This is a genomic window from Blastomonas sp., from assembly GCF_046294995.1.
Classification (GTDB): Bacteria; Pseudomonadota; Alphaproteobacteria; order Sphingomonadales; family Sphingomonadaceae; genus Blastomonas.
In genome coordinates this window covers 1-55,045 of sequence record NZ_JBKBOG010000010.1, presented here as the reverse complement: position 1 = coordinate 55,045, position 55,045 = coordinate 1, and the positions used below count along the sequence as shown (strand labels likewise).

58 protein-coding genes (1 of these 58 cut by a window edge) are annotated in these 55,045 nt (G+C 63.7%); 22 read left to right on the top strand and 36 right to left on the bottom strand.

Features of this window, described 5'->3' with window-relative positions; all coding sequences use genetic code 11:
* The 3 genes in view from ACK4R0_RS11880 to dusB are tightly spaced (each overlapping or abutting the next) and all read right to left on the bottom strand, a layout consistent with a single transcriptional unit that may run on beyond the window.
* Positions 1–476 carry the beginning of a sigma-54-dependent transcriptional regulator gene (locus ACK4R0_RS11880; protein ID WP_409674151.1) on the bottom strand. Its footprint begins 928 nt before the window's first position, so 476 of the gene's 1,404 nt are visible here — the first part of the coding sequence; it begins with the start codon at positions 474–476; its stop codon lies off the left edge, out of view.
* The gene (locus tag ACK4R0_RS11875; RefSeq protein WP_409674150.1) at positions 476–1,561 is read right to left on the bottom strand and encodes a two-component system sensor histidine kinase NtrB; all 1,086 of its coding nucleotides are present in this window, start codon (positions 1,559–1,561) and stop codon (positions 476–478) included. Before ACK4R0_RS11875 ends, ACK4R0_RS11880 begins: the two co-directional genes overlap by 1 nt.
* A complete protein-coding gene (gene dusB / locus ACK4R0_RS11870) occupies positions 1,561–2,568 on the bottom strand; it encodes a tRNA dihydrouridine synthase DusB (protein ID WP_409674149.1) in 1,008 nt (335 codons plus the stop codon). The genes ACK4R0_RS11875 and dusB overlap by 1 nt, the downstream gene beginning before the upstream one ends.
* A gap of 85 nt (positions 2,569–2,653) precedes the next feature.
* Here dusB and ACK4R0_RS11865 point away from each other — a divergent pair, with 85 nt between their 5' ends.
* From ACK4R0_RS11865 to ACK4R0_RS11855, 3 genes are read left to right on the top strand one after another with little or no spacing between them, the layout of a single operon-like run.
* Positions 2,654–3,850: a bifunctional 2-C-methyl-D-erythritol 4-phosphate cytidylyltransferase/2-C-methyl-D-erythritol 2,4-cyclodiphosphate synthase gene (locus ACK4R0_RS11865; protein ID WP_409674148.1), complete on the top strand. Its 1,197-nt coding sequence runs from the start codon at positions 2,654–2,656 to the stop codon at positions 3,848–3,850.
* Between the two features lie 18 nt (positions 3,851–3,868).
* The gene (locus tag ACK4R0_RS11860) at positions 3,869–4,417 is read left to right on the top strand and encodes a hypothetical protein (RefSeq protein ID WP_409674147.1); all 549 of its coding nucleotides are present in this window, start codon (positions 3,869–3,871) and stop codon (positions 4,415–4,417) included.
* Positions 4,414–4,917 (top strand): CinA family protein, encoded by a 504-nt coding sequence (locus ACK4R0_RS11855; RefSeq protein ID WP_409674146.1) that lies wholly within the window; start codon positions 4,414–4,416, stop codon positions 4,915–4,917. Before ACK4R0_RS11860 ends, ACK4R0_RS11855 begins: the two co-directional genes overlap by 4 nt.
* Here the strand turns inward: ACK4R0_RS11855 and ACK4R0_RS11850 are convergent.
* Positions 4,875–5,339 (bottom strand): type II toxin-antitoxin system RatA family toxin, encoded by a 465-nt coding sequence (locus tag ACK4R0_RS11850; protein ID WP_409674145.1) that lies wholly within the window; start codon positions 5,337–5,339, stop codon positions 4,875–4,877. The genes ACK4R0_RS11855 and ACK4R0_RS11850 overlap by 43 nt on opposite strands.
* A 10-nt stretch (positions 5,340–5,349) precedes the next feature.
* Positions 5,350–6,291, bottom strand: a complete 942-nt coding sequence (gene lipA / locus ACK4R0_RS11845; protein ID WP_409674144.1) for a lipoyl synthase — start codon at positions 6,289–6,291, stop codon at positions 5,350–5,352.
* 97 nt (positions 6,292–6,388) lie between these two features.
* On the opposite strand from lipA, the gene ACK4R0_RS11840 reads away from it, so the two are divergent.
* On the top strand, positions 6,389–7,015 hold the full coding sequence (locus ACK4R0_RS11840) for a pyridoxamine 5'-phosphate oxidase family protein (RefSeq protein ID WP_409674143.1): 627 nt from the start codon (positions 6,389–6,391) through the stop codon (positions 7,013–7,015).
* Between the two features lie 38 nt (positions 7,016–7,053).
* Positions 7,054–7,812 (top strand): NYN domain-containing protein, encoded by a 759-nt coding sequence (locus ACK4R0_RS11835; protein WP_409674142.1) that lies wholly within the window; start codon positions 7,054–7,056, stop codon positions 7,810–7,812.
* A 26-nt stretch (positions 7,813–7,838) separates the two neighbouring features.
* Here the strand turns inward: ACK4R0_RS11835 and ACK4R0_RS11830 are convergent, their stop codons facing one another.
* From ACK4R0_RS11830 to ACK4R0_RS11810, 5 genes are all read right to left on the bottom strand, one after another.
* Positions 7,839–9,860, bottom strand: coding sequence for a TonB-dependent receptor domain-containing protein (locus tag ACK4R0_RS11830; protein WP_409674141.1), 2,022 nt, complete (start codon positions 9,858–9,860; stop codon positions 7,839–7,841).
* A 114-nt stretch (positions 9,861–9,974) separates the two neighbouring features.
* The gene (gene guaA, locus ACK4R0_RS11825; RefSeq protein WP_409674140.1) at positions 9,975–11,540 is read right to left on the bottom strand and encodes a glutamine-hydrolyzing GMP synthase; all 1,566 of its coding nucleotides are present in this window, start codon (positions 11,538–11,540) and stop codon (positions 9,975–9,977) included.
* A gap of 40 nt (positions 11,541–11,580) precedes the next feature.
* Positions 11,581–12,033, bottom strand: coding sequence for a GxxExxY protein (locus ACK4R0_RS11820; protein ID WP_409674139.1), 453 nt, complete (start codon positions 12,031–12,033; stop codon positions 11,581–11,583).
* 47 nt (positions 12,034–12,080) lie between these two features.
* Positions 12,081–13,637 carry a class I adenylate-forming enzyme family protein gene (locus ACK4R0_RS11815; RefSeq protein ID WP_409674138.1) on the bottom strand — a complete coding sequence of 519 codons (1,557 nt, stop codon included), beginning with the start codon at positions 13,635–13,637 and terminating at the stop codon, positions 12,081–12,083.
* A 100-nt stretch (positions 13,638–13,737) separates the two neighbouring features.
* Complete coding sequence (locus tag ACK4R0_RS11810; RefSeq protein ID WP_409674137.1) at positions 13,738–14,235, bottom strand: hypothetical protein; 498 nt, start codon at positions 14,233–14,235, stop codon at positions 13,738–13,740.
* A gap of 182 nt (positions 14,236–14,417) precedes the next feature.
* On the opposite strand from ACK4R0_RS11810, the gene gyrB reads away from it, so the two are divergent.
* Both gyrB and ACK4R0_RS11800 read left to right on the top strand, forming a co-directional pair.
* Entirely contained in the window at positions 14,418–16,940 is a 2,523-nt protein-coding gene (gyrB, locus tag ACK4R0_RS11805) for a DNA topoisomerase (ATP-hydrolyzing) subunit B (RefSeq protein WP_409674136.1), read from the top strand.
* A 36-nt stretch (positions 16,941–16,976) separates the two neighbouring features.
* Positions 16,977–17,447 carry an NUDIX domain-containing protein gene (locus ACK4R0_RS11800; RefSeq protein WP_409674135.1) on the top strand — a complete coding sequence of 157 codons (471 nt, stop codon included), beginning with the start codon at positions 16,977–16,979 and terminating at the stop codon, positions 17,445–17,447.
* Here ACK4R0_RS11800 and dinB read toward each other — a convergent pair whose 3' ends face one another.
* Entirely contained in the window at positions 17,448–18,548 is a 1,101-nt protein-coding gene (gene dinB / locus ACK4R0_RS11795) for a DNA polymerase IV (protein ID WP_409674134.1), read from the bottom strand.
* A 65-nt stretch (positions 18,549–18,613) separates the two neighbouring features.
* Between dinB and ACK4R0_RS11790 the strand changes: the two genes are divergently transcribed.
* A complete protein-coding gene (locus ACK4R0_RS11790; RefSeq protein ID WP_409674133.1) occupies positions 18,614–19,891 on the top strand; it encodes a multidrug effflux MFS transporter in 1,278 nt (425 codons plus the stop codon).
* A gap of 73 nt (positions 19,892–19,964) precedes the next feature.
* Here the strand turns inward: ACK4R0_RS11790 and ACK4R0_RS11785 are convergent, their stop codons facing one another.
* The 8 genes from ACK4R0_RS11785 to hisB all read right to left on the bottom strand — a co-directional run bounded on the left by ACK4R0_RS11785 (position 19,965) and on the right by hisB (position 25,553).
* Positions 19,965–21,512, bottom strand: coding sequence for an amino acid permease (locus tag ACK4R0_RS11785; protein WP_409674132.1), 1,548 nt, complete (start codon positions 21,510–21,512; stop codon positions 19,965–19,967).
* A gap of 151 nt (positions 21,513–21,663) precedes the next feature.
* Positions 21,664–22,044 carry a histidine triad nucleotide-binding protein gene (locus ACK4R0_RS11780; RefSeq protein ID WP_409674131.1) on the bottom strand — a complete coding sequence of 127 codons (381 nt, stop codon included), beginning with the start codon at positions 22,042–22,044 and terminating at the stop codon, positions 21,664–21,666.
* A gap of 6 nt (positions 22,045–22,050) precedes the next feature.
* Positions 22,051–22,386: a phosphoribosyl-ATP diphosphatase gene (locus ACK4R0_RS11775; RefSeq protein WP_409674130.1), complete on the bottom strand. Its 336-nt coding sequence runs from the start codon at positions 22,384–22,386 to the stop codon at positions 22,051–22,053.
* 57 nt (positions 22,387–22,443) lie between these two features.
* A complete protein-coding gene (locus ACK4R0_RS11770) occupies positions 22,444–22,719 on the bottom strand; it encodes a hypothetical protein (RefSeq protein WP_409674129.1) in 276 nt (91 codons plus the stop codon).
* Positions 22,720–22,851: 132 nt separating this feature from the next.
* Positions 22,852–23,619 (bottom strand): imidazole glycerol phosphate synthase subunit HisF, encoded by a 768-nt coding sequence (gene hisF / locus ACK4R0_RS11765; RefSeq protein ID WP_409674128.1) that lies wholly within the window; start codon positions 23,617–23,619, stop codon positions 22,852–22,854.
* The gene (gene hisA / locus ACK4R0_RS11760) at positions 23,616–24,350 is read right to left on the bottom strand and encodes a 1-(5-phosphoribosyl)-5-[(5-phosphoribosylamino)methylideneamino]imidazole-4-carboxamide isomerase (RefSeq protein ID WP_409674127.1); all 735 of its coding nucleotides are present in this window, start codon (positions 24,348–24,350) and stop codon (positions 23,616–23,618) included. Before hisA ends, hisF begins: the two co-directional genes overlap by 4 nt.
* Positions 24,347–24,967 (bottom strand): imidazole glycerol phosphate synthase subunit HisH, encoded by a 621-nt coding sequence (gene hisH / locus ACK4R0_RS11755; protein WP_409674126.1) that lies wholly within the window; start codon positions 24,965–24,967, stop codon positions 24,347–24,349. Before hisH ends, hisA begins: the two co-directional genes overlap by 4 nt.
* Entirely contained in the window at positions 24,960–25,553 is a 594-nt protein-coding gene (gene hisB, locus ACK4R0_RS11750) for an imidazoleglycerol-phosphate dehydratase HisB (protein WP_409674125.1), read from the bottom strand. Before hisB ends, hisH begins: the two co-directional genes overlap by 8 nt.
* Positions 25,554–25,673: 120 nt before the next feature.
* Between hisB and ACK4R0_RS11745 the strand changes: the two genes are divergently transcribed.
* The 4 genes from ACK4R0_RS11745 (at position 25,674) to gmk (ending at position 28,767) form a co-directional block, all read left to right on the top strand.
* Positions 25,674–26,147 carry an SspB family protein gene (locus tag ACK4R0_RS11745; protein ID WP_409674124.1) on the top strand — a complete coding sequence of 158 codons (474 nt, stop codon included), beginning with the start codon at positions 25,674–25,676 and terminating at the stop codon, positions 26,145–26,147.
* 33 nt (positions 26,148–26,180) lie between these two features.
* Positions 26,181–27,578: a class II fumarate hydratase gene (fumC, locus tag ACK4R0_RS11740; RefSeq protein ID WP_409674123.1), complete on the top strand. Its 1,398-nt coding sequence runs from the start codon at positions 26,181–26,183 to the stop codon at positions 27,576–27,578.
* Positions 27,579–27,647: 69 nt separating this feature from the next.
* Entirely contained in the window at positions 27,648–28,016 is a 369-nt protein-coding gene (locus ACK4R0_RS11735) for a hypothetical protein (protein ID WP_409674122.1), read from the top strand.
* A 91-nt stretch (positions 28,017–28,107) separates the two neighbouring features.
* Entirely contained in the window at positions 28,108–28,767 is a 660-nt protein-coding gene (gmk, locus tag ACK4R0_RS11730) for a guanylate kinase (RefSeq protein ID WP_409674121.1), read from the top strand.
* A 55-nt stretch (positions 28,768–28,822) separates the two neighbouring features.
* On the opposite strand, the gene ACK4R0_RS11725 is transcribed toward gmk, so the two are convergent.
* The 4 genes from ACK4R0_RS11725 to ACK4R0_RS11710 form a co-directional block, all read right to left on the bottom strand.
* A complete protein-coding gene (locus tag ACK4R0_RS11725) occupies positions 28,823–29,623 on the bottom strand; it encodes an SDR family oxidoreductase (protein WP_409674217.1) in 801 nt (266 codons plus the stop codon).
* Between the two features lie 5 nt (positions 29,624–29,628).
* Positions 29,629–30,771 (bottom strand): acyl-CoA dehydrogenase family protein, encoded by a 1,143-nt coding sequence (locus tag ACK4R0_RS11720; protein ID WP_409674120.1) that lies wholly within the window; start codon positions 30,769–30,771, stop codon positions 29,629–29,631.
* A 136-nt stretch (positions 30,772–30,907) separates the two neighbouring features.
* Entirely contained in the window at positions 30,908–32,044 is a 1,137-nt protein-coding gene (locus ACK4R0_RS11715) for an acyl-CoA dehydrogenase family protein (RefSeq protein WP_409674119.1), read from the bottom strand.
* Positions 32,045–32,185: 141 nt separating this feature from the next.
* Complete coding sequence (locus ACK4R0_RS11710; protein WP_409674118.1) at positions 32,186–33,367, bottom strand: acyl-CoA dehydrogenase family protein; 1,182 nt, start codon at positions 33,365–33,367, stop codon at positions 32,186–32,188.
* 323 nt (positions 33,368–33,690) lie between these two features.
* Here ACK4R0_RS11710 and ACK4R0_RS11705 point away from each other — a divergent pair, with 323 nt between their 5' ends.
* The 8 genes from ACK4R0_RS11705 to ACK4R0_RS11670 all read left to right on the top strand — a co-directional run bounded on the left by ACK4R0_RS11705 (position 33,691) and on the right by ACK4R0_RS11670 (position 43,607).
* Positions 33,691–35,133, top strand: coding sequence for an MFS transporter (locus ACK4R0_RS11705; protein WP_409674117.1), 1,443 nt, complete (start codon positions 33,691–33,693; stop codon positions 35,131–35,133).
* A 15-nt stretch (positions 35,134–35,148) separates the two neighbouring features.
* Positions 35,149–36,438, top strand: coding sequence for an acyl-CoA dehydrogenase family protein (locus ACK4R0_RS11700; RefSeq protein WP_409674116.1), 1,290 nt, complete (start codon positions 35,149–35,151; stop codon positions 36,436–36,438).
* Positions 36,439–36,532: 94 nt separating this feature from the next.
* Positions 36,533–37,615 carry a Zn-dependent alcohol dehydrogenase gene (locus ACK4R0_RS11695; RefSeq protein WP_409674115.1) on the top strand — a complete coding sequence of 361 codons (1,083 nt, stop codon included), beginning with the start codon at positions 36,533–36,535 and terminating at the stop codon, positions 37,613–37,615.
* Between the two features lie 19 nt (positions 37,616–37,634).
* Positions 37,635–38,708, top strand: coding sequence for a phosphotransferase family protein (locus ACK4R0_RS11690; protein ID WP_409674114.1), 1,074 nt, complete (start codon positions 37,635–37,637; stop codon positions 38,706–38,708).
* Positions 38,675–39,487, top strand: a complete 813-nt coding sequence (locus ACK4R0_RS11685) for an SDR family NAD(P)-dependent oxidoreductase (RefSeq protein WP_409674113.1) — start codon at positions 38,675–38,677, stop codon at positions 39,485–39,487. The genes ACK4R0_RS11690 and ACK4R0_RS11685 overlap by 34 nt, the downstream gene beginning before the upstream one ends.
* Positions 39,488–39,512: 25 nt before the next feature.
* Complete coding sequence (locus ACK4R0_RS11680) at positions 39,513–40,304, top strand: SDR family NAD(P)-dependent oxidoreductase (protein WP_409674112.1); 792 nt, start codon at positions 39,513–39,515, stop codon at positions 40,302–40,304.
* Positions 40,305–40,340: 36 nt separating this feature from the next.
* The gene (locus tag ACK4R0_RS11675) at positions 40,341–41,561 is read left to right on the top strand and encodes a serine hydrolase domain-containing protein (protein ID WP_409674111.1); all 1,221 of its coding nucleotides are present in this window, start codon (positions 40,341–40,343) and stop codon (positions 41,559–41,561) included.
* An 18-nt stretch (positions 41,562–41,579) separates the two neighbouring features.
* Positions 41,580–43,607 (top strand): 3-hydroxyacyl-CoA dehydrogenase NAD-binding domain-containing protein, encoded by a 2,028-nt coding sequence (locus tag ACK4R0_RS11670; RefSeq protein WP_409674110.1) that lies wholly within the window; start codon positions 41,580–41,582, stop codon positions 43,605–43,607.
* Positions 43,608–43,668: 61 nt separating this feature from the next.
* Here ACK4R0_RS11670 and ACK4R0_RS11665 read toward each other — a convergent pair whose 3' ends face one another.
* The 13 genes from ACK4R0_RS11665 to ACK4R0_RS11605 form a co-directional block, all read right to left on the bottom strand.
* Positions 43,669–44,496 (bottom strand): hypothetical protein, encoded by an 828-nt coding sequence (locus ACK4R0_RS11665; RefSeq protein WP_409674109.1) that lies wholly within the window; start codon positions 44,494–44,496, stop codon positions 43,669–43,671.
* Positions 44,497–44,619: 123 nt separating this feature from the next.
* On the bottom strand, positions 44,620–45,330 hold the full coding sequence (locus ACK4R0_RS11660; RefSeq protein ID WP_409674108.1) for an ATP12 family chaperone protein: 711 nt from the start codon (positions 45,328–45,330) through the stop codon (positions 44,620–44,622).
* A 10-nt stretch (positions 45,331–45,340) separates the two neighbouring features.
* Positions 45,341–45,562: a hypothetical protein gene (locus tag ACK4R0_RS11655; protein WP_409674107.1), complete on the bottom strand. Its 222-nt coding sequence runs from the start codon at positions 45,560–45,562 to the stop codon at positions 45,341–45,343.
* The gene (locus ACK4R0_RS11650) at positions 45,559–46,227 is read right to left on the bottom strand and encodes an HAD-IA family hydrolase (protein ID WP_409674106.1); all 669 of its coding nucleotides are present in this window, start codon (positions 46,225–46,227) and stop codon (positions 45,559–45,561) included. The genes ACK4R0_RS11655 and ACK4R0_RS11650 overlap by 4 nt, the downstream gene beginning before the upstream one ends.
* Positions 46,224–47,525 (bottom strand): RluA family pseudouridine synthase, encoded by a 1,302-nt coding sequence (locus tag ACK4R0_RS11645; protein WP_409674105.1) that lies wholly within the window; start codon positions 47,523–47,525, stop codon positions 46,224–46,226. Before ACK4R0_RS11645 ends, ACK4R0_RS11650 begins: the two co-directional genes overlap by 4 nt.
* Complete coding sequence (gene crcB, locus ACK4R0_RS11640) at positions 47,522–47,914, bottom strand: fluoride efflux transporter CrcB (protein ID WP_409674104.1); 393 nt, start codon at positions 47,912–47,914, stop codon at positions 47,522–47,524. Before crcB ends, ACK4R0_RS11645 begins: the two co-directional genes overlap by 4 nt.
* A gap of 104 nt (positions 47,915–48,018) precedes the next feature.
* Complete coding sequence (gene sppA, locus ACK4R0_RS11635; protein ID WP_409674103.1) at positions 48,019–49,890, bottom strand: signal peptide peptidase SppA; 1,872 nt, start codon at positions 49,888–49,890, stop codon at positions 48,019–48,021.
* 126 nt (positions 49,891–50,016) lie between these two features.
* A complete protein-coding gene (locus ACK4R0_RS11630) occupies positions 50,017–50,748 on the bottom strand; it encodes an NrsF family protein (protein WP_409674102.1) in 732 nt (243 codons plus the stop codon).
* 62 nt (positions 50,749–50,810) lie between these two features.
* On the bottom strand, positions 50,811–51,335 hold the full coding sequence (locus ACK4R0_RS11625; RefSeq protein WP_409674101.1) for a sigma-70 family RNA polymerase sigma factor: 525 nt from the start codon (positions 51,333–51,335) through the stop codon (positions 50,811–50,813).
* Between the two features lie 41 nt (positions 51,336–51,376).
* Positions 51,377–51,835 (bottom strand): DoxX family protein, encoded by a 459-nt coding sequence (locus ACK4R0_RS11620; RefSeq protein WP_409674100.1) that lies wholly within the window; start codon positions 51,833–51,835, stop codon positions 51,377–51,379.
* A 122-nt stretch (positions 51,836–51,957) separates the two neighbouring features.
* The gene (locus ACK4R0_RS11615; protein ID WP_409674099.1) at positions 51,958–52,692 is read right to left on the bottom strand and encodes a putative DNA-binding domain-containing protein; all 735 of its coding nucleotides are present in this window, start codon (positions 52,690–52,692) and stop codon (positions 51,958–51,960) included.
* A 4-nt stretch (positions 52,693–52,696) separates the two neighbouring features.
* Positions 52,697–53,554, bottom strand: coding sequence for a DUF692 family multinuclear iron-containing protein (locus tag ACK4R0_RS11610; protein ID WP_409674098.1), 858 nt, complete (start codon positions 53,552–53,554; stop codon positions 52,697–52,699).
* A 23-nt stretch (positions 53,555–53,577) separates the two neighbouring features.
* Complete coding sequence (locus tag ACK4R0_RS11605) at positions 53,578–53,865, bottom strand: DUF2282 domain-containing protein (RefSeq protein WP_409674097.1); 288 nt, start codon at positions 53,863–53,865, stop codon at positions 53,578–53,580.
* Positions 53,866–54,146: 281 nt separating this feature from the next.
* Here ACK4R0_RS11605 and groES point away from each other — a divergent pair, with 281 nt between their 5' ends.
* Both groES and ACK4R0_RS11595 read left to right on the top strand, forming a co-directional pair.
* The gene (groES, locus tag ACK4R0_RS11600; RefSeq protein ID WP_054135260.1) at positions 54,147–54,434 is read left to right on the top strand and encodes a co-chaperone GroES; all 288 of its coding nucleotides are present in this window, start codon (positions 54,147–54,149) and stop codon (positions 54,432–54,434) included.
* Between the two features lie 51 nt (positions 54,435–54,485).
* Positions 54,486–55,045, top strand: a 560-nt coding sequence (locus tag ACK4R0_RS11595; protein WP_409674096.1) for a TCP-1/cpn60 chaperonin family protein, incomplete at its 3' end; no start/stop codon positions are given.

Sequence of the window (55,045 nt, the reverse complement as noted above, 5' to 3'; positions counted from 1 at the left end):
TTGCGCAGCACGCGGGTGATCATCCGGTACACGGTCTGCATCGGCGCGCTGCGTCCGACCAGAGGCATGCCGCTGTCGGCGGGATCGGCATCGAGCATTCCGCTCGTTTCGCCGCTGCGCGCGATCGCCTGCAGTACCGCGCGGATCAGCTCGTCCAGATCGAACGGCTTGGGGAAATATTCGTAAGCTCCGGCTTCGCTGGCGCGCACCGCGGTATCGAGCGTGTTTTGAGCCGAAAGCACGATCACCGGCGTATCCGGGTGCTGATCGATCACGGTGCCAAGCGTGGCAATGCCGTCACCATCCTCGAGCATGACATCGGTCAGGATCGCGGCGTAGCGCTTGGCGGCGATCAGCGTGTTGCGCTTGGCAATCGAGGTGCAGTGGTCCACCGCGCAGCCTTCGGCTTCGAGCGCGGCCATGATCACCTGACTGATCGCGCGATCGTCTTCGACCAACAGGACCGATTTTGCCATTATGCCTGGTTCTCCTGATCGGCCAGCGGCAGGAACAGCCGGAATTTGGTGAGGCCCTGCTGCACATCGCGCTCGTGGACGATCCGGCCGTTCATGTCGCGCACCAGTTTCTGTACCAGTGCGAGGCCAAGCCCCTGCCCTGTCTTCTTGGTGGTGACGAACGGCGAGAAGATATCCTCCGCAATGTCCGCATCGATGCCCGGGCCGTTGTCGCTCACCCGAACTTCCACCGGCAGGCGGATATAGCTGTCATCGCGCGACAGCCTGAGGCGCACCCCAGATACGAACTTGGTGGTCAGCGTGATACAGGCATCCTCCTGCCCTTCCATCGCCTCGCGCGCGTTGGTAATCAGGTTGAGCAACACCTGTACCAGATTGTCGACATCGGACAGAACGGGCGGGATCGAGGGATCGAACTGCTCGACGAACCGGACCGATCCGGGATGCGCGGTCTCTACGATCTCACGTACCCGCGCCAGCGGCTCGTAGATGTTGCACGGGCGCACCGGCGCGGCGGTGCGCCGGGTCAGCGACTGCATCTGGTCGATCAGCAGAGCAATCCGATCGACCTCTGCGGTGATCAGGCCGGAAAGCCGCCTGCCTGCCCCGTCGAGCTGGCGCTCGATCAGCTGCGCCGCCCCTTTGATTGCGGCGAGCGGGTTCTTGATCTCGTGCGCCAGAATGTCAGGCCCGCGCACCGCAAAACCTTCGGCAGAAGGCTCGCTGTCGAACAGCGGCGATCCGGCACCCGATTCATTGAGCACAAGCAGCTGCCACCCGTCGCCCACCGGACTGAGCGAGATATCGACCTTGCGCACGCTGTTGCGGCCGATTTCTACGCGCATGCCATGCGCTGCAAGATTGGTATCGGGCTGGTCGAGCGCGAGCCCGATCCGCGCGTCGTCGAACCGCAGGAATTCGGACAACGGCCTGCCGATCAGTCGCCTTGCGCTCTGTTCGAGCATGTTTTCCGCCGCCGCATTGGCCGCTGCTATCGACCGATCGGCGCGCAGCATGACCACCGCCATCGGCAGGCTCTGCAATTGTGCGGCGGCGTCAGGGACCACTCCGGCCAGATCCGCCATCAGGCTGCGGCGCGGCGCAGCCAGGGGCGATAGAACTCTCCGAGCATCGCGACCACGGTATCGGGGTTGTCGATCTGGTTCATCTTGTTGCGCAGCTCGGCCGAGCCCGGCAGGCCCTTGGTATACCAGCCCAGATGCTTGCGCGCCATCTTGACGCCGGTGTCAGCCCCGTAATGCTCCAGCATCGCATGGTAATGCTCGATGATGACATGGTACTGCTCGTCCAGATCAGGATCGGGCAGCATTTCGCCGGTGCGCAGCGCATGCATCACCTGCCCCAGCAGCCAGGGTCGGCCATAGGCGCCGCGCCCGATCATGACGCCATCTGCGCCGCTCTGCTCGAGCGCGGTGCGCGCATCCTCGACGCTGCAGATGTCGCCGTTGACGATGACCGGCAGCTTCACCGCCGCCTTGACCCTGGCGACAAACCCCCAGTCGGCGCTGCCCTTGTACATCTGGTTGCGGGTGCGGCCGTGAACCGTGATCATTTGCGCGCCCAGATCCTCGGCGATCCGCGCGAGTTCGGGCGCGTTGAGGCTGTCATGGCACCAGCCCATGCGCATCTTGACCGTCACCGGCACCTTGACCGCCTTGACCGTCGCCTCGATCAACGCGGCAGCGAGCGGCAGGTCGCGCATCAGCGCCGAGCCTGCATCGCCATTGACCACCTTCTTGACCGGGCAGCCCATGTTGATGTCGATGATCGCAGCGCCGCGATCCTCGTTGAGCTTGGCAGCTTCGGCCATCTGCTTCGGCCCGCAACCGGCAAGCTGCATCGACACCGGTTCTTCGACCGCGTGCCAGGCCGCCTTTTGCAGCGATTGGCGCGTCTCGCGGATCATCGCTTCGCTTGCGATCATTTCGGTGACGTTGAGCCCCGAGCCATAGCGCCGCACCAGGGTGCGGAACGGCATGTCGGTCACGCCCGTCATCGGCGCGAGCAGAACCGGCTCGTCGATCTGGAGCGGACCGATCTGGATCGGCTTGAGGGTGGGAGCGTGGGTCATGATGATGTGTGCCTAATATTTAGGCAGCCCCATAATCGCAAAGCGACTGGCGGGCAAGCGGCACTTGGTCTATTGCCCGCGCCCGATGCATCATGCGACACCCAGCCCTTCCAGCGACACGCCCCGCATCGCCGCGCTGATCGTGGCGGCGGGCAAAGGCCTGCGCGCTGGCGGCAACGTGCCCAAGCAGTTTGCAGAGTTTTCCGGCAAGCCGTTGCTGCGGCACAGCGTCGAGGCGTTTGCCGCGCGGGATGCCGAGCCGCGGATATTCGTGGTCGTCGGTGATGGCCAGCAGGCGTTGGCACAGGCTGCGCTTGCCGGGATCGAGGGCGTCGTCTTCGTCACCGGTGGCGCGGAGCGCAGTGACTCCGTTCGGCTGGGCCTGCTGGCGCTCGCCGCCAGCGGTGATGTCGACCGGGTGTTCATCCATGATGCTGCCCGCCCGGTGCTGCCTGCCGACGTTCTCGATCGGCTGAACGCTGCACTCGATAGCGCTCCCGGCGCGGTGCCGGTACTCCCTGTCGTCGACAGCATCGCGCGGGGCGCCGACGGCGTGATCGAAGCCGCAGTCGAGCGGGCCAATCTGTGGCGCATCCAGACTCCGCAAGCGTTTCACTTCGACGCCATTCTCGCCGCACACCTCGCGTGGTCGCCGACCAAGGTCGCTACCGACGACAGCCAGGTTGCGCGCGCGCACGGTCTTGCGGTCGCACTGGTCGAGGGCGACGAAGCGCTCGCCAAGATCACTTTTGCCGAGGATTTTTCCGTGTCGCATGCCCCAGCCCCGATGCCTGCCCCGTTGATGGTCCGCACCGGAATGGGCTATGACGTCCACCGTCTGGTCAGCGGCGAGGAACTGTGGCTGGGCGGCATCAGGATCGAGCATGACAAGGGCCTGTCCGGGCACAGCGATGCCGATGTCGCGCTGCATGCGATCACCGACGCGTTGCTCGGCGCGATGGCGCTCGGCGACATCGGCGAGCACTTCCCGCCCAGCGATCCGCAATGGCGTGGGGCGGACTCGGCGCAATTTCTGGCGCACGCGGCATCATTGGTTAGGGCAAAAGGTGGCCAGATCGCCAATATCGATCTGACGATCATCTGCGAGGAACCGAAAATCGGCCCGCACAAAGCTTCCATTCAGCAACGCATCGCCAAGATACTGGCGTTGCACCCGGACCGGGTCGGGGTGAAAGCCACCACGACCGAACGGCTTGGTTTTACCGGGCGCGGCGAAGGCATTGCCGCGCAGGCGGTGGCCAGCGTGATGGTCACCGGTTGATTTAGACAGGACATGATTATGACACGATACACCTTGGCCTCCCGCTCTTCTGCAGCGCTCGCGATGGCCGCAGCGCTCATGGCGAGTTCAGCCCATGCGCAGACTGCGGCCTGCCTTATGCCCGCCGAAGCGCAGTCGGTCGCGGTTGCCGCGTTGCCCGATGCGCTGTCGAGCGCGCGCAGGGCCTGCCTGCCGCACCTGCCGGCATCTTCGGCCCTGACCCGGTCGTCCACACGCATCGCGCAGGTCTATCAGCCCGCCGCCGAGCGCGCCTGGCCGACCGCCGGGCGTGCCTTCATGGCGGCGGTCGAGCTCCCACTGCCGCCGGGCACCGATCCGCAGCTGATCCGCCCCTTGCTGACCGCAGCCATCACCAGCATGATCGAGCAACAGATCAAGCCGACGGACTGCGGCGCCGTCGACGAATTCTATGGTGCGCTCGAACCGCTTCCGCCCGAAAACATGGGCAAGCTGCTGATCGCGATCATGAAGATGGACGACGCCTCGAAGAAGCCGGGTGCGCCCAGGAAGAACCCGTTCACCATCTGCCAGGACGCGCCCAAGTGAAGAACCTGCTGCCGTCGGCGCTGACGGAACTTGCCGAGCGCGTGGTAATGGAAAACGCCGCCAGAGGCCGCCGCATCGTGCTTGCCGAAAGCTGCACGGGGGGCCTGGTGTCAGCGGCGCTCACCGAGATCCCCGGAAGTTCCGACGTGCTCGACCGCGGCTTCGTGACCTATTCCAACGATGCGAAGATCGAATCACTGGGGGTCAGCGCCGAACTGATCGACACGTTCGGCGCTGTCTCCCCTGCGGTCGCATGGGCGATGGCGCGCGGCGCGCTCAAACATTCGGATGCCGATGTGGCGGTTGCGATCACCGGGATTGCAGGTCCCGGTGGCGGCACCGAGAGCAAGCCGGTGGGCACGGTCGTGTTTGCCTGCGCGCTTCGCGGACAGGACGAGAACGACATCAGCGCCGAGCAGAAGAATTTCGACCCCACGCTCAGCCGCGCGGAAATCCGTCAGGAAGCCGCGATGGCCGCGCTCGAGTTGCTGTTGCCGTAAAGCGCCTCGGCGCGCGTCTCGAATGCGCCGACCATCTTGCGGAACGCGCGATCGAAATACTGGCCTGCAAGCGCTTCGAACAACCGGTTCTTGAAGGTGAACGAGACGTAGAAATCGACGGTGCACCCGCCCTCGCCGTCACTCGCGAACTGCCAGATGTTCTCCAGGTTCTTGAGCGGCCCGTCGAGATATTCGACCTCGATCCGCTGTCCTGGAACCTTGCGTACCAGCGAGGTGAACTTCTCGCGCAGTTGCTTGAAACCGACCACCATATCGGCGACCATCTCGACCTCGGTATCCGATTTGACCCGCGTCGCGATGACCCAGGGCAGAAACTCGGCATAACGCGCGACATCGGCCACCAGATTGTACATCTGGTCGGGGGACCATGGCAGGTGCCGCGTTTCACGATGCGAAGGCATAAGCGTTCCCTTACCGGGCGGCCTGCCGCGCCAGCTTGGCCTCGCGCGCCGCGCGCATCTGGGCAAAGTCCTCGCCAGCGTGATAGCTAGACCGGGTCAACGGGCTCGATGCGACCTGCAGGAAGCCCTTCGCGCGCGCGATCGCCGCATAGGCATCGAACGCCTTGGGCGTGACGAAGTCGATGACCTTGGCATGGCGCGGCGTCGGCTGGAGATACTGGCCCATAGTCAGAAAATCGACATCGGCCGAGCGCATGTCATCCATCACCTGGTGCACCTCGAGCCGCTCCTCGCCGAGCCCCATCATGATGCCCGACTTGGTGAAGATCGACGGATCGAGCCTTTTCACCGTCTCGAGCAGCCGCAGCGAGGCGTAATAGCGCGCCCCGGGACGGATCGTCGGGTACAAGCGAGGCACCGTCTCCAGATTGTGGTTGTAGACATCAGGCCGTGCAGTCACGATCGCCTCGACGGCGGCTTCGTGCTTGTTGCGGAAATCTGGGGTCAGGATCTCGATGGTGGTCGCAGGCGTGGTTCGCCGCAAAGCCTCGATCACCTTGACGAACTGGCTAGCGCCGCCATCGGGCAGATCGTCGCGATCGACCGAGGTGATGACGATATGCTGCAGGCCCATCTGCGCTGCGGCATCGGCGACATGCTGCGGTTCCTTCAGATCGACCACGCGCGGCATGCCCGTCTTGACGTTGCAGAACGCACACGCGCGGGTGCAAACATCGCCCAGGATCATCACCGTGGCGTGTTTCTTGGTCCAGCATTCGCCGATGTTGGGGCACGCCGCCTCTTCGCACACCGTGTTGAGGTTGAGGTCGCGCATCAGCTTGCGGGTTTCGTTGAACCCCTTGCTGGTGGGCGCACGGACCCGGATCCAATCGGGCTTGCGAACGCGGGCGGGACGGCCTTCGGGACCATCGATGGGGGTCACTTCATTCATGCCTTGCGCTTTAGCGCAGCCTCTGGCGCAGTTCCACTGGTAAAAGCGTGCCGCCGGTGACACCTAGGCGCAGATGCGGATCAAGCGCGGGGAAACGATGACATCTGACAATCTTGAGCACCTCGATGACGATCTCGATTCGGTGCTGGCCGATGTCTGGCAACGGCTGGGCCGTGCCGTTAGCGACCGGCGCGCTGCGATGCACACCCCTGTCGTGGCCACGATCGGACCAGATGGCGCTCCCAGCCAGCGGGTGATGGTGCTGCGCGCGTTCGATCGCGGCACGGCGACGCTTCGCTTCCACACCGATGCGCGTGCGGCCAAGGTGAATCAGGTGGGGCCAAGCGGTCCCGTCTCGGTGCTGTGCTACGACCCTGGTGCCAAGCGGCAGTTCAGGCTGTCCGGAACGGCGGGAATCGAAACCGATACGTCTGCGGCTGACCAGGCCTGGGCCGAAGCGACGTTGTTCGCCAAGCGCTGCTACCTTGCCGATCCGGCCCCCGGTACCGTTTCGCAGACGCCGGTATCGGGCCTTCCCGCCAATATCGAGGGACGCAAGCCCGACGATGACGACGAGGTCGCCCCGGGCCGCGCCAATTTCGCGCTGCTGATGGCGCAGATCGAAACCGTCGAATTCCTCCACCTCGCCCACACCGGCCACCGCCGCGCGGTGTTCCGCAAATCGCCAGACGGAGACTGGCGCGGGCAGTGGCTGGTGCCCTGAACCGTTGCTTTTCATCCGCTGAGGCGCCACCGTTCGGCATGGCCAAGGAAACACCCCCCAACATCGCGCTGCTGATCGACGCAGACAACGCCAGCCCCTCAGGGATCGATCCGGTACTCACCGTGCTGGCGGAGCTCGGCACCGTCAACATTCGCCGCGCCTACGCCAACTGGCGCAAACCTGCGCTCAAGGGTTGGGCCGATATCGTGCACAAGTTCGGCATTGAGCCGCAGCAGCAGTTCGACCTGACCAAGGGCAAGAACGCCACCGACATGAAGATGACGATCGACGCGATGGACCTGCTGTTTCGCGGCCGCGTCAACGGGTTCGGCATCATGAGCTCGGACAGCGACTTCATGCCGCTCGCCCAGCGCATTCGCCAGGATGGCTTGCCGGTCTATGGCTTTGGTGGCGACAAGACGCCCGAAGCGTTCAAGCAGGCCTGCACCCGGTTCATCGATGTGAACGCGCTGATCAAGGTCCAGGGGGCCGAGAAGAAGGCGGACAATGCCGCTGCGGCAAAGGGCAACGGCAAGCCCGACCCCAAGCCGGCCGCGGGCGGCGCGAGCATCGACGAAGGCGTCATCCAGCTGCTGATCGATGCCTATCAGGCGAGCAAGCGCGACGAGCGCGGCTTCGCCTCGTTGAGCGAGGTCGGCAAGATCGCGGGCAACCGGTCGAGCTTCGACGTCCGCAACCACGGTTTCCCGCGCCTGCTCGACATGTTCGAAGCCTCGCCGCAATTCACCACTGAACGCCGCGAGAATGGCGGGCTGTTCGTCAAGCGGTTGCGATAAGAGGACGCTGTCGGCGAAGACGACCGTTAAAAGTCGAACGTGATATAGGCCTGCAGCAATCGCGGCTCGATGAGCCGATAGGCGCCTGCGTCTTCAAGCTCGAACCCTTGCACGTCGAACACATTGCTGAGTTGCACCCGCAAGACCGCAGGCGCGCGACCGACATTGAATCCATATCGACCGCCGAGCGTGACCAGGGTCCGAGCGGGAATGGTGACCGCATTGCTGACCGTTGCGGTCTCGGGCGATCGATGGGACACAGCAAGATCGAATGACACCCCAGCGAGCATCGATGGCCGCCAATCCGCATTGGCCTCGATGCGCCGCGCGATCCCGCCGACCGCACGCGGGCCCGACACGCCGAGCTCCACAGCCTCGCCACTGACCGATGGATCGAGCAGCACCGTGCCGATGTTGACCGCAAGTTCCGGGGTCAAGGCACCCGCCAGCGACGCTTCGATACCGCGATTGCGCACGGTGCCCAGTTCGCCGAAACGGTTGGAGGCATCAAGATTGAAATAGGGTTTCGACACTTCGAACACACCGGTTACCAGCCGCAGCTCTTCGGTCAGCTTGTAACGGAAGCCGAAGTCGAACTGGCGCGTCCGGATCGCCGGAAGCGCCTCGTTGCGGTTGGCGGCGTTGCCAGGCGCGATGCCGCTTTCCTCCAGACCGGTGACGAACCCGCCATAAGCGGCAAGCCGCGAGGTGAGATCGACCGCTGCTCCGATATTGAACAGAAACAGCCGCGCATCCGTGGCGACCGGATCCTGGTCGGGCAGACCGATGCGCTTGCGATAGTCGGTGCGCTGGATGCCTATGCTGAGCTCGCCCCGATTGTCCCAGCGGCCTTCATAAGCCAGTCCGCCGGTCCACTGGCGGACGCGGTCCCGCTGTTGCTCGCCGAAGTCGAATGCTGGCTCCGGCAGGAAATTGCGGCGGCCGATGACGGTCTCGCCAAGGTCGATCTCGTCCGCGCCGTCAAAGCGGCGAAAGGCATCGCGGCCACGCAAGGCTGCGTGGATCTGGTGGGTTCGCGGGCCGTCGTCGATTGTCCGGGTCAGCCGGACCTCGCCGCTGGTCGATCCGAAGAAGAGCGGGGGATCGACGATGATCTCCTGCCGCGCCCGTCCATCGGGCTGGACATCGAAGATCAGGTTGGTTGCATCCCTGGGGAAATCGGCCTGCGAACGAAACAGACCCGCCTTGATGGCCCAGCCATCGGCGATCCGCCAATCGGCGACAACGCCGGCGTTGATTTCGGTATCGACCGTCTTTGCCCAGTCAGGCCCGATCCGGACGCGGCGCGGCAGACGCGGCGGCAGATATTCGCCTGCAGGCAGATAGACGGGGGTCGCGTCGTCAAGCGGAGTATAGGCGACGCTGACGAAGGGAACGAATGTCAGATCGGCACTGGGTCGCCAGTTGGCGATGAATGCCCCTTCGAACTTGTCATCGCGCTGCCCGTCGCCAAAACGCAGCCACTCGAGCGTCGTGCCGAACCCCAGGCTGAGCCGTTCGTTGATTGGCACGGCAAGGTCGATCTCGCCGCGGACTTCGCCAAAGCTTGTCGCGCCCGCCTGGGCGCTGGCGGCGAGTTCGTCGCCGGGAATGCGAAGCCCCAGATCGACAATGCCGGTGGGCGCCGGAAACGGGCTGCCGATCGCCGTGGGGCCGACCCGCACCAGCGTCGTCCCGCTGATCCGGTCGGTGGGAAGGATGACGGGATCGAAATACAGCCCTGCGATGCGGACATTGCCGGCCACCACGGGAGAAAATCCGCGCACCTGATCGGTATCGTACAGGCCAACGCCTTCGCGGCCGACCACCGTGCCAAAGGCATCGCCGGCTTGCCGCACCGCATTTTCACTCGCGCGCGAACCCGCCGCCGTCAGCTGCGGATCGGACTGGCGCAATCGGCTAGGTTGCGGCAGGTTTTCGGATGGCGGGGCTTCGCGGTCGGTTGCTTCGGGGGGTTCCGGGGGGGATGGCTGAGCAACGGATGGGTTACTCGCAAGCGCCAGCCAGATCGCAACATCGATGGCCATCGGGCATCTCCGTTCTCCATTTCATTGTGCGCTGATGAAGCGAAAACAGGCACGCCCCTTGCTCGCCAAAGGGACCGATGGCCTAACGCATAAAGCCGGCGAGGCGATCCAGGATTATTCCCACTCGATCGTGCCCGGCGGCTTCGAGGTATAATCATAGACCACGCGGTTGATGCCCTTGACCTCGTTGATGATCCGCGTCGCAGTGCGCTGCAGGAAGCTGGAATCGAACGGATAAATGTCTGCAGTCATGCCGTCGGTGCTGGTCACCGCGCGCAACGCGCAGACGTTGTCATAGGTGCGCCCATCGCCCATCACGCCCACGGTCTTGACCGGGAGCAGCACCGCGAAGGCCTGCCAGATAGCGTCGTAGAGCCCGGCATTGCGGATTTCGTCGAGATAGACCGCGTCTGCCTTGCGCAGGACATCGCAGCGCTCGCGCGTGACCTCGCCGGGGATGCGGATCGCAAGGCCGGGTCCCGGGAACGGATGCCTGCCAACAAAGATGTCGGGCAGACCAAGCTCGCGGCCCAGCGCGCGGACCTCGTCCTTGAACAGCTCGCGCAACGGCTCGACCAGCTTCATGTTCATCCGCTCGGGCAGGCCGCCGACATTGTGATGGCTCTTGATCGTCACCGAAGGCCCGCCGGTGAACGAGACGCTCTCGATGACATCGGGATAGAGCGTGCCCTGCGCCAGGAAATCCGCGCCGCCGATCTTGCGGGCTTCGGACTCGAACACGTCAATGAAGGTCTTGCCGATGAACTTGCGCTTGAGCTCGGGATCGGTAACCCCGGCGAGCCCGCCCATGAACAGAGCTTCGGCCTGAACATGCACCAGCGGGATGTTGTAATGGCCCTTGAACAGGCTGACGACCTGGTCCGCCTCGCCCAGCCGCATCAGGCCGTGATCGACGAAGACGCAGGTCAGCTGGTCGCCGATCGCCTCGTGGATCAGCACAGCAGCGACTGCGCTGTCGACTCCGCCGGAAAGCCCACAGATCACGCGCGAACTGCCGACCTGCTGGCGGATCTCCGCGATCTTGGCGGCCTTGAATTCGGCCATCGACCAGTCACCGCGACAGCCGCAGACATGGCGGACGAAATTGGCGATCAGCTTGCCGCCATCGGGCGTGTGCACGACCTCGGGGTGGAACTGCATCGCGTAAAAGCTGCGCTCGTCATCGGCGATCACGGCAAAAGGCGCGCCGGGCGAGGATGCTACCGAGCGGAAGCCGGGTGCCAGCGCGGTGACCTTGTCGCCATGGCTCATCCACACCTGATGCGACTCGCCTTCCTTCCACAGCCCGTCGAACAATCGGCAGCGGTCGGTGATCTGGATGAACGCACGGCCAAACTCGCCGCCTTTGTCACCGCCGCCCTCGACCGTGCCCCCCAGCTGCTGCGTCATCGTCTGCTGGCCATAGCAGATGCCCAGGATCGGCAGGCCGGAATTGAGGATGGCATCGGAGACGCGTGGATTCGCCTCGTCGAGAACCGATGCCGGGCTGCCCGAGAGGATGATCCCCTTGGGCTTGAGCCGCTCGAACGCCGCCTGGGCGGTGGTGAACGGGGCGATCTCGCTGTACACCCCGGCCTCGCGCACCCGCCGTGCGATAAGCTGCGTCACCTGGCTGCCGAAATCGACAATCAGAACGGATTCGTCATGGGCTATGGTCATGCCTCAGCCGATAGTTTGAGCGGCGCGGCAAGTCCAGAGTTCAACGTCGCGGCTGATCATCGGTTGCTACAGGAATATGGTTCACGCGAAGACGCGAAGACGCGAAGTGGCGGTGATCGTTTACGATCCGCCTGATGCCCTCCTTGAAGGTCGCAGCACCGAAATTCATGAGCAGTCCGACTGGCTGGCGCGCCAATCGTAAATACGTGAGCAGCTGTTTGCTATGAACAGGCGCGAGCTTCTCAATCGATTTTATCTCGATGATCAAGGTGTCTTCGACAATGATATCAGCTCTGAAACCCTCTCGCAGGTCAAGACCCCGGTAACTGATACTGATCGGCTGTTGCCGATCAACCTTCAGTCCAGCCTGGTGAAGGCAATGCGCCAGAACGGCCTCGTAAACCGACTCGAGCAGACCCGGACCCAATTCGCGATGAACCTGCAGGCCGCAATCGACTGCTATACGAGCGATGCTCTCGACATCGACCTTCATCGCCCTTTCCCCTTCTTCGCGGCTTCGCGGCTTCGCGTGAAACCCTCTTACACCCCTTCCGCCAGCATCGCCCGCAGATCGGTCTTCAACACCTTGCCGATGTGGCTGCGCGGCAGTTCGTCGATCGGGTGGAGCGCGGCAAGGCGCTGGGTCTTGCCGAGTTCGGCGTTGACGGTGGCGAGCACCTCGTCGGCATCGAAGGGAGCGCCAGGCGCCGGGACAATGAAGCCGACCGGGGTTTCGCCCCAGCGCTCGGACGGCATGCCGACCACGGCTGCATCGGCCACCGAGTGATGCTGCATCAGCGCTTCCTCAAGATCCTTGGGATAGATGTTGAACCCGCCCGAGATGATCATGTCTTTGGCGCGGCCGACGATTTGGACGAAGCCGTCTTCGTCGACGATGCCGATATCGCCCATCTTGAACCACAGGTTGCCTTGCGCATCGCGCCATTCCATGTCGCGAGTCTTGTCGGGCTGGTTCTTGTAGCCGCTCATCATCGTCGGCGAGCGGCCGACCATCTCGCCCTTCGAGCCCGGGGGCAGCTCGTTGCCCTCTTCGTCGATGACCTTGAGCTCGTGCCCCTTCACCGGCTGGCCAACGGTGTGCAATTTGTCGGGGAAATTGTGCGCCTGGAGCATGCACACCACCCCGCCCTCGGTCATGCCGTAAATCTCGACCAACCCGCCGGGGAAGCGGCGCAGCGCCTCTGCCTTGAGCTCGGCGCTGAACGGGGCGCTGGTGCAGAACTTGAGCTGCATCGAAGACAGATCATGCGAATCGAACGCCGGATCGGACATCAGCCGCTGATACTGGACCGGGACCAGCATAGTATGGGTGGCGCGCATCGACTCTGCCGCCTTGAGCCACGCTGCCGCATCGAACTTGCCCATCAGTCGCGCCATGCCGCCATGGACGATTGTCGGCAGGAACACCGCCAGCGTGGTGTTGGAGTAGAGCGGGGTCGACAGGATCGAGCGTGCCTGTTCGCTGTAGATCGCCTGGAAACCGGCCACGGATTGGCGCCAGCGCATGGCGTGCGAATGAACGATGCCCTTGGGCGTGCCGGTCGTGCCGCTGGAATAGATGATGTTGAACGCATCGCCAGGCAGCGGTGGTTCGACATCGGGAACGGCGCCTTCGCCTGCCATCCAGTCGCCGATTACCGGCGTGCCATCATCGCCTGCATCGAGCATGATGTGCCGAACGTCGGGCAGCGCGACCCCGCTTGCCAGCAATTCTGCACGCTTGTCGCGGTCGATGAAGAGGTGGATCGCCCCGGAGTCCGCCAGCATGTTGGCGAGCTGTCGTGGGGTCGCACTGGTGGTCAGCGGCGCGGCACATCCCCCTGCCCGAATCGCAGCAAGATACGCAAGGGCATAGGGAATGCCGGTGGTCCCGAGGATCGCAACCGCCTGCCCGCGCTGCAGGCCATCGGCAAGCAGTTGCACCGCCATCCGGTCGACCTGCGCCGAAAGCTCGCTCCAGCTGATCTGGTTTGCGCCATCATCGAGCGCGAGCGCATCGGGCTGTTGCCTGCCCCATTCCGCGACGATCCCCGGCCAGTTGCCGAATTCCTGCTCGAGCGCTGCGCTGATATCCATTCCGATCCTCTCCCTGCGGCTTGGTTGCCGCTTGTATGGAAAGGTTATGCCCAGCGCAGCAGCGCGTGAAAAGCGACAATCGCGCTACATCGACGGACGATCAGTTCGCGACCGATGCCACGAAGGTGTTCTCGACCCAACCGCTGAGGCATGGGCCAGAATAGGGCTGCTTGGTGCGGACAGGCCGCGTGACGCCGCAATCGACTGCGGGTGTTGCCGATGGTGCCGGCTCATCCGTGGGGGGTGCGGCAGCCCCCTGGGCAGCGGTGGTGGTCGCGGGAAATTGTCCAACCACGACGCCAAGCCATTGCTGGTCGAGGCTGCGGGTGCAGACGAACACCTGGGTGTCGTCGGTCAGCGCGCCGACCTGTCTGGCGCCATCGAACGGTGCATCGCGCACCGGCAATTCAGCCCCGCGCAATCCTCCGACGCGGCCACGCCCCTGGCATGCGGCGAACCGCGCGCCGCCTTCGCCAATGGTCACCGGACGTGCGGTCGGGCTCGATTCTTCGGCGCCGAGGCGCTCTCCGGCAGCCTGACCGCCCGGCGCACGCCGTTCGGTCGGCTCGGGATCGGCGCAACCGGCGACGATGAGCATGGCAAGTACGGGTATCGAAATGGCTTTCATGCTCTGGTTATAGGTGATCGAGGCCATCATTCAAGCAAGCTGCGCCCGATGCCCGGCAACCGGGTTTCAGCACAGCGGCGCACGCGCGAAAATATGTGCAAAACCGGCCAGTTCCGCTTGGGTTTCTGGACCTTCACGGCTATGACGAAACGATGACAGACACTCCCAGCACTTCCACCGAAAACAACCAGAACCCGGCCAACACCAACAGCTATGGCGCAGATTCGATCAAGGTCCTCAAGGGCCTCGATGCGGTGCGCAAGCGGCCTGGGATGTACATTGGCGATACCGATGACGGATCGGGCCTCCACCACATGGTGTTCGAGGTCTCCGACAACGCGATCGACGAGGCGCTGGCCGGGCATTGCGACCGCGTGCTGATCACGCTCAACCCCGACAATTCGGTGACGGTCGAGGACAACGGCCGCGGCATCCCCACCGGCATCCACACCGAAGAGGGCATTTCGGCCGCCGAGGTCATCATGACCCAGTTGCACGCAGGCGGAAAGTTCGAGAACACCAGCGACGACAACGCCTACAAGGTTTCGGGCGGTCTGCACGGCGTGGGCGTCAGCGTCGTCAACGCGCTGTCCGAATGGCTCGAGCTGCGCATCTGGCGCGACGGCCAGGAACACTGGATGCGGTTTCGCCATGGCGATTCCGAAGCGCCCCTGAAGGTGCTCGGCCCCGCCCCCGATGGCAAGAAGGGCACGCAGGTGCGTTTCCTGTTCTCGCAGGACACCTTCAAGAACGTCACCGAATATGACTTCGAGAAGCTCGAGCACCGCTATCGCGAGCTCGCCTTCCTCAACTCGGGCGTGCGCGTGATTCTGCGCGACGAACGCCATGCCGAGGCCAAGGAGCACGATCTGTATTACGAGGGCGGCATCGCCGCGTTCGTCAAGTTCCTCGACCGCAACAAGCAGTCTCTGATGCCCGAACCGATCTCGATTTCGGGATCACGCGACGAGGTCACCATCGACGTGTCGCTCGAGTGGAACGACAGCTATTACGAAAATGTCCTCTGCTTCACCAACAACATCCCCCAGCGCGACGGCGGCACGCACCTCGCCGCCTTCCGCGCCGCGCTGACCCGCACGCTCAATAATTATGCCGAGAAGTCGGGGCTGCTGAAAAAGGAAAAGGTCTCCCTCACCGGCGATGACATGCGCGAAGGGCTGACCGCGATCGTCTCGGTCAAGCTTCCCGATCCCAAGTTCAGCTCGCAGACCAAGGACAAGCTCGTCAGCTCCGAAGTCCGTCAGCCGCTCGAAAGCCTGATGGCCGACAAGATGGCCGAATGGCTCGAGGAAAACCCCGCGCACGCCAAGTCGATCGTCGCCAAGATCATCGATGCTGCAGCGGCGCGCGAGGCTGCCAAGAAGGCGCGCGAGCTCACCCGGCGCAAGGGTGCGATGGACATCGCCTCGCTGCCCGGCAAGCTTGCCGACTGCCAGGAGCGCGACCCCGCCAAGTCCGAACTGTTCCTGGTCGAGGGTGACTCGGCAGGCGGATCGGCCAAGCAGGGCCGTGACCGCCACTATCAGGCGATCCTGCCCTTGAAGGGCAAAATCCTCAACGTCGAGCGCGCGCGCTTCGATCGGATCATCTCGTCGAAGGAGGTCGGCACGCTGATCCAAGCGATGGGCACCGGCATCCGCGATGATTTCAACATCGAGAAGCTGCGCTATCACAAGATCGTGATCATGACCGACGCTGACGTCGATGGCGCGCATATCCGCACGCTGCTGCTGACGTTCTTCCACCGCCAGATGCCCGAGATCATTCGCGGCGGCTATCTCTACATCGCCCAGCCGCCGCTGTACAAGGTCGCCAAGGGCAAGAGCGAGGTCTACCTCAAGGACAACGACGCGCTTGACCAGTATCTGGTCGATGCGGGGCTGCAGGGCCGGATCCTCGAGACGATCGAGGGTGCGCGCGGTGGCGATGATCTGCGCGAGCTGGTCGAACACGCCCGGCGTATGAAAAGCCTGATGACGTATATTCCGCGTCGCTACGATCCGCTGATCATCGAGGGGCTGGCGCTTGCAGGCGCTCTCTCGCCCGATATGCCCGACAGCGACCGGCTGGCCGCGGTCAACACCGCGACCGCCTGGATGGGCGGCGCCGATCCCGAAGCGCGCTGGAGCGGCGCGCTCTCGGTCGAGGGCGGCTATCATCTCGAACGTTGGTGGCGCGGGGTGACCGACCATCACGTCGTCGACCTGCCGTTCCTCAATAGCGCGGAAGCGCGCAAGCTGCACCGGGTGGCAGGCGAATTTGCCGCAATGTATCTGAACCCCAGCAGGCTGGTCAAAGCCGGAGCCTCCACGCCGACGGAAAACGACTCCGACAACGAAAATGACGAGCTGGACGAGCCGGTCGCATCGGCAACCGGCGTGACGATCAACCGACCCTCGGTTCTGCTCGAGACGATCCTCGCCGCCGGGCGCAAGGGTCTGGCGATCGCCCGCTACAAGGGTCTGGGCGAGATGAACGCCGAGCAGCTCTGGGAAACCACGCTCGACCCCAACCACCGCTCGCTGCTGCAGGTGAAAGTCGACGATGCGGACATCACCGATGAGGTGTTCACCCAGCTGATGGGCGACATCGTCGAACCGCGCCGCGAGTTCATCCAGGAGAACGCGCTCAACGTCGCCAATCTGGATGTCTGATCGCTTCGGGCGATACGGCAGGGACACGCGGCGGGCATGAGCGCGCTGCACCTGGCCTACCGGATCGCCCAGAAGGTCAGGCTGGTCTACTGGCGGGTCGTCAAGCCACGCACCTATGGCGTGAAGGTCGTTGCCCTGCGCGGCGGCACGCATGTCGTGCTGGTGCGGCACAGCTATCAGTCGCGCGACGTGTTCATGCTGCCCGGCGGCGGTATCCATCGTGGCGAGAGCGTGCTGGCGGCGGCCGAGCGCGAACTGCGCGAGGAAACCGGCTGCAAGCTGAGCGAGGCGCGCATCCATGCCGAGTTCTTCTCATCAGCCGAAGGTGCACGCAATCATATCACCGTCGTGACCGGAACGGCTTCGGGCGAACCGCGCGTCGACGGGCGGGAGATTATCGAGGCCGCGTACATCCCGCTGGACCCCCTGCCCGCCAATATTGCCCCGGCCACGCAGCGCAGGCTGATCGAGATCCGCGACGGTCTGCCGCCGGCAGATGCCTGGTGATCAGCCGAACGGTAGTTCCGGTTGTCGTTCGTCGGATTGCTCGTCGTCCTCGGCATGTGACAGGCCCGACAGCGTCAGCCCCAGCAGCCTGATGCCGTTCTGCAACGGCAGGATCTGGTCGATCAGAGCGTGCCCGATCTGCCCGAATGTCGTGCGGTCAGCCACCGGTGCCCCAAGCGACCTGGCGCGGGTGATCGTCTGGAAATCGGCATAGCGTGCCTTGAGCGTCACCGTGCGCCCCTGGGCTTCGCTGCGTTCGACTCGCTCCCAGACGATATCGGCGATGCTCTCGAGCGCATCGCGCAAGGCAGACTCGGCCCATATGTCGTCATGATAGGTCCGCTCGCCACCGATCGACTTGCGGATCCGGTCGGGCCGGACGGGACGATGATCGATACCGCGCGCGGCGCCGTGCAGATAGCTGCCCCAGCTGCCGAAATGGGTGAGCAGCCATTGCTCGGACTTCGCCGCAAGGTCTGCCCCCGTGACAATCCCCAACGCCGCCATCTTTTCTGCGGTACGCGGGCCGACGCCGTGGAACCGCTTGACCGGCAAGGCGGCGACGAAGGCGGGCCCCTGCTCCGGGCGGATCACGCACAGCCCATCGGGCTTGTTCTGGTCGCTCGCGAGCTTGGCGATGAACTTGTTGTACGACACCCCGGCGCTGGCGGTCAGCCCGGTTTCGCGCGCGATATCGGCGCGGATCATCTGCGCGACATGGGTTGCCGATGCGATGTTCTGGTGATTGCTGGTGACATCGAGATAGGCCTCGTCGAGTGAGAGGGGTTCGATCAGGTCGGTGTGCTGCGCAAAGATCGCGCGGATCTGGCGCGAGACCTGCTGATAGACATCGAAGCGTGGCTTGACGAACACCAGGTCGGGGCAACGGCGCTGCGCCGTGACCGAAGGCATCGCCGAGCGCACGCCAAAGGTGCGTGCCTCATAGCTGGCCGCTGCGACCACACCGCGCCGCGACGATCCACCGACTGCCACCGGCAGCCCGCGCAGCGCCGGATTGTCGCGCTGTTCCACGCTGGCGAAGAACGCATCCATGTCGATATGGATGATCTTGCGTTGCGCAGGCTCTGCCGGATTGGTCATCTTGGGCTGAAATAGATGCGGCGATGGCGGTTGGCAATCGGCTTGCCAAGCGCCATTGAAGAGCGATGCACAAACCGAAAACTCAAGAAACAGCGCGCGGCGCGGCGAGCACGCCGACTGGAGAATTTCCATTGGGGACGCGCGAACTCGTCGCGATGATGGCGGCGTTGATGGCGCTGAACGCGCTGGCGATCGACGCGATCCTGCCGGCGTTCCCGGCGCTGGGCGAGGCGTTTGGCATCCTCGAACCCAACCGCCGGCAATATGTGATCAGCAGCTATCTGCTCGGCATGGGGATCGGATCGCTGTTTTATGGCCCGATCGGCGACCGGGTCGGGCGCAAACCGGTGCTGCTGCTGTCGACCGTGTTTTATGTCATACTCGCGCTGGCCTGCGCCTTCGCACCCGACTTCGAGATATTCCTTGCGCTGCGTTTTGCGCAAGGGTTTGCAGCAGCGGCGATGGGCGTCCTGGTGGTCTCGGTGATCCGCGACATCTTTTCGGGTGATCGCATGGCCAGCTTCATGTCGATCATCTTCATCGTCTTCATGGCGGTTCCGGTGATTGCGCCGACACTTGGCCAGCTCATCCTGTATTTTGCCGAATGGCGCTTCATCTTCGTGCTGCTGGCGGTGATGGGAACGGCGGTGGGTGCCTGGGTATGGCTCCGGCTGCCCGAAACGCTGCGCCCCGAGCATGTCATCCCGATCCGTCTCGATGTCATCGTCAGCACCTGGTCCAAGGTGATCTTCAACCGCACCGGTTTTGGCCATGTTACCGCCAGCGGGCTGGTGATGGGGGCGATGTTCGGCTTCCTCAACAGCTCGCAGCAGATCTTCTCCGACGTGTTCGATGCGCAGGACATCTTCCCTTACGCGTTCGCAGCGGTTGCAGGATCGATGGCGGTTTCGAACTGGTTCAACAGTCGCATCGTCGAGCGCTTCGGCGCGCGCCGGGTGTCGCAATGGGCCTTGCTCGCCTTTCTCGCGCTGTCTTTGCTGCAGATCGGCGCGGCGCTGCTGCCGCACGAGCCGATGTCGGTGTTCCTGGTGCTGGTGGCGCTCAACATGGCGATGGTCGGGTTCATCGGCGCCAATTTCGGATCGATCGCGATGGAGCCGTTCGGCGCGATGGCCGGTGCGGCCTCGTCGTTCCAGATGGCCTTGCGGACCGTTCTAGGTGCCGGGATCGGTGCCCTGATCGGCCAGGCTTTCGATGGCTCGACACTGCCGATGGCAATGGGCTTCCTGCTGTGCGGGCTGGCGTCGCTGGCCTTCATCGTCTGGGCCGAAAACGGCAAGCTGTTCCGCCGCCCCGGCACCTGCCCAAGGTCGCCGATGTAGCCGCTATCGGCGGTAGCGGTATCGATGGGCAATAAAAAACCCCGGCTGGTGAGGCCGGGGTTTTTCTTTTGGGTCAACCGTGCGGGTTGAGGATGTCGTCATCGGGCACTTCGATGATGCCCTTGCCCAGATGGCTCGATTTGTAGCCATACAGGAAGTAGATCACCAGGCCGATGGCGGCCCAGGCGGGCAGCACGATCATCGCTTCGAACGGCAGGTTGAGGAACAGGAAGATACAGCCCGCGATCGTTGCAGGTCCGACCAGCCACAAGGCCGGGGTACGGAACACGCGTTTGCGGTCCGGATCGGTCTTGCGCAGCATCATCACCGCAATCGCCACCATCATGAACGCATAGAGCGTTCCGGCGTTGGCGATATCGGCCAGCTGCCCCACGGGCAGGAACGCGGCAGCAAACGCCACGATCGCTCCCGTGATGGCGGTCACCACATAAGGCGTCTTCCACTTTGGGTGGATCTTCGACAGGCCCTCAGGCAGCAGGCCATCGCGCGCCATCACGAAGAAGATGCGGGTCTGGCCGAACAGCAGGATGAGGATCACCGAAGGCAGCGCGATAAACGCTGCGATGCCCAGCATGTTGCCGACGCCGCTGAAGCCGATCATGCGCAGAACGTGCGCCAGCGCCTCGTTCGAGCAGACCAGCATGTCCGCATATTCGGGCATCGCGCACTGGCGGGCGAGCATTTCCGATCCCGCAGGGAAAGGTACGCCATTGGGTCCCATGATCGGCTGGCCGCCGATCGATCCGACCGCGCCTGCAGCCACGAGGATGTAGAACACGGTGCAGATGCCAAGGCTTCCGATCAAGCCGATCGGCACGTTGCGTTGGGGGTTCTTGGTTTCTTCGGCCGCAGTCGAGACCGCATCGAAGCCGACATAGGCAAAGAAGATCGTCGCTGCTGCGCCCACCGCGCCAACACCCGATCCAAAGCCGCCGAACACGCCGGCCGGCAGGAACGGGTTGAAGTTCTCCATTTCGGTCGCGGGTAAGGTCAGCACGATGAACGCCGTCAGCGCGGTGACCTTGATCAGTACGAGAACCGCATTGACCTTGGCCGACTCGTTGGTGCCGATCATCAGCAGCCAGGTGACCAGCAACGCGATGACAACGGCAGGCAGGTTGATCAGGCCTCCCGGTGCACCGCCCAGAGCCACAGGCCCCGCAGTCAGATATGGTGGCAGCACGATCCCGAAGAACTCGTTCAATATCGTGCCGGTGAAATAGCCGGACCACCCGACCGACACCGCGCTTGCCGCCACGGCATATTCGAGCACCAGTGCCCAGCCCACGGTCCAGGCGAGCATCTCGCCCATGACCGAATAGGTGTAGGTGTAGGCAGAGCCTGCAACCGGGATCATCGCGGCGATTTCAGCATAGCACAAGGCCGCCACGATGCAGATCAGGCCGGCAATGGCGAACGCCAGCATCAGGCCCGGACCGGCTTTTTGCGCGCCGGCAGAGGTCAGCACGAAGATGCCGGTGCCGATGACACAGCCGATCCCGAACAAGGTCAGCTGAAAGGCCCCGAGCGTCGGGTGCAATGATTTTTTCTTCGCGGTCGCCAGAATGGCGTCCAGCGGTTTGACACGGGCAAATTTCATGATGTTGTCGATTTCCCACCCTTGGCAGGTTCGGACCTGCCGGTTGCGTCCCAGGGTTATACCCCTATGCCGCAAGGATTAGCGGCTTTTCACGCGGTGGCAACCGGCTTGTCATAAAGTTGCGCCGGGAGGATTGGCCTTGCAGGCCTTATCAGCCGGTCATCAGCATCGGACCCAGCTTGCGCCCGGCGAACAGGTGGACATGCAGGTGCGGCACTTCCTGGTGCGCATCGATCCCGATATTGGCGAGCAACCGATAGCCGGGCTCGACCAGACCCAGCATGCGCGCGACCTCGCCCACCCCGCGCACGAACGCAGCGATCTGCTCGTCGGTGCCGCGTGCGGAAAAATCGTCCCAGCTCACGAACGGTGCCTTGGGGATCACCAGCACATGCGTCGGCGTTTGCGGATTGATGTCATGGAACGCCAGCACGTGATCGTCCTCGTGCACCTTCTGGCAGGGGATTTCGCCACGCAGGATCTTGGCGAAGATGTTCTGGTCGTCATACGGAAGCGTGGGGTCAATCGGCATGATCGGCTATTCCTTTGGGCTGGCCTTGGGGCGAGACGCCTTTTCGGCAATTCCGGAGGTGCCTTCGCGGGCGTCGAGCTCGGCGGTGAGCTGATCCCATGTCAGGCCCATATCGGCGAACAGCACCAGCAGGTGGAACACCAGGTCGGCACTTTCGCTGATGACGCCGGGGCCATCGCCCTGCATCGCGGCGATGACGGTTTCGACACCCTCTTCGCCGATCTTCTGGGCGATGCGGGCGCGGCCTCTGGCGCTCAGCTTTGCGACATAGCTGCTGTCGGGAGAGGCGCTGCGCCGCTCGGCGATGATGGCCTCAAGCCGCTCGATGATGGGGTCTGCCATAGTCCTGCGCTCTGCGCGCAGCCTTGCGCGAGGTCAAGAGGGCGAAGCATCGATCGCTCAGGGTTTGGGCGGACCTTTGCGCTTGCCGCCTGCGGCCCAGCGACCGATCAGCAGCCCGGCAATGCCCATGAACAGCAGGCCCAGGTTGCCGGGTTCTGCGATCTCGATCCAGCTGCGGATGCCGTCAGCTCGGGTCAGCCCGTCCAGCGTCACGACCGGCAGCGGACTGGCGAGCGCCTGCTGCCCAGAAAGCAGAGCGCCTCCCAATGCGCCCGCAATGCCGCGCGCGGTAAAGCCGTTGATCCTGCCGGGTATCATTCCGAGACACTTCATGATGAAAGGTTAAGCAAGCTGCTGGCCAAAACGGCCAAAGCGGCGGAATTGCTTGCACATAATGGTTAAAGCCGGAGGCGCATTATGGCGTCTTGTCAAGCGAACCGACGCTTGGTCCCGATTGAACGCCGTTCAGAGCGCTCTGGCTGCAAGCCCTGCGGCGCGCAACGCAGCGTGCGCATCGGCGATGCTTGCCTCGCCAAAGTGGAAGATCGACGCGGCCAGTACCGCGCTGGCATGGCCCTGCGTCACACCATCGACCAGATGGCCGATATGCCCGACACCGCCGCTGGCCACCACCGGGATATCGACCTGGTCGGCGATCGTGCGGATCAGCTCCAGGTCATAGCCGTCGCGGGTGCCGTCGCGGTCCATCGAGGTGACCAGCAGCTCCCCTGCCCCAAGCCGGGTAAGGTTCAGCGCGTGTTCGATGGCGTCGATGCCGGTCGCCTTGCGTCCGCCATGGGTGAAGATTTCCCAGCCCTCGCCGTCCGTGCGGCGCCGCGCATCGATCGAGGCGATAACGCACTGGCTGCCGAAGCGCTCGGCGATATCGCCGACCAGTTCGGGCCGCGCCACAGCAGCGCTGTTGATCGCGACCTTGTCTGCGCCTGCCAGCAGTAGCGCGCGCGCATCCTCGGGACTGCGCACGCCGCCACCGACGGTCACCGGCATGAAGCAGACCTCTGCCGTGCGTCGGACGACATCGATGATCGTGCCGCGCGCCTCATGGCTGGCCGAGATATCGAGAAAGCACAGCTCGTCGGCCCCGGCGGCATCATAAGCGCGCGCCTGCTCGACCGGATCGCCCGCATCCTTGAGATCGACGAAGTTCACGCCCTTGACCACCCGGCCATTGGCGACGTCGAGACAGGGGATGACGCGGATGCGAACGCTCATCCGCGCGCGGCCATCGCGATCGCAGTGGCAAGGTCGAGCCGCCCGTCATACAGCGCGCGGCCCGTGATCACGCCCTCGATACCATCCTCGGCATGCAGGCTGAGCAGGTGGATATCGTCGATGCCCTTGACCCCGCCGCTGGCGATCACCGGAATGTCGGTGGTACGCGCGAGTGCCACGGTCGCCTCGATGTTGCAGCCCTTGAGCATGCCGTCGCGGCCGACATCGGTGAAGAGGAGGCTGGCAACACCGGCGTCCTCGAACCGGCGCGCCATGTCGGCCACGGGTACATCGGAGACATCGGCCCAGCCATGCGTCGCGACCATGCCGTCGCGGGCATCGACCGCAACGACGATGCCGCCTTCATAGGCTTTCGCCATGTCGCGGACGAATTCGGGATCGGTCAGCGCTGCGGTGCCGATGACGACGCGCGCGACGCCTAGACCGAACCAGCCCTCGACCGCTTCGCGGGTGCGGATGCCGCCGCCGAGTTGCAGATAGCCGGGGAAGCTTTCGATGATCGATTCGACCGCGCTGCGGTTGACCGCCTCGCCCGCAAACGCCCCGTCGAGATCGACGACGTGCAGATGCTGCGCGCCGGCTTCAGCAAACAGCATCGCCTGGGCAGCGGGGTCATCGCCATAAACGGTGGCGCGGTCCATATCGCCCTCGGCGAGCCGGACGACCTGTCCGCCCTTGAGGTCGATGGCCGGAAATACGATGATGCTCATGGCCAGTTCCAGTCGAGAAAGCGCCGGAGCAGGCCAAGACCATAGGCCTGGCTCTTTTCCGGGTGAAATTGCACGCCGATGATGTTGTCGCGCGCGATTGCCGCGGTGACGCAGCCGCCGTGATCGGTCCGCGCGGCGACATCCGCAGCTTCGGCGGCAGCGAAATGATAGCTGTGCAGGAAATACGCCTCGCCATGCTCGATCAGCGGCGCACCCGCCGACGGCACGACGTCGTTCCAGCCCATATGCGGCACCTTGACCGACGGCGCAGCCTCGATCAGCCGCACCTCGCCGGGGATCCAGCCCAAACCCGCGTGCACGCCATGCTCGACCCCGCGCGTCGCAAGCAACTGCATGCCGACGCAGATGCCAAGGAACGGCACCTTGTCTCCGAGCACCCGTGCTTCCAGCGCTTCGATCATTCCGGGGATCGCCGACAGCCCGCCCATGCAGGCAGCGAAGGCACCCACGCCGGGCAGGATGATGCGGTCGGCATTGCGGACGGCATCGGGATCGGCGGTCACAGCGATATCGGGCGCGCCTGCGGCCTTCAGGGCATTGTGGACGCTGTGAAGATTGCCTGCGCCATAATCGATCAGCGCGACACGCTCAGCCACCCAGCACACCCTTGGTCGAGGGAATGGCCCCCTGCTTGCGCGGATCGATCTCGACCGCCGAGCGCATTGCGCGGGCAAAGCCCTTGTAGATGCTCTCGCAGATATGGTGGTTGTTGGCGCCGTACAGCAGTTCGATATGCAGCGTCAGGCCGGCGGTCTGCGCGATCGAATGGAACCAGTGCTCGAACAGTTCGGTGTCCATCTCGCCCAGACGCGGCTGAGTGAAGCCCGCCTTCCAGACAAAGAAAGGCCGCCCCGAGATATCGACCGCAACGCGGCTCAAGGTCTCGTCCATCGGCGAATAGGCATGGCCATAGCGGACGATGCCGCCCTTGTCGCCCAGCGCCTGGACGATCGCCTGGCCTATCGCGAGCGCGCAATCCTCGGTGGTGTGGTGCTGGTCGACATGCAGGTCGCCGTTGATCCGGCAGGTCAGGTCGATCAGCGAGTGACGCGAGAATTGCTCGACCATGTGATCGAGAAAGCCAATTCCCGTCGACACGTCGAACTGGCCGGTCCCGTCGAGGTTCACCTCGACCAGAATATCGGTTTCATGGGTCTTGCGTTCTATCCGGGCGGTGCGCATGCTGCGCCCTATAATCACCTTGCCCGCACGCGCAACATCTTTGCCGTCTGACGCGGCTGTTTGCCCCGTGATGCCAATAGCGCCTTGACCCTGCGCGGCAGTCAGTCCAACAAAAAGGCTATGAGCGACGATGCAGCCGACAGCCTGATTCCCTACGACGAGATCGTGCAGGAGGCCCTGCGCGCTGTCGTGGGTCGGGTGCTGGGCGAGGTCGAGACCAACGGCCTGCCCGGCAATCACCATTTTTACATCACCTTCAAGACCGGGTCACCCGGCGTCGATATCCCTCGGCATCTGGTCGAGCGGTTCCCCGACGAGATGACGATCGTGCTCCAGCAGAAATTCTGGGACCTCAAGGTCGAGAAGACCGGCTTTGCGGTGGGGCTGAGCTTCAACCGCGTGCCTGCGCACCTGTTCATTCCGTTCAGCGCGATTACCGCGTTCGTCGATCCGGCGGTCGATTTCGGGCTGCAGTTCCAGGTGACCGGCGATACACCGCCGCCGGAGCCGCACGAGGCTGCCGAAAACGACCATCCCGGCGGCGATGGCGATGGCTCCAACGTCGTCAGCGTGGATTTCGGCAAACGCAAATAGCGGCGCGATCGCCGCGCCAGACGGACAAGCACCATGATCAGCCAGAACAGCCGCATGGAAAGCGATTCGCTGGGATCGATCGCGGTGCCTGCGGATTGCTATTGGGGTGCGCAAACCCAGCGCAGCATCGAGAATTTCCCGTTTGCGCCGCACGAGCGGATGCCGATCGCCATCGTGCACGGCCTTGCGATCGTCAAGCAGGCGGCCGCCCGGGTCAACCGTCGCCATGGCTTGCCCGCAGACGTCGCCGACGCCATCGACGCCGCAGCGCAGGAGGTGATCTCGGGCGCGCATGACGACCAGTTTCCGCTGACGATATGGCAGACCGGCAGCGGCACGCAGACCAACATGAACGTCAACGAGGTGATCGCGGGCCGCGCCAACGAATTGCTGACTGGAACCCGCGGCGGCAAGTCGCCGGTGCATCCCAACGACCATGTCAACATGGGCCAGTCGTCCAACGACAGCTTCCCCACCGCCCTGCACATCGCTGCCAGCCTCGAAGCCAAGAACCGGTTGCTGCCCGCGCTCGAGCGGCTGACCGGCGCGCTGGAGGCCAAATCGGCGCAGTGGGAAGAGATCGTCAAGATCGGCCGCACCCATTTGCAGGACGCAACGCCGCTGACCCTGGGCCAGGAATTTTCCGGCTACGCCAACCAGCTTTACCGCTGCGGGCGGAGGATCGAACCCGGCATTGCGGCGGGCACGTATCGGCTGGCGATCGGCGGGACCGCGGTCGGCACCGGGCTCAACGCGCCCAAAGGCTTTGCAGCCGACATGTGCGATGCAATTGCCGGGATTACCGGGCATCCGTTCCACCCGGCGGAAAACGCGTTTGAAGCGCTCGCCTCCAATGATCCGTTGGTGCACCTTTCGGGCACGCTCAACACCCTGGCGGTGGCGCTGACCAAGATCGCCAACGACATCCGGCTGCTCGGGTCGGGTCCGCGATCGGGGCTTGGCGAACTCGATCTTCCCGCCAATGAACCGGGCAGCTCGATCATGCCTGGCAAGGTCAACCCGACGCAATGCGAGATGCTCACCATGGTTGCGGCGCAGGTGATCGGCAACCATCAGGCGGTGACGGTCGGGGGCATGCAGGGGCACCTTGAGCTCAACGTCTTCAAACCGCTGATCGGCGCCAATGTGCTGCGCTCGATCGATCTGCTCGCCACCGGGATGGAAGGCTTCGCCGAACGGTGCGTCGAGGGGTTGCGCGCCAACACCGGGCGCATCGCCGATCTGGTCGAGCGGTCCTTGATGCTGGTGACCGCGCTTGCCCCGGTGATTGGCTATGACAACGCTGCGAAGATCGCCAAGCACGCGCATGAGCATGATCTGACACTCAAGCAAGCGGGGCTTGCGCTTGGGCTTGTCGATGAAGCGACATTCGATGCGCACGTCCGCGCCGAGGACATGACGGGCCGCTAGATAGTTGCGGAACGCTTGCGACCGATGGGACGTTTGAGGTCCGAAGCCAATTGCGCTAAGGATAATCACATGACCAGCCCCACCACGACTCCGACGACGCCCGCCCCCACCGCCCCAGCAGCGGCGCCCGCACCTGCGGCCAACGGTGCGGCGCCTGCGCCGAACGCGACCCCGGCGCACTGGTCGCGCGGTGCGATCAGCGGCGCTGGCCGGTTGATCTCGACCGCGGCCAATGACGAAATGGTGCGCGGCCTGATCAGTTCACGCGCCAGGAACAACCTCGCAGCCGGGCTGTTCGGCGGCACGTTGGTGGGTGCCATCGCAGCACGGATCGCGACCCGCTCGGTTCCCGGCGCGCTGCTGGTCGGCGGTGCGCTGCTCGCCAAGGCGCTTTACGATCAGCGCAAGGCAAAAGAGACCGCGCCGCCCAAGCCGTGACCGAAGGGGCCGATGGACTGGCGGGGCCGGTTGACGGTCTGGTTTGAACAAACCGGTTGACGCCCAGCCCGTGGTTTGGCCATGAGCCGCCATGGTCATTTCCGCATCCAAAAATGCTCTAGCCCGGCGCGGGCTTCTGTTCATCCTGTCATCACCCTCAGGTGCGGGCAAATCCACCATCGCGCGGATGATGCTGGAGGCAGACAACCAATTGTGCATGTCGGTCTCTGTCACGACGAGGCCGCCGCGTCCCGGCGAAATCGACGGCACCCATTATCATTTCATCGACGAGGCCACCTTCCATCAGCTGGTGGAGGATCACGCACTGCTCGAATGGGCCAAGGTCTTCGGCCATTATTACGGTACACCCAAGGCTGCGGTGAAGCAGGGGCTGCGCGAGGGCCAGGACTTCCTGTTCGACATCGACTGGCAGGGCACCCAGCAGTTGTACCAGCGCGCAGAGGGCGATGTCGTGCGCGTGTTCATCCTGCCGCCGTCGCTCGAGGAACTGCACCGCCGCCTGCGCGGACGCAACACCGACAGCGAAGAGGTGATCGCCAGCCGCATGGCGCGCGCGCAGGATGAGATCAGCCATTGGGACGGCTATGATTTTGTGGTGATCAACGACGACGTGGACAGCTGTTTCACCAAGGTCTGCCAGATCCTGCAGTCCGAACGGATGCGGCGTGCGCGGCAGACCGGGCTGATCGATTATGTCCGCGACCTGATGAACCCGCCACCGCTCGGCTGAGCGGCTGCGGGCCCCGCGCCGTCATGCAGGGCCCGGCAGCGATATCATAGCGCGGTCAATTGCCTTCGGGATCGTATCCGCCCATCGGCACCTGTGCGTTGACGATGCCGCCATCGACCGGGATCGTCGTACCGATGACATAGTCCCCTGCCCGGCTGGCGAGAAAGATCACCGCGCCGGAAATATCCATCCAGTCGCCGACGCGCTTGTTGGGCACGCTTTTTGACACCATGTCGCCATGATCGCGTGCGGCCTTGTTCATGTCCGAGGGAAATGCGCCCGGGCCGATGCCCGTCACATAGATATGATCGCGCAGCAGCCGCACCGCCATCCGCTTGGTCAGCTGGATCAGCGCGGCCTTGCTGGCCTGATAGCTGTAGGTTTCCCACGGGTTGATCCGCATGCCATCGACCGACGAGATGTTGATGACCTTTGCTGGGGTTTCCGCTGTCGCCCCTGCCTTGAGCAGGCCATGGAGCGCCTGGGTCAGGAAGAACGGCGACTTGACGTTGAGGTCCATCACCTTGTCCCAGCCGATTTCCGGGAAATCCTCGAACTCCGCGCCCCAGGCAGCGCCGGCGTTGTTGACCAGGATGTCGAGGCGGCTTTCATGCTCGGCGAGCTGCGCGGCCAGCTGGCGGGCGCCTGCGACATTGGAGATATCGGCGGGGAGCGAAATGCAGTTGGGGCCGAGTTCCTCGGCGGTGGCATTGCAGACATCCGCCTTGCGCGCCGAGATATAGACCTTTGCGCCGCCCGCAATCAGGCCCTGCGCGATCATCTTGCCGATGCCGCGCGAACCACCGGTGACGAGGGCAACCTTGCCCTTGACCGAAAACAGCTGTTCGAAATTCATCATATTCATCCTTCGTTGCGCAAGGCTTCCCTTGCGATGATGGTGCGCTGGATCTCGCTGGTTCCCTCATAAATGCGGAACAGGCGAACATCGCGGTAGAAGCGTTCGATGCCGTAATCGGCGATATAGCCCGCGCCGCCAAAGATCTGCACCGCGCGGTCGGCGACACGGCCGACCATTTCGGATGCGATCAGCTTGGCGCAGGCGCAGTCCTCGGTGATCCGCTCGCCACGGTCCTTCGCGCGCGCGGTCTGCAGCACCAAAGCCTTGGCGGCTTTGCATTCGGCAACGGAATCGGCGATCATACCCTGGATCAACTGGAATTCAGCGATCGGCTTGCCGAACTGCTGGCGCTCCTTGGCATAAGCAACGCTGTCGGCAATGAGCCGCTCGGCCGCGCCCACGCACACGGCCGAAATATGCAGCCGCCCCCGATCGAGCACGCGCATCGCAACCTTGAAGCCGTCGCCTTCCGCGCCCAGCCGATTCTCAGCGGGCACGCGAACGTTGTCGAAGATCACGTCGCAGACATGCGCGCCCTGCTGGCCCATCTTGCGCTCGGGCTTGCCGACCGAAAGTCCGGGCAGGTCGCGCGGCACCAGGAACGCGCTCACGCCTTTGGGACCGGGCCCACCCGTCCGCGCCATCACCGTGAACAGATCGGCCTTGTCGGCATTGGTAATATAGCGCTTCGATCCGTTGAGCACATAGGCGTCGCCATCGAGCTCGGCCCGCGTCTTCACCGCGCCGCTGTCCGATCCGACATCGGGTTCGGTCAGCGCGAACGAGGTGATGATTTCGCCGCTGGCGATTGCCGGCAGGTACTTTGCCTTTTGCGCATCATTGCCGTCCATCACCAGCCCCTGGCTGCCGATGCCGACATTGGTGCCGAAGGTCGATCGCATCGCGGGCGATGTCCGCCCGAGCTCGAACGCGACGCGGACCTCTTCCTCCATGTTGAGGCCAAGTCCGCCGAATTCTTCGCCGATCGACAGCCCGAAAAGCCCGAGATCGCGCATCTCCTGCACCAGGTCGTCGGGGATCTCGTCGGTCTCGGACACTTGCGCCTCGAGCGGGCGCAGACGTTCGGTAACGAACCGGCGCACGCCTTCGAGCAAAGCGTCAAAAATATCGGGATCGAGTGCCATGGTTACGTTTCTCCCATCCCCTTCAGGGGAGGGGCTGGGGGTGGGGAAATAACTTCCGCCGCCACTCCATTCCCCACCCCAACCCCTCCCCTGAGCCGCAGACGAGCGGAGCTCAACGGGAGGGGCTTTTGGCTGGTTAATATCCGAAAATCTCTGCCACCCGGCCTGCGTGGAAGTTCGCATCGCCCATGAACTCGTTCAACGCACGGTCGCGCTTCATGTAGAAACCGATGTCGTATTCGTCGGTCATGCCGATGCCGCCGTGCATCTGGACGCCTTCGCGCACAACCAGATTGGTGGTGCGACCCGCCTTGGCCTTGGCAACCGAGACATAGACTTCGGCGCTGTCCTTGCCCTCGTCGAGCAATTGCTGCGCTTTGAGCACAGCGGCGCGGGCAATTTCCATTTCGCTGTAGAGGTGCGCGGAACGGTGCTGCAGCGCCTGAAATTCACCGATCAGACGGCCGAACTGCTTGCGCTGCTTGAGATAATCGACGGTCATGTCCATCGCGCCCGCACCGACGCCGACGAGCTCTGCAGCCGAGCCGGTGCGCCCAGCGCGCAGCAGCCCAGACAGCACCTGCCAGCCATTGTCGACCTCGCCGATCACCGCATCGCCATCGACCTCGACACCGTCGAACGTGACATGCGCCGCCATCGAGCTGTCGACCAGCCGTGCGCTGTCCATCGACATGTTCGCCGCATCCTTGTCGACCGCGAACAGCGTCAGGCCGTCGGTTTCACCCGGAGCCCCTGCGGTGCGCGCCGCGACGATCAGCGCATCGGCGCTGGCACCCTGGATCACGAACTGCTTGTTGCCGGTGAGTTTGAAGCCATTGCCCGAACGCTCGGCCTTGGTCGCGATATGCGCAGGCCGGTGCTTGGCGCCTTCATCGATCGCCAGCGCCAGCACGGTTTCACCCGCCAGAATGCCGGGAAAGAACTTGTCCTTGAGATGCTGTCCGCCATGGTTGAGCGCAGCAACACCCGCGATCGCGGTGGTCAGAAACGGCGACGGCGACAGGTTGCGGCCGATCTCCTCGAGCACCACGCCGGCTTCGACATGGCCAAGGCCAAGCCCGCCATCGTCTTCGCCGATCAGGATCCCGGTAAAGCCCATCTCGCCGAACTGCTTCCACAATGCGTGGCGGAAGCCGTCTTTGCAATTGTCGTCGCGCAGCTTGCGCATATGACTGACCGGCGCTTCGGATTTGAGGAATTCGCGCGCGCTGTCGCGCAGCATCGCCTGGTCTTCATTGAGGTACATTGGCATTTGAAGTCTCCCTCTCCCCTTCAGGGGAGAGGGCCGGGGAGAGGGGAATGAAGCCTCGCCCGACCCTTGAATGGATTGGAAAAACGAGAGGGTACCCCCCTCTCCCAACCCTCTCCCCTCAAGGGGAGAGGGCTTTATGGATCACGCCCCGGGAAGATCCAGGATGCGCTTGGCGATCACGTTGAGCATCACCTCGCTGGTGCCGCCCTCGATGCTGTTGGCCTTGGTACGCAACCAGTTGCGCGCCTTGGCGCCGCCCTTCGAGGCGTCGCTTTCCCATTCGAGCGCGTCCGATCCGTTGCCCGCCATCACCAGTTCGTGACGGCGCTTGTTGAGCTCGGTTCCGGCGTACTTCATCATGTTGGGCTGGGCAGGATGGCCCTTGCCCGATTTCATCTCGTCGGTGAAGCGTTCGGCCATCGCCTTGAACGCCAGCGCGTCGACATCGAACTGCGCCAGTTCCGCGCGCAGCAGGCCATCGTCGAGCTGACCCAGGCCGTTGGCTCCCACCGATGCCAGCATCTGTGCACCCAGCGAAGGCGCGCCGTCGCCCAGGCCGCCGCCCGAGATCATCTCGCGCTCATGCCCCAGCAGATATTTGGCGACATCCCAGCCCCGGTTGAGCTGACCGACGATCTGGTCCTTGGGCACCACGACGTTGTCGAAGAAGGTCTCGCAGAACGGCGAGTTGCCGCTGATCAGCTTGATCGGCTTGGTCGAGACACCGGGGGTTTCCATGTCGAACAGCAGGAAGGAAATGCCCTGGTACTTGTTGGTCTTGTCGGTGCGGACGAGGCAGAAGATCCAGTCGCACTTGTCGGCGTAGCTGGTCCAGATCTTCTGACCGTTGACCACCCAATGGTCGCCCTTGTCCTCGCCGAAGGTCTGCAGGGACACGAGGTCAGATCCCGAACCGGGCTCGGAATAGCCCTGGCACCAGCGGATTTCGCCGCGCGCGATCTGGCCGAGATAGTGCACTTTCTGCTCTTCGGTTCCAAACTGCAGCAGCGCGGGGCCGAGCATCCAGATACCGAAGCTCGACAGCGGCGGACGGGCGTTGATCCGCGCCATTTCCTGCCGCAGAACCTTCGCCTGAGCAGCCGTCAGACCCGCGCCGCCATAGGCCTTGGGCCAGTCAGGCACGGTGTAGCCCTTGGCCACGCAGCGCTCGAGCCATTGCTTCTGCGCTTCGTTCTTGAAGGTCCAGTTGCGTCCGCCCCAGCAGACGTCATCCTCGCCGCGTACCGGCTCGCGCATCTCGGCAGGGCAGTTCGCCTCCAGCCATTCGCGCACGTCCAGTCTGAACTGATCGAGATCGCTCATCGTCATCCTCTCCCGCATGGTTTGATCCTGCGCCAGCCCTGGCCGGAAAGTTTTTCCTGCGGCCAAAACTGCGCTTCGCGACTCAGTCTATGGTGGAGCGAACCGGGCTGCAAGCCTGTTGAATCCTAGGCCGAATGCCGTAACGTCAGCGTGAGTGCGGTTGACGTTTACGGCAGGCGTCATATGGTACGCCCAAACAAAGCAAGCGGGAGAGAATCAATGCAGCGGGCCGCCCGGTCCATCGCATGGCCAGCGCCAAAGGGCGCGGCGGTGCCTCAGATCGCCCGTCGGCATCCAGCCTCCTTCGGGGGCATTTGCCGCGCATGACCGATCTTGCCAGCCTGACATCCAAGCCGGTTCCCGCTCGTGTTTCGATGGGCACCAAGCTGGCCTATGGCTTCGGCTCGGTCGCCTATGGCATCAAGGACAACGGCTTTGCCGTCTTCCTGCTGATCTATTTCAACCAGGTGGTCGGGATGCCTGCCGAGCAGGTCGGGCTTGCGGTGCTGATCGCCCTGATCGCCGATGCCTTTTTCGATCCCATCGTTGGCCACAAGTCGGATGCGACCCGCAGCCGCTGGGGGCGGCGTCATCCCTGGCTGTACGCCGCAGCGCTGCCCATCGCGTTGTCGTGGCTGCTGCTGTGGAACCCGCCCGAGGTCGGCAATGGCGTGATGTTCTTCTACGTGATTTTCGTCGCGATGGCGGTCCGGTTCTCGTTCTCTGCCTATGAGGTTCCGGCGCTGGCGATGCTGCCCGAACTGACCCGCGACTATCACGAGCGCACCGAGGTGCTGCGCTATCGCTTCCTGTTCGGCTGGCTCGGCGGGCTGGTGATGCTGTACGCCGCTTATGCGCTGCTGCTGGTGCCCGAGCCGGGCTATGACAACGGCATCCTCAATCCGAACGGCTATCATCGCTACGCACTGGTGGGATCGATCGTGATGCTGGTTTCAGTCATCGTCTCGGCACTGGGCACCCACAAATTGATGGCCCGCCCCAACCAATCCGAAGCCAAGAGCGTATCGCACGGGTTCAGCGATTTTGGCGCTGCATTGCGGTTCCGACCCTTCCAGATTCTGCTGGGCGCCGGGGTGTGCGCGTTTGCCAATCAGGGGCTGACATTCGCGCTGACCAACTATCTGCTGCTGTATGTGTGGGAACTGCCGCCATCGGCATTCAACATCTATCCGTTCGTGCTGTTCCTTGGCGTGGCGCTGGCGTTCGGTATCGTCGGTCCGCTGTCGCGCCGGCTTGAAAAGGGGCGCACAGGTGCGGTGTCGGCCGTGCTGTCGCTGATCTTCGGCACCCTGCCCTATTGGCTGCGTCTGGTGGGCCTCTTTCCGGACAATGGATCGAACCTTGCGACCGCGGCCGTGCTGGGGCTGATCGCCTTGTCGATGACCTTCGGCATCTGCGCGATGATGATGATCAGCTCGATGATCGCCGATGTCACCGACGCGCATGAGGCGCGCACCGGCAAGCGCACCGAGGGCATCTTCTTCGCCGGGTTCTTCTTCATGCAGAAATGCATCGGCGGCCTGGGCATTCTCGCTTCTGCCGTCATCCTGTCGATCGCCGGCTTTCCAGAAAACGCCCAGCCGGGTCAGGTGCCCGCGCAGGTCATCGATCGCCTCGCCGTGACCTTCGCCATCACCGCCACCGTCATCGGCATCGGCTGCGCTTGGCTGTTCACCCGTTTTCCCCTTGGCCGCGCCGACCACGAAGCGCGGCTCGCCGAAATCGCTCACGCCAGACTATCATGAAAGGACACCCATTTTATGGATTTTGATCTCACCGAACGTCAGGCCTATTGGCGCGACCGCGTCCGCGCCTTCATCGAAAGCAACGTCCGCTCGCGCGAGAAGGACTATGACGCCCAGCAGAAAGAAGGCTCGCGCTGGAAGGTGCTGCCGGTCATCGAGGAAGAGAAGGCCAAGGCCAAGGCTGCAGGCATCTGGAACCTGTTCATGCCGCCATCGAACCCCAATCTGGCGCACGTCGACGACAGCTTCGAATTCGACGGCCCCGGCCTCACCAACCTCGAATACGCCTTGTGCGCCGAGGAAATGGGCCGCGTCGGCATGGCGAGCGAGGTGTTCAACTGCTCGGCACCCGACACCGGCAACATGGAAGTGCTGCACCGCTACGGCACCCGCGCGCACAAGGACGAGTGGCTCAAGCCACTGATGGACGGCGAAATCCGCTCGGCCTTCCTGATGACCGAACCCCAGGTCGCCTCGTCCGATGCGACCAATATCGAAACCTCGATCCGCCGCGAAGGCGACGAATATGTCATCAACGGCCGCAAATGGTGGTCGTCGGGTGCGGGCGATCCGCGCTGCAAGATCGCGATCGTGATGGGCAAGACCGATTTCGAAGCCAAGCGCCACGCGCAGCAGTCAATGGTATTGATGCCGCTCGATGCGCCCGGCGTGAACATAGTGCGTCACCTGCCGGTGTTCGGCTATGATGACGCCCCGCACGGCCATATGGAAATTGAACTCAACGACGTCCGCATCCCGGCATCGAACATGCTGCTGGGCGAAGGCCGCGGCTTCGAGATCGCGCAGGGCCGCCTGGGCCCTGGCCGTATCCATCACTGCATGCGCACGATCGGAGTCGCTGAAGAAGCGCTCGCCAAGATGGCGCGTCGCCTGCAGACCCGCGTCGCGTTCGGCAAGCGAATCTCCGAATTCAGCATCTGGGACGAGCGGCTGGCAGCCGCACGCATCGACATCGAGATGAACCGCCTGCTCTGTCTCAAGGCGGCAGACCTGATGGACAAGGTCGGCAACAAGTACGCCAAGGCCGAGATCGCGATGATCAAGGTTGCCGCGCCCCGCATGGCATTGAAGATCATCGACGATGCCATCCAGGCGCATGGCGGCGCGGGCGTGAGCGAAGATTTCGGTCTCGCCAAGGCCTATGCCCATATGCGGACGCTGCGGCTTGCCGATGGTCCCGATGAAGTGCACAACCGCACCATCGCGCGGATGGAACTGGGACGCCACGGCGTGAACGACGATGACGGCGCATTGAGCTCGGGTGATCTCGGGGTGACGCGCTGATCGCATTCCCCTCTCTCCCACGAGGAGAGAGGGGATGCCCTGCACTTGGCAGGGCGAGGGACGACAACGACAAACAGCGCTTGGGAGAGCAACGATGAAGGCCGCCATCTGTTTTGAGCCGGGCAAGCCGCTCGAGGTGCACGACGTCACCATCGACAAGCCCGGACCGCGCGAGGTGCTGATCCGCACAGCAGCCACCGGGGTGTGCCGATCCGATCTGCACTTCGTCGATGGCAGCTATCCTGCCCCCCTTCCCTTTGTTCCCGGCCACGAGGCTGCAGGGATTGTCGAGGCGGTCGGCGATGGCGTGACCACGGTGAAGCCAGGCGACGCGGTCGTCACCTGCCTCAGCGCCTATTGCGGTCATTGCGAATTTTGCGTCACGGGGCGGATGGCGTTGTGCATCGGGCAAGATACCAAGCGCGGACCCAGCGAAGCCCCCCGGCTCAGCCTCAACGGCGGTCCGCTGCACCAGATGCTCAACCTGTCGGCCTATGCCGAAATGATGCTGGTGCACGAACACGCCTGCGTCGCGATCAACCCCGAGATGCCGCTCGATCGGGCATGCGTGATCGGGTGCGCGGTCACCACCGGTGCAGGCGCGATTTTCAATGCGGCAGACCTTGTTCCCGGTGAGACAGTCGCGATCGTCGGCTGCGGCGGGGTCGGGCTGGCGGCGGTCAACGCGGCCAGGATCGCCGGCGCCGGGCGGATCATCGCGATCGATCCTATCGCCGACAAGCGCGCGCTTGCCCACAAACTGGGCGCGACCGACATGATCGATTCGAGCGCGGATGGCGCTGCCGAACAGGTCATCGAGATGACCAAGGGCGGCGTCCACCATGCGATCGAAGCGGTGGGACGGCCCGCATCGGGCGCGATGGCGGTCAAGGTGCTGCGGCGCGGCGGCACCGCCACGATCCTGGGGATGATGCCCTTGGCCGAGAAGGTTTCTCTGAGCGCGATGGAGCTGCTGCAGGGAAAGAAGCTGCAGGGTTCGTTGATGGGCAACAACAGGTTTCCCGTTGAAATTCCACGGCTTGTCGAGTTCTATATGCGCGGGATGCTTGATCTCGACACCATCATTGCCGAACGGATGCCGCTCGAGCGGATCAACGATGCCTTCGACGCGCTGCGCATCGGCGATTCCGCGCGGTCGGTGATCACCTACAATTGAACAGACGGGACAACCGATAATGGAACAGATCGACGCACAGGCGACGATGACAGGCACCATGGAAGTGCCAGAGCAGGACCGGCTTGACGAGGCCAAGCTGACCGCCTGGTTCGAGGCGAACGTCGAGGGATTTGCTGGACCGCTCAGCATGTCCAAGTTCAAGGGCGGCCAGTCCAACCCGACCTACAAGGTGACCACGCCGAACGCTGCCTATGTGCTGCGGCGCAAGCCTTTCGGTCCGCTGCTGCCGTCTGCGCACGCGGTAGACCGCGAATACCGCGTGCAGGCGGCACTGTTCGACCAGGGCTTTCCCGTGTCGCGCCAATATGGCCTGTGCGAAGACGAAAGCGTCATCGGATCGATGTTCTACGTCATGGCCTTTACCGATGGCGCGAGCTATTGGGACGGCACCCTGCCCGGCAAGACGCCAGAGCAGCGCACAGCGATCTATAACGCGATGATCGACACGCTGGCCCATCTGCACAGCTTCGATCCCGCCGCCATCGGTCTGGAAAGCTATGGCAAGCCGGGCAATTACTGCGCGCGGCAGATCTCGCGCTGGACCAAGCAGTATCGCCTGTCCGAAACCGAGACCATTCCCGAGATGGACCAGCTGATCGAATGGCTGGAAAAGACCGTGCCCCAGCAGCGCGGCTTCGGCATCGCGCATGGCGATTTCCGCATCGACAACATGATTTTCGATAAGGACGAGCCCAAAGTGCTGGCCTTGCTCGACTGGGAACTTTCGACCTTGGGCGACCCGATCGCCGACCTGTCGTATTTCCTGATGAGCTGGGTCCAGCCCGCCGAGGGCCGCAACGGACTGCTCGGCGTGGACGTCACGGCGCTCGGCATCCCGACCATCGAAGAAGCCACCGCACGTTATGTCGAGAAAGCCGGCCTCGACCATGTCCCCGACATGGACTGGTACCTCGCCTACAACCAGTTCCGCATCGCCGCGATCCTGCAGGGGATCAAGAAGCGCGTGATCGACGGCACCGCCTCGAGCGCGCAGGCTGCACAAATGGCTGAGCGCGTGATTCCGCTCGCGCAGGCGGCATGGGCATACGCCAAGAAGGCGGGCGCGAAGTGACGGTATCGAGCTTTGACCTGACCGGGCGCGTTGCCATCATCACCGGATCGTCGCGCGGCATCGGGGCTGCGGCTGCGCGCAAGCTTGCCGAGCACGGCGCGAAGGTGGTGATCTCGAGCCGCAAGCAGGATGCCTGCGACACTGTCGCTGGCGAGATCAACGCACTGCACGGCGCGGGCACGGCGATCGCCATTGCCGCCAGCATTTCGCGCAAGGAGGACCTTCAGAACCTGGTCGACCAGACCCGAGCGCAGCTGGGTCCGGTCGATATCCTGGTCTGCAATGCCGCCAGCAATCCCTATTACGGACCGATGAGCGGGATCAGCGACGACCAGTTCCGCAAGATCCTCGACAACAACGTGCTCTCCAACCACTGGCTGGTCCAGATGGCGCTGCCAGACATGCGCGCTGCCGGGCGGGGATCGGTGATCATCATCTCGTCGATCGGCGGCATGCAGGGCACGGCCAGCATCGGGGTGTACAACATCTCGAAGGCGGCGGATTTTCAGCTCGCCCGCAACCTTGCCGTCGAGCTTGGGCGAGACAACATCCGCGTCAACTGCATCGCGCCGGGCCTGATCCAGACGGAGATGGCACGCGCCTTGTGGGAGAACGAAGCGCTGATGGGCTATGTCGGCAAGGTCACCCCGTTGCGGCGGATCGGACAGCCGGACGAAATCGCAGGCGCGGTGGTGTTCCTGGCATCGGACGCATCGACCTACATCACCGGCCAATCCATCGTCATCGATGGCGGCACGACAATCGCAGCGGCGCTCTGACACGCCGCATCAGGAGAGAAATTTCATGGATCTTCAAGGCAAGGTTGCCATCGTCACCGGCGCTGGCAGCGGTATCGGCAGAGCCAGTGCGCTGTTGTTCGCGCAGCATGGCGCCAAGGTGATCGCCAGCGACATCACCGGCAGGCAGGACGAGACCGCAGCGCAAAACCCGCAAGCGATCACCGCGATCCAGGCCGATGTGAGCAAAGAAGCCGACGTCGCGATGCTCGTCGCCAAGGCGGTCGAGCAGCATGGCAAGCTTGACGTGTTCTTTGCCAACGCTGGCGTATCGGGCGGGTTCGACGGCATCTTCGACCAGACCGTGGAAGAGTGGGAGCGTATCCTCGCGATCAATCTGATCGGGCCGTTTCTGGCAATCAAGCATGCGGGCAAGGTCATGGCCGATGCCGGCACCGGCGGATCGATCATCTGCACCGCATCGGTCGCGGGCCTGCGCTCGGGCGCGGGCGGTCCTGCCTATACCGCGAGCAAGGCAGGCGTAATCAATCTTGTGCGGATTGCTGCGCAGCAATTGACCGGAAGCAACGTGCGCTGCAATGCGATCTGCCCTGGCCTGATCGAAACCGGGATGACCGAGTTCATCTACACCAAGGCGCGTGAAAAAGGCTTCGAAGACAAGATCGGCCAGCTCAACCCGATGCAGCGCGGCGGCGTGCCGAACGAGATCGCCGAAGCCGCGCTGTTCCTCGCGTCCGACCGCTCGAGCTATGTCAACGGCCACGCGCTCGTCGTCGACGGCGGCCTTTCCAGTTCGCACCCTTATGCCCGGCAGCGTTTCGGTCAGACGGCCTCCTGATCCACCCCCCCCCTACGGAGCAGCGGAATTTTTTAGATGGGTATTATTGTGTCAGATCCTGCCGACCTTGGTTTCAACCAGTCCCTGCTTGAGCGGATCCCCGCTCATATCCATACGAAGTATCTGGAACCCAAACTGCTGCCGCATGCAGCCTTGTTGATCGGACGCGGGCACGAAGTGGCGCATCTGTCGCTTCAGGGCGAAGCGCGCCCCGGCCAACCACTCGCCAAGGATGCGATCTTCCGTATCGCCAGCATGACCAAACCGATAACCTCGGTGGCGTTCATGCAATTGGTCGAAGAGGGCAAAGTGGCGCTGGCCGATCCGGTTCACCGGATCATCCCCGAATGGAAGAATCTGGGCGTCTTCGTATCGGGTGGCGGTGCGCAGCCGTTCGTCACCCGTCCGACGACGCAGCCGATGCGGATGGTCGATCTGCTGCGGCACACCTCCGGGCTGACCTATGGTTTCCAGGAGCGCACGCCGATCGATGCGGCCTATCGCAAGCACAAATTGGAAGCCTTTGCCGGACCCGATCTCGAAGAGTTCATCCGCATCCTTGCCGGGATTCCACTGCAGGTCGATCCGGGAACGTCGTGGAATTATTCGATCTCGACCGACATCCTGGGCGCGATCCTTCAGCGGATCGACGACAAGCCGCTCGACCAGATCATCGCCGACCGGGTCACCGGCCCGCTGGGCATGGACGACACCCATTTCCAGATCCCGGAAAGCAAGCTCGATCGCGTTCCCGATTGCTATGCCTTCCATCCGACCGAGAAAATGAAGATGTATGACCCCGGCGCCACCACCGCATGGGGCCGCAAGCCCAGCCAGCTCTCCGGCGGCGGCGGGATGGCATCGACGCTGGCGGATTATCACCGCTTCTGCCGGATGCTGCTCAACGGGGGCACGCTCGATGGTGTGCGCATCCTCGGGCGCAAGACGCTCGACCTAATGATCTCCAACCACCTGCCCGGTGGCGGCGACCTGACCAAGCACAGCAAGGCATTGTTCAGCGAGGCGGAGAACGCGGGCGCAGGCTTTGGCCTTGGCTTTGCGACGACGATCGACAGCGCCGCCACGGGCGTGCCCGGATCGAACAACGATTTCTACTGGGGCGGCATGTTCTCGACCGCCTTTTTCGTCGATCCCATCGAAGACGTCATCATGATCTTCATGACCCAGTTGATGCCGTCGAGCACCTATCCCATCCGGCGTGAGATCAAGACGATGCTCTACGCCGCCGTTGAATAACCGAAAGGAACCGACATCATGTCCACATCCCCAATCTCGACCGAAAAACGCGGCGATATCCTGATCGTCACCTCGGACAATCCGCCGGTCAATGCGCTCGGCGCGGGCGTGCGCACCGGACTGGATGCCGCGCTCGACCAGGCGGCTGCCGATGACAGCATCAAGGCAGTCGTGCTGATCTGCGCGGGCCAGACGTTCTTTGCCGGTGCCGATATCACCGAATTCGGCAAGCCGCCGGTGGAGCCTTTCCTGCCCGCGCTGATCTCCAGGATGGAAGCCCTCGACAAGCCCGTGATCGCCGCGATCCATGGCACCGCGCTCGGCGGTGGCTTGGAGACCGCGCTGTGCGCGCATTACCGCGTTGCCGTGCCCTCTGCGAAATTGGGCGTGCCCGAGGTGAAGCTGGGCCTGCTGCCCGGTGCCGGCGGCACCCAGCGCCTGCCGCGCGTTGTCGGCGTCAAGGCTGCGCTGGAAATGACTGCCAAGGGCGATCCCATTCCCGCCACCACCGCCCACAAATGGGGCCTCGTCGATGAACTCGCCGAGGAAGGCGCGCTGCTCGATGCCGCGTTGGCCTTTGCCGACAAGGTCAAATCGGTGCGTCCCATCCCTCGGGTCAGCGAACGTTCGGTCGCGGCCGATGATGCTGCCATCGAAGCGTTTCGCAAGGAGAACGCGCGCAAGTTCCGCGGCTTCGATGCGCCTGCGGCCAACATCGCCTGCGTCGAGGCGGCAACCCGCCTGCCCTTCGACGAAGGGATGGAATTCGAGCGCACCGAGTTCATGAAGCTGATGTTCGGATCGCAATCTGCAGCGCAACGGCACATCTTCTTCGCCGAGCGCAAGGCGAGCAAGATCGACGGCATCGCCAGCGACATCGCGCTGCGCCCCATCGCCAAGGTCGGCGTCATCGGCGCAGGCACCATGGGCGGCGGCATCACCATGAACTTCCTGTCCGCCGGCATCGCGGTGACCATCGTCGAACAGGCCGAGGATGCCCTCAATCGCGGCGTGGGCGTAATCCGCAAGAACTACGAGGCGAGCGCCGCCAAGGGCCGCCTGACCTCCGAGCAGGTCGAAAAGGCGATGGGATTGCTGACGCCTTCCCTTTCGCTCGACGATCTGGCCGATTGCGACCTGATCATCGAGGCGATCTTCGAGAACATGGACGTCAAGAAAGAGGTGTTCGGCAAGCTCGATGCCATCGCCAAGCCCGGCGCGATCCTGGCGAGCAACACCAGCTATCTCAATGTCGACGAGATTGCCGCATCGACCAGCCGCCCGCAGGACGTGCTCGGCATGCACTTCTTCTCGCCCGCCAATGTGATGAAGCTGCTCGAGGTCGTACGCGGCGCGAAGACCGCCGATGATGTGCTTGCCACCGTGATGGCGTTGTCGAAGAAGATCAAGAAAGTCGCGGTGGTCGCAGGCGTCTGCCACGGCTTCATCGGCAACCGCATGCTGATGCCGCGCCAGGTCGAGGCCAACAAGCTGCTTATGGAAGGCGCGACCCCCGAGCAGATCGACCGGGTGCACGTCGAATTCGGGATGCCGATGGGGCCGTTCCAGATGAGCGACCTTGCCGGCGTCGATATCGGCTGGCACCGCGATCCCAGCAGGATCGAGAGCATCCGCGATGCGCTGTGCGCCGAAGACCGTTGGGGCCAGAAGAAAGGCGCGGGCTTCTACGATTATGACGAGAAGCGCAATCCCACCCCCAGCGCGCGCGTCGCCGAGATCATCGAGGATTTCCGCTCACGCTCGAACATGCCCAAGCGCGAGATCAGCGACCAGGAAATCATAGAGCGCACGTTGTACACGATGGTCAACGAAGGCGCGATGATCCTTGAAGAAGGCATGGCCCAGCGCGCATCGGATATCGATGTCGTGTGGATCTATGGCTATGGCTGGCCGATCTATCGCGGCGGCCCGATGTTCTGGGCGGGGATCGAAGGTACCCCCAAGATCGTCGAGGGACTGAAGAAGCATGGCTTTGCCATCTCGCCGTTGCTCGCCGAAAAGGCCGAGAAGAACGAAGGCTTCTGACACGAAAAAACCCCGCCGGAGATGATCCGGCGGGGTTTTTCTTACATGGATCGGTCGGCTTTTACGCGGCGCCGAGGATCGCATCGACCGCAGGCTTGTTGGCTGCGCTGACGATGCCCTTCTCGCGAAGTTCGGTGCCAAGCGGCCTTGCAGCTTCGAGATAGCTCGCTTCGCCGGTTGCCTGGTTCAGACCGATGAGGCTGGAGAATTCCGCATTGGCCAGATCAGCCGACGAAGGATCGGTTGCCCGGCCTTCCTTGGCGATGGCGAGCGCCTGCTCGAAATGCGGCTGCGCGCCCATCTTGTCCTGCTTGTTCAGGCTGAAGTTACCCAGATTGACCAGGATGGAAACCAGCGTGCCCTGGACGCCCGCGTTGGTCTTGTCCGATTCATAGACCTTCATCCACTGCGGCGCAGCCTCAGAGTACAAAGGTGCGATGGCATCAATGTTGCCAAGGGCGCCCTGCGAGTTCGCGGTGATCGTCAGAGCACTGGCCAGGAAGCCAGCGTTCTGAACGTCGGACGGATTGCGAGCGACCAGATCACGGATCACCGGCAAAGCAGGCTCGAGCTTGGCGATCACTTCTGCGTGGTTGCCAGCGGCCTGTGCCTGCTGAGCGGCGGTGAAGTCGGCAATCGCCTTGTTCTGCGCTTCGACCTGCTCAGGCGTCATTGGGCCAGCAGGTGCCTGGGCAGCCTGCGCAGGCGCGGTCTGTGCATTCGCAGCAGGCGCGGTCTGGGCGTCTCCAGCGGGAGCCGCCTGTTCACCGGCGACCGGCGCTGCTGGCTGCGTTGCTGCAGGCGCTGCTGCGTCCTGAGCGAGCGCGGGCGCGCCAGTCAACGCCAAGGCGCTGGAAACAAAAAGAACCGAAATTGCAGACTTCATCATGAGGGGATGTCTCCTTGGGATGGCATGCGCGCTGCCGCTCGCAAAAGCCCGTACAAGCTCATGAACTGATCGGCTGCCGCATGTATTAAACAATAGCAACACAACGAGAACGCAGGGGCCGTCCTATCGTTCCCGCCGGACGCCGCCTGCGATATCGCAAAAGCGGATGGCCTGGTCAAATTCCGCACGGCGCAGTGCGCGTGTTGCCTCGCCCTCGAAGTCCGCCCCCCAAAGCTCCTCCTGCCACAATTCCTCAAGGCAGACCGCGCGCCAGACCGTCTCGGTATCAAAGGCGTTTTCGAGCAACGCCAGCGCGCAAACCAGCGATCCACCGATGCTGGTCATCGTCGAGAGCCCCGCCAGCACGAACGCGTCATAGGCCGCAACCACCCCAGTCAGGCGGGACAGGCTGTGTGTCGATTGCGGCTGATGGATGATGCCGGCGACCCGCAGCAGTCTGATGTCAAAGCGATTTTCCGCCCATCGCAAGACCGGCTCCCACTCTGACTCTTGCCGCTCGGCCAAGGGCTCGCCGGGATCGGCGCGGTAGCACAGGGTGTCGGTTTCGCCGTAGGCCGCGATGTCGCTGACAAACCGACCAGGGTCGGGCGCGATCCGGTCGATCGCTGCATTGGCAAAGCCGGTCATCGGCATCGACGCAATCACGATCTCCTCGCCCTGCCCTGCCCATTCATCCGCGACCGACTGCGCCATCGTTTCGTTGGGAAGGATCAGCGCGGCCCGGCCCGGTGTCTTGACCGGACGGCCGTCGAGGCGCAGCGCGAAGCCGCCTTCGGACGGCTCGACGGTGACCGATGTATAGAAGCGCTTCATGCTGTGGCGTTCATTCTGATGGTGGCGATTTCCAGCGAGCGACAAGCATTTGGGGCAGAACGACCATCCCCAATATGCCGACCGCCAGCAGCGCATAGCCCACGGCATTGGGGATCGCGGCAATCCGGCCGTACGATATCGCCACCGCGAGCGCGATCGTGATCGCGCCTGCTAGCCGGACGGCACCGATGACGAAAAACCGCGAGCGGGCCTTGCGGTCCTCAGGCGTCATGCCGGATGCCTCGCGATATGATCGAACAATTCGTCCATCGAGTAAGCGACACAGTCTGCGCCTGCAGAATGCAACTCGGAAGAATCGTGATACCCCCAGTCGACCCCGATAGCGCGGACATTGGCCGCCACGCCCATGGCCATGTCATAGCTGGTGTCCCCGATCATCACCGCGTTCTGCGCCTCTACCCCGGCATCGGCCAGGGCCTGATAGATCATCGAGGGATGCGGCTTGGACGGGTGCCGGTCGGCGGTCTGCAACGACACGAAACGATGCTTGATCTTGTGGTGGGTCAGGCACAGGTCCAGCCCGCGATCCGATTTGCCGGTGGCGACCGCAAGCATCCAGCCGAGCTGATCGAGCCGGTCGAGCAGCGCGTCGAGACCATCGTACAGCGGCTCGTGCTGCAAGGTGCCGTTGCCGCGCAGCTCGTGGAAAGCATTCTTGTAGTGATCGGCCAGGACGACGTGAAACTGGGCATCGGCGTCCGGCAGCATCACCCGCATCGCCTCGACAAGCGACAGCCCGACGATGCGCCGGACGCGGTGGTGGTCGGGATGGCCCAGCCCCTCGGCAGCGAAGGCCATTTCCATCGCCCGGCAAATGTTCGCCTGGCTATCGACCAGCGTCCCGTCGCAGTCGAAGATCGCAAGCCGACCGGTCATGGTCGCCGGGGCGTCCGCTTGGGCGCGGCGCGCGGAGTGACCGGCTTGGTACGGCCGCCGGGTTTGGCAGGGCCTGCCCCAGGCTTGGCCTTGCCCGCCGGCTTGCCCTTGCCCACGGGTGCCGCGGCGCCCGAGCGGCTACGACGTTCGCCGCGCCGTTCCTTGCGGATGGTCTTGGCATGTGCGCGCGCCTGCTGCTTCTTGACCTCGCGGGTGGCGGGCTCGGGCCCCTCATCGGCGAACGCCGTTTCGCCCAGCGCGATGTCGAAGCCCAGGCTCTCCATCGATTCGGCAAAATGCTCGGGCAGTTCCGCGGTCACGTCGAGCGCCGGGCCATCGGGATGCGCGATCCGCAGCCGACGTGCGTGCAGATGCATCTTGCGGCTTATCGTGCCGGTGAGAAACGCATTCTGCCCGCCATATTTTCCGTCGCCGACGATCGGATGGCCGATCGCGGCCATGTGCACGCGCAGCTGGTGCGTGCGCCCGGTAAACGGTTGCAGCGCAACCCAGGCCGCGCGCGATCCGGCGCGTTCGATCACCTGATAGGCGGTACGCGAAGGCTGGCCGTTTTCCTCGTCGACATGCATCTTCTCGCCGCCGGTGCCCGGTTGCTTGGCCAGCGGCAACTCGATCAGGCCCGAATAGATATCGGGCACGCCGACGACCAGCGCCCAGTAAATCTTTTTGGCATTGCGTCCGGCGAAGCGCTTGGCGAAATAGGCTGCGCTGCCCGGCGTCCGCGCGAGCAGCAGCACGCCCGATGTATCCTTGTCGAGCCGGTGGACCAGGCGCGGCCGCACCGCGCTGTCGAACATCAGCGCCTCTCCCAGACCGTCGACATGCGCGTGCGTCCGGGTACCGCCTTGGGTCGCAAGGCCCGGCGGCTTGTTGATGACCAGCGCTGCGCGATCACGGTGGATCACCATCGATTGCGCATAGGCAACCTGGTCATCGCTCAAGGTCTTGGGCATCACCCGCGCGGTCTGCTGCTCGGGTTCGGTTTCGGAAGGAGGGATGCGGATCGTCTGCCCGGCGGCGATCCGGTCGCCGGGGCCGACGCGCTTGCCGTCGAGCCGGACCTGCCCCGTCCGCGCCCAGCGCGAGACGAGGTTGAAGTTGACGTCGGGCAGATGCCGATGAAACCAGCGGTCGAGCCTGATGCCATCGTCGTCGGTATCGATGGTGAACTGGCGGGCCTCGCTGGAACTCTGCAGCGGGGCAGCTGCCGTCGGTGCGGCAGCGGTGCGGGCGGGGCCAGCGCGCCTGATCGGCGCCTTGCGGACGGGAGGTTTCATGTCAGTCCCCGGGTTATCGCAAGACCGGTCGCCAGCGCCGCCAGCGACAGGCCAACGGACATCGCGGCATAGCCCAACGCAATGGCGACCTGCCCACGTTCGATCATCAAGAACATATCGAGGCTGAACGCGGAAAATGTGGTGAAACCGCCGAGCACGCCCACCGCCATGAACAGCCGCAGCGGCTCTCCCACATAGCCGCGCAGAACCAGAGCAGCGACGACGCCCATGGCCAGCCCGCCGACCACGTTGATGGTCAATGTGGCCAACGGGAAGCCGGCATAGCCCATGCGCACGGCAAGCATCGTCAAATGAAATCGCAGCGCGGCGCCCAATGCGCCGCCCGCCATCACCAGTCCGGTGGCCTTGTAAGTGAGATGAACGTCCATCCGGCCTGCCTTAGCGGGATTGCACGGTTATTGGCTAGGTCTATTCGATATCGACCATCAATGGCTGCCCATTGACCATCCTCCGGGACGCAGCATCGCCTTCCTTATCGCGCGAGCATCTGGCTTATCCAGCTGACATTCGCCTTGGCGGTGGTGCGCGGGGGCAAGGCGCCCGAGCACTCGAGACACCAGGCCTGCACACCTTGCGCACCGCTCAGCACCTCGAGATCGCCCAGTACTTGGCCCAGCGCCGCATGCTGACGCCATGCCAGCTGCGCTACCAATCCTCGCGCCTGTCGGCTGTCATCCGACGGTGTGAACATGCCCGAGACGAGCTGCTCAAAGGGGTCGCGCTTGGTCTCGAGATAATGCACCGAATACCCGTCGGTCTTCAGCTTTGCGCGCCGGGCCGCTTCGACAATGGCATCGTCGATCGATCCGAAGCGATCGACCAGCTTGATCTGGCGGGCGGTGCCGCCATCCCACACCCGGCCCTGCGCGATTCCATCCACCTCGGTGACAGACATCCCCCGCGCCTTGCCGACCAGCCCCAGGAACCGGCGATAATCGTGTTCGATCGACCCCTGGATGAAGGTATCGACGGTGCTGTTGAACCCGCCGAGAAGATCGGGCTGGCCCGACAGATCGGTGGTAGCAACGCCGTCAGCCTTGACGCCATATTCGGCGAGCGCACGTTCGAAGCTGGGCAACACAGCAAAGATGCCGATCGATCCGGTGATCGTCGAAGGCTCGGCAAAGATCGTATCGCCAGCGGTTGCCACCCAATAGCCACCGCTCGCCGCGACATTGCCCATCGACACCACGACCGGAATCTTCCTGCCGCGATAGTTCTCGATCGCGCGACGGATCTGTTCGGAGGCGAATGCCGAGCCTCCGGGCGAATCGACCCGGACGACGAGCGCCTTGAGGCTGTCGCGCTGCAAGCCATCGTGCAGCAGCTTTTCAATGCGGTCCCCGCCAGCGGTACCGGGGCCGGCCTTGCCATCGACGATGGTACCCGCAATCGTGATCACGCCGACTTCATCGCCGCCGGTCTTGACCGGATTGGCCGCGACCCAGTCGGCCAGACTGGTGTGCTTGAAGGCGCCTGGCCCTTTATCCTCGTCCGCGCCCGCCAGCGCGGCGACCCGCTTGCCGAAGGCGGTGCGATCACCGACCTTGTCGATGATCCTGCGGTCGGTCGCCAGCTTGACGAGATCGCCGTTGACCGCAGTCACGGCACCAGCAGGGTCAGCGATGTAGCTTGCCAGATCCGCCTGGGGCCGCGCCTTGGCCACGTTGGCCTGCCAATTGGCCCAGATCGGTTCATACACGGCCAGCAGCGCCTGCTTGGCTTCGGGCGACTGCTCGGACCGCAGATAGGGCTCGACCGCGCTCTTGAAGGTGCCGACGCGATAGACGTGCGCGGTGACCTTGAAACGGTCGAGAGCATCCTTGTAATACAGGCGCGATCCGCCGGGGCCGGTGAACGCCGCACCGCCCATCGGGTCGATCCAGATCTCGCTGGAATGCGCCGCCAGCAGATAGGCGGAATCGCTGTAGAAGGTCGCGAAGCTGTAGATCGGCTTGCCCTTGGCCTTGGCGCGGCTGAGCGCCTCGCCGATCTGTTCGAGTGACACCTGGCCGCCGCCCATGAACCGGTCAAGATCGAGCGCGATGACCTTGACCCGGTCATCCTCGGCAGCGGTATCGATCGCGCGGATCAGGTCGCGCTCGCGGAATTGCTTGAGCGGGGCCTGACCGCCGAGCAATGCTGCGACAGGGTCGATTGTCTCGGTTTCCTCGACGATGACGCCGTCGAGCTTGACCAGCAGCGCGCCCTCGGTCACCGCGGCAGGGTTCGGGCGCCACGAAAGCGCGGCCAGAATCAGTCCGAAAAACAACAGCATGGCCAGCAGGACAAGACCGTCCTTGATGGCCACCAGCACCTTCCAGGCGCCTTTGACAAAACCCATGATCCGATTAGCTCCGCTGCGGGCGGATATGCCCCTGCAATCTATCTAGGGGGCCATGGCACAGATTGCCACTGCTTCGCGCGACAGACGGGGGACAGCGTTCGACAACCGACCGCTCGCAGCAGCCTACCAGCGCAGCGCTCGGGGTACGATCAGGCGCCCTGCAAGCGCGCACCCGGCGATCGCCAGCGAGTACCACGTGCCGATGTACATCACGACGTTTTCGCTGCAGGCGATGGAGTAGGCGGCCGTGCCCAGAGCGCCGGACGCAAGGCCGACCATCCAGCCGGTTCGCGTCGGCGATACAGGCGCGCCACGGCGCATCCACGCGGTCAGCGCCGCGCCGACGACCATCGCGCACAACGCGCTCATCAGCAGGCACTGCAGGCCGTATGGCGGGTCGAGAACCACCCGGGCGCCTTCCAACGAACGAATGTCGGTCAACCAGACGAACGCTGCGCCCAGCGGAAAGATCGATGCGATGGCCAGGGCCCATTTCCAGAACGCCTTGCGCGCATGCCCGATCGATGGCGTGGCTCCCGAAAGCGCGGCCGCAGCAGCGGTTACACCCAAGCCGAGCAATACTGCCGAGCGCACGAGGAACATCTCGTGCGGCACGCCGTTGGCCAGATCGCCACGCACCCCAAGACCGAAGGCGATGGCCAGCGTGCACAGCACCGTCGTTGCCAGGGCGAGCGCAATTCCATCGCGCAGGCGCAGGCGACGCACCGGCACAAGGTCCTGAACCAGGGCATCGATAACAAAGCTGTCCGCACCGGGCTTGCCCGGCGCAGAGCCGTCATACTGCATCTTCACATCCAATTCGTGTTCCGCTGCATCGGACAGGCCGGTGCGCATGCGGTATCGCCCCGAGGGCGTTCAATCTGGTCATCGCGAATTCGCTGGCAAAGCCCATGGGGTTACACTTTCTCGATCAATGCACTCATCCGGCGAATGCCGCGATGGATGTTCACCTTGACCAACGACTCGGATTGTCCGGTGCGGACCGCAGCTTCGGCGATGCTGTAGCCGGCGATCTTGACCAGTCTTATTACTTCTGCCTGGCGCTCGGGCAACTGCCGCAGCAGGGCATCGATGCTCAGCTCATCGATGACCGAATCATCCTGTGGTGCAGCGTGCAGGGCTTCATCGAGCGCTGTTTCACCGGTACGATAGACCTTGCGCAAATGATCGATCCATCGGTAGCGCCCGATCGCCGCGAGCCAGGGCAGAAACGCGCGTTCGCCATCATAGCTCGCGCGCTTGCGGTGCACCGAGATCAACGTTTCCTGTACCAGATCGTCGATTTGCGAGGGCGGAATGCGGCGGGCGAAATACCGCGTCAGCCATCTCTGGCACTCGCGCAGCAGGCGTGCATAGGCCTGCCGGTCGCCTGCCTGCGCAGCCAGCATCAGTTGCCGCAGCATGTCATCCTGACTGGCCATGTGGCGTAAAACCTACGCCGCCAGCACGAAGGCAGCAAGCATCAGGGCGTGCTGCCCTTCGCTGCGAATGCGCGATCGAACCCACGGTCGAGCGCGAACAGCCCGCCTCCGCGCGCAATCAGCACCAGCGCCAGCGCGAACCACAGGACGTGCGGGTTCCAGAACGCTTCGGGATAGACGAACAACTGGACCACGCCGGTCATCACCAACAGCCCGGCCGCACCGAACCGCGTCGCCAGCCCCAGCATCACCAGCGCCGACAGGCCATGCTCGGCCCAGGTCGCGAGCACGCCGGTGAACTCGGGGTACGGCATATGATATTCGTCGCGGAACAGATCGAAGGTGATCGGGTCGATCTGCAACCACGCTCCGTCGACGATCTTGGTGCGCGCCGACCGCCAGAACTGCGCCGCCAGCGCTAGGCGGACGACCAGCAGAGCGAGCCCTTCGAACAAACGGGTATCGAGCAGAGCAAGGGCGCGCTGGATCAGCGAAATCATGGGCAAGGCTTCCGGTTCACCTGAAAAACGTCAAGGCGTCGGAAAATTCCCGGGTTACCGACCGTGCGCGGGAGTCGAGAGAACAACGAAAACCGTTGTCGCTCGAACCTGCGAACCTGGCGTCAGCCCCCCGGCCTTGCCAGCATCCCCGCCTCGATCAAGGCAAAGACGGCAGGCAAGGCCTCTGCCTCGCCCAGTGTTTCGATGACCGCCTGCAGAAGGTTACCCATATTGCCGCAATTTTTTGCCTGCGTCGCAATCCCGGTCCGTGCAGCGTCCAGCGCCAGCAAGCCAACCTCGGCGTCAGGCCGTGTCACCAAAATGGCAGCGGTAGCATGGGGGCTGGCCATCAACTCCGGGATCAGACCGGCAACGACGCCATCGATCTCCACCACCCGCGCGGCAGGGTGCAGGATTACCGGCAGGCTGAGCAGCCCGGGCTCGTCATACTGCGCCAGATCTGCCAGGCGCAATGCTGCAACATCCGCCGAATGATAGCTTTGCAGCCAGGCCCACTCGACCCGGGCAAGGTCGGACGCCAGCGGCGCAGCAGCGATGCCGTCCAGACGACCGGCAAACCCTTCGCCCATCGTCATGAGCTTGCGCTTGCGCACTTCGGGCAGTTCGATGAAATCGCGCGACAATGCGTTGAACGCTTCAGCGCCGATATATGCACGCGTGCGCGGGTAGGTCTGCTCAAGCGCGACCAGGCGCGCGTGGCTGATGGTGTTGGCGTGCGCCTTCAAGCCCAGCAGCACGCGATCCGGATGGCCGGTGAAGAGCCCGGAAGGAAAGGCCTCTGGCCCCTGTTGCAGCACCGTGATGATGCGCGCCTGATCGTCTGCCAGATCGGACATGGCCTCAGACGGTCTGCAGCAGCCGTGCAGGCGCGCACGCCATATGGTCGCCGGCCCTGACAGCCTCGGCCATCAACACGGCATAATCGGGCACATCGGTGTCCCACTCGATCAGCACGGGGCGTGGCCCTGCCCTGCCGATGAACCTCTCGAACAGCTGCCAGGTCAGGTCCGATACCGGGCTGCCGTGGTCGTCGATCAACAGCGCGCGGTCATCGTGCCACTCGGTGGCATGGCCCGCGAGGTGGATTTCGCCGACGATAGCCGGGTCGATCGCATCGACATAGGCAAACGGGTCTGTCTGCAGGTTGGTGCAGCTGACCTCGACATTGTTGATATCGAACAACAGCCCGCACCCGGCCTGTGCACACAAGGCATGGATGAATGCGACCTCGTCCATCTCGTCGTGCGCAAAGGCCAGATACCGAGACGGGTTCTCGATCAGGAGCGGGCGTCTGAGGCGATCCTGAACCCGTCCGATTTGTCCTGCGACATGATCCAGCGTGGCGCGGGTGTAGGCGATCGGCAGAAGATCGGGGTACCAGTCGGTGCCGTTTCCCGACCAGCTGAGATGGTCGGAAACGCTCGCGGGACTGTACCGGTCGCAAAGTGCAGCGAGCTGCTCCAGCTCGTCGTCATCCAGCCCCTGAGCCGTGCCGATCGACAGGCCGACGCTGTGGAAACTGACCGGCAACTGTTCGGCAACCGCCGTCAGCCAGCGGTGGGGCGGCCCACCATCGGCGAAATAGTTCTGCGGATGCACTTCGACCCAGGCGGGTCGAGCCTTTCCGTGTTGGGGTTCCAGAACATCGCGATAGTGGGCCGGCTTGAGCCCGATGCCTGGTTCGGGGGGCAGGATCATCGGGCTTCGACCACTTGGCAGGCTCAGCCCTTGGGCGTGGGCTTGGTGTTGCCCTTGAGCGGGGTAAGCGATCCACCCATCTTGCTGCACTCGCCCTTGGCGACGTACTTCCAGGCGCTTCCCTGGTAATCGACGGTCGAGGTTCCGGCACATGACGTGCCTGGCCCTGCAGCACAGTCGTTCTTGCCCTTCAGCGAGACGCCGTAGCATTTTTCTTTCTCGCCGGCCGCAGCGGCGGGCGTGGCGGCCACGGTGGCAGCGGCGAGCATGGCGGCGGCAGCAGCGCCGAGGGTCAGCATGGAATTGGACATCGGTTTATCCTCTCAGATCAGTGGGTCGCATCGGACCGGAAGTCCCAAGGGCGCCGGTCCTGCAATCGGTTCGTCGCGGTGTGACGGGAGGTTACCCCGTTTCGGCTCCTTGCGCAAAAAATTCCGCAGGTGATGGGTTGACCGCAGCGCCGCGACCGCTATCTAGCGCTTCGTTAGCACTCACCCCGACCGAGTGCTAATCGCGGACGCGGTCATCGCTGGATGAGCCTGCCGCGCAGGGGGTTTCACTAATTTCAGTGACGCAAGGAAAGGCTTAACGCATGACATTTCGTCCGTTGCACGACCGGGTTCTGGTGCGCCGCATCGAAGCCGAAGAAAAGACCGCTGGCGGGATCATCATCCCCGACGCTGCCAAGGAAAAGCCCTCCGAAGGCGAAGTGATCGCCATCGGTGAAGGCACCCGCGACGAAGACGGCGACCGCATCGCGCTCGACGTCAAGGTTGGCGACAAGATCCTGTTCGGCAAGTGGTCGGGCACCGAAGTGAAGATCAACGGTGAAGACCTGATCATCATGAAGGAAAGCGACATTCTGGGCATTCTGGGCTGATCGATCCGATCGACCCGACTGACCTTACATCGACATTAAAGGAACACACTCATGGCTGCTAAAGACGTAAAGTTTGGCCGCGACGCCCGCGAACGCATTCTGCGCGGTGTCGACATCCTCGCTGACGCCGTCAAGGTGACTTTGGGCCCCAAGGGCCGCAACGTCGTCATCGACAAGAGCTTCGGCGCGCCGCGCATCACCAAGGACGGCGTCACCGTCGCCAAGGAAATCGAACTCAAGGACAAGTTCGAGAACATGGGCGCGCAGATGGTCAAGGAAGTTGCTTCCAAGACCAATGACATCGCAGGCGACGGCACCACCACCGCCACCGTTCTGGCCCAGGCCATCGTGCGCGAAGGCATGAAGTCGGTTGCTGCCGGCATGAACCCCATGGACCTCAAGCGCGGCATCGATCTGGCGGTGACCAAGGTCGTCGAATCGCTCAAGGCGCGCTCGAAGCCCGTCGCCGGCACCAACGAGATCGCCCAGGTCGGCACCATCTCGGCCAATGGCGAGAAGGAAATCGGCGAGATGATCGCGCAGGCCATGGAAAAGGTCGGCAAGGAAGGCGTCATCACCGTCGAAGAAGCCAAGGGCATGGAATCGGAACT

What these genes read in the sequence shown, in the direction of transcription:
- ACK4R0_RS11830 (WP_409674141.1), bottom strand. Translation starts at nt 9,860, where the DNA reads ATGGCCATCGATGTTGCGATCTGGCTGGCGCTTGCGAGTAACCCATCC.
- gyrB (WP_409674136.1), top strand. Translation starts at nt 14,418, where the DNA reads ATGACAGACACTCCCAGCACTTCCACCGAAAACAACCAGAACCCGGCC.
- ACK4R0_RS11780 (WP_409674131.1), bottom strand. Translation starts at nt 22,044, where the DNA reads ATGCCGATTGACCCCACGCTTCCGTATGACGACCAGAACATCTTCGCC.
- ACK4R0_RS11605 (WP_409674097.1), bottom strand. Translation starts at nt 53,865, where the DNA reads ATGTCCAATTCCATGCTGACCCTCGGCGCTGCTGCCGCCGCCATGCTC.
- ACK4R0_RS11850 (WP_409674145.1), bottom strand. Translation starts at nt 5,339, where the DNA reads ATGCCTTCGCATCGTGAAACGCGGCACCTGCCATGGTCCCCCGACCAG.
- ACK4R0_RS11820 (WP_409674139.1), bottom strand. Translation starts at nt 12,033, where the DNA reads ATGAAGGTCGATGTCGAGAGCATCGCTCGTATAGCAGTCGATTGCGGC.
- ACK4R0_RS11770 (WP_409674129.1), bottom strand. Translation starts at nt 22,719, where the DNA reads ATGAAGTGTCTCGGAATGATACCCGGCAGGATCAACGGCTTTACCGCG.
- ACK4R0_RS11815 (WP_409674138.1), bottom strand. Translation starts at nt 13,637, where the DNA reads ATGGATATCAGCGCAGCGCTCGAGCAGGAATTCGGCAACTGGCCGGGG.
- ACK4R0_RS11860 (WP_409674147.1), top strand. Translation starts at nt 3,869, where the DNA reads ATGACACGATACACCTTGGCCTCCCGCTCTTCTGCAGCGCTCGCGATG.
- ACK4R0_RS11800 (WP_409674135.1), top strand. Translation starts at nt 16,977, where the DNA reads ATGAGCGCGCTGCACCTGGCCTACCGGATCGCCCAGAAGGTCAGGCTG.
- ACK4R0_RS11790 (WP_409674133.1), top strand. Translation starts at nt 18,614, where the DNA reads ATGCACAAACCGAAAACTCAAGAAACAGCGCGCGGCGCGGCGAGCACG.
- ACK4R0_RS11775 (WP_409674130.1), bottom strand. Translation starts at nt 22,386, where the DNA reads ATGGCAGACCCCATCATCGAGCGGCTTGAGGCCATCATCGCCGAGCGG.
- ACK4R0_RS11720 (WP_409674120.1), bottom strand. Translation starts at nt 30,771, where the DNA reads ATGGCACTCGATCCCGATATTTTTGACGCTTTGCTCGAAGGCGTGCGC.
- ACK4R0_RS11650 (WP_409674106.1), bottom strand. Translation starts at nt 46,227, where the DNA reads ATGACCGGTCGGCTTGCGATCTTCGACTGCGACGGGACGCTGGTCGAT.
- hisF (WP_409674128.1), bottom strand. Translation starts at nt 23,619, where the DNA reads ATGAGCGTTCGCATCCGCGTCATCCCCTGTCTCGACGTCGCCAATGGC.
- ACK4R0_RS11655 (WP_409674107.1), bottom strand. Translation starts at nt 45,562, where the DNA reads ATGACGCCTGAGGACCGCAAGGCCCGCTCGCGGTTTTTCGTCATCGGT.
- ACK4R0_RS11695 (WP_409674115.1), top strand. Translation starts at nt 36,533, where the DNA reads ATGAAGGCCGCCATCTGTTTTGAGCCGGGCAAGCCGCTCGAGGTGCAC.
- ACK4R0_RS11630 (WP_409674102.1), bottom strand. Translation starts at nt 50,748, where the DNA reads ATGCGCACCGGCCTGTCCGATGCAGCGGAACACGAATTGGATGTGAAG.
- ACK4R0_RS11685 (WP_409674113.1), top strand. Translation starts at nt 38,675, where the DNA reads ATGGGCATACGCCAAGAAGGCGGGCGCGAAGTGACGGTATCGAGCTTT.
- ACK4R0_RS11615 (WP_409674099.1), bottom strand. Translation starts at nt 52,692, where the DNA reads ATGTCCGATCTGGCAGACGATCAGGCGCGCATCATCACGGTGCTGCAA.
- ACK4R0_RS11865 (WP_409674148.1), top strand. Translation starts at nt 2,654, where the DNA reads ATGCATCATGCGACACCCAGCCCTTCCAGCGACACGCCCCGCATCGCC.
- ACK4R0_RS11610 (WP_409674098.1), bottom strand. Translation starts at nt 53,554, where the DNA reads ATGATCCTGCCCCCCGAACCAGGCATCGGGCTCAAGCCGGCCCACTAT.
- hisB (WP_409674125.1), bottom strand. Translation starts at nt 25,553, where the DNA reads ATGCGCACCGCCCGGATAGAACGCAAGACCCATGAAACCGATATTCTG.
- ACK4R0_RS11700 (WP_409674116.1), top strand. Translation starts at nt 35,149, where the DNA reads ATGGATTTTGATCTCACCGAACGTCAGGCCTATTGGCGCGACCGCGTC.
- gmk (WP_409674121.1), top strand. Translation starts at nt 28,108, where the DNA reads ATGGTCATTTCCGCATCCAAAAATGCTCTAGCCCGGCGCGGGCTTCTG.
- ACK4R0_RS11875 (WP_409674150.1), bottom strand. Translation starts at nt 1,561, where the DNA reads ATGGCGGATCTGGCCGGAGTGGTCCCTGACGCCGCCGCACAATTGCAG.
- fumC (WP_409674123.1), top strand. Translation starts at nt 26,181, where the DNA reads ATGATCAGCCAGAACAGCCGCATGGAAAGCGATTCGCTGGGATCGATC.
- crcB (WP_409674104.1), bottom strand. Translation starts at nt 47,914, where the DNA reads ATGGACGTTCATCTCACTTACAAGGCCACCGGACTGGTGATGGCGGGC.
- ACK4R0_RS11725 (WP_409674217.1), bottom strand. Translation starts at nt 29,623, where the DNA reads ATGAATTTCGAACAGCTGTTTTCGGTCAAGGGCAAGGTTGCCCTCGTC.
- ACK4R0_RS11710 (WP_409674118.1), bottom strand. Translation starts at nt 33,367, where the DNA reads ATGAGCGATCTCGATCAGTTCAGACTGGACGTGCGCGAATGGCTGGAG.
- sppA (WP_409674103.1), bottom strand. Translation starts at nt 49,890, where the DNA reads ATGGGTTTTGTCAAAGGCGCCTGGAAGGTGCTGGTGGCCATCAAGGAC.
- ACK4R0_RS11735 (WP_409674122.1), top strand. Translation starts at nt 27,648, where the DNA reads ATGACCAGCCCCACCACGACTCCGACGACGCCCGCCCCCACCGCCCCA.
- dusB (WP_409674149.1), bottom strand. Translation starts at nt 2,568, where the DNA reads ATGACCCACGCTCCCACCCTCAAGCCGATCCAGATCGGTCCGCTCCAG.
- ACK4R0_RS11745 (WP_409674124.1), top strand. Translation starts at nt 25,674, where the DNA reads ATGAGCGACGATGCAGCCGACAGCCTGATTCCCTACGACGAGATCGTG.
- ACK4R0_RS11715 (WP_409674119.1), bottom strand. Translation starts at nt 32,044, where the DNA reads ATGCCAATGTACCTCAATGAAGACCAGGCGATGCTGCGCGACAGCGCG.
- ACK4R0_RS11705 (WP_409674117.1), top strand. Translation starts at nt 33,691, where the DNA reads ATGACCGATCTTGCCAGCCTGACATCCAAGCCGGTTCCCGCTCGTGTT.
- hisA (WP_409674127.1), bottom strand. Translation starts at nt 24,350, where the DNA reads ATGAGCATCATCGTATTTCCGGCCATCGACCTCAAGGGCGGACAGGTC.
- groES (WP_054135260.1), top strand. Translation starts at nt 54,147, where the DNA reads ATGACATTTCGTCCGTTGCACGACCGGGTTCTGGTGCGCCGCATCGAA.
- ACK4R0_RS11810 (WP_409674137.1), bottom strand. Translation starts at nt 14,235, where the DNA reads ATGCTCATCGTCGCCGGTTGCGCCGATCCCGAGCCGACCGAACGGCGT.
- ACK4R0_RS11680 (WP_409674112.1), top strand. Translation starts at nt 39,513, where the DNA reads ATGGATCTTCAAGGCAAGGTTGCCATCGTCACCGGCGCTGGCAGCGGT.
- ACK4R0_RS11625 (WP_409674101.1), bottom strand. Translation starts at nt 51,335, where the DNA reads ATGGCCAGTCAGGATGACATGCTGCGGCAACTGATGCTGGCTGCGCAG.
- ACK4R0_RS11840 (WP_409674143.1), top strand. Translation starts at nt 6,389, where the DNA reads ATGACATCTGACAATCTTGAGCACCTCGATGACGATCTCGATTCGGTG.
- ACK4R0_RS11785 (WP_409674132.1), bottom strand. Translation starts at nt 21,512, where the DNA reads ATGAAATTTGCCCGTGTCAAACCGCTGGACGCCATTCTGGCGACCGCG.
- ACK4R0_RS11670 (WP_409674110.1), top strand. Translation starts at nt 41,580, where the DNA reads ATGTCCACATCCCCAATCTCGACCGAAAAACGCGGCGATATCCTGATC.
- ACK4R0_RS11665 (WP_409674109.1), bottom strand. Translation starts at nt 44,496, where the DNA reads ATGATGAAGTCTGCAATTTCGGTTCTTTTTGTTTCCAGCGCCTTGGCG.
- dinB (WP_409674134.1), bottom strand. Translation starts at nt 18,548, where the DNA reads ATGACCAATCCGGCAGAGCCTGCGCAACGCAAGATCATCCATATCGAC.
- ACK4R0_RS11690 (WP_409674114.1), top strand. Translation starts at nt 37,635, where the DNA reads ATGGAACAGATCGACGCACAGGCGACGATGACAGGCACCATGGAAGTG.
- ACK4R0_RS11835 (WP_409674142.1), top strand. Translation starts at nt 7,054, where the DNA reads ATGGCCAAGGAAACACCCCCCAACATCGCGCTGCTGATCGACGCAGAC.
- ACK4R0_RS11645 (WP_409674105.1), bottom strand. Translation starts at nt 47,525, where the DNA reads ATGAAACCTCCCGTCCGCAAGGCGCCGATCAGGCGCGCTGGCCCCGCC.
- guaA (WP_409674140.1), bottom strand. Translation starts at nt 11,540, where the DNA reads ATGACCATAGCCCATGACGAATCCGTTCTGATTGTCGATTTCGGCAGC.
- lipA (WP_409674144.1), bottom strand. Translation starts at nt 6,291, where the DNA reads ATGAATGAAGTGACCCCCATCGATGGTCCCGAAGGCCGTCCCGCCCGC.
- ACK4R0_RS11675 (WP_409674111.1), top strand. Translation starts at nt 40,341, where the DNA reads ATGGGTATTATTGTGTCAGATCCTGCCGACCTTGGTTTCAACCAGTCC.
- ACK4R0_RS11660 (WP_409674108.1), bottom strand. Translation starts at nt 45,330, where the DNA reads ATGAAGCGCTTCTATACATCGGTCACCGTCGAGCCGTCCGAAGGCGGC.
- ACK4R0_RS11620 (WP_409674100.1), bottom strand. Translation starts at nt 51,835, where the DNA reads ATGATTTCGCTGATCCAGCGCGCCCTTGCTCTGCTCGATACCCGTTTG.